Source organism: Cupriavidus sp. IDO (genome assembly GCF_000812465.1).
GTDB lineage: Bacteria > Pseudomonadota > Gammaproteobacteria > Burkholderiales > Burkholderiaceae > Cupriavidus.
Genome location: NZ_JWMA01000182.1, coordinates 1 through 55386, shown reverse-complemented (window position 1 = coordinate 55386; position 55386 = coordinate 1). Strand labels below are relative to the sequence as shown.

Genomic DNA, 55386 nt, shown 5'->3' with positions numbered 1-55386 from the left:
GTGGCCGATGACGAAATCTGCCTGCTGGTGCAGGCCGAAACTGTCACGGCCCTGGGGAACCTGGAAGCGATCTGCGCCGTGGACGGCGTTGACGGCGTGTTTATCGGCCCGGCCGACCTGGCGGCGTCGATGGGCCATCGCGGCCGGCCCGGGCATCCGGAAGTCCAGGCCGCGATCGAGGGCGCCATGCGCACCATCATTGCCAGCGGCAAGGCGGCCGGCACGCTGACGTCGGATCCAGCACTGGCGCGCCGCTACCTGGAGCTGGGATGCACCTTTGTAGCGACGGGCGTTGATGTTTCGCTTTATGCCGGCGCGGCGCGCCGGCTGGCGGCTGAATTCAAGCCGGGGCAGGCTGCCGGCACGGCCGGTACGCCTTCGGCCGCCTACTGAACCGCTTTCCTTACAAGACCGAATATGCAAGACCAAGCCACGACACCCGATGCCACCCTGCGCGCGATGCAGGCCATCGTCGGCGAACGCGCCTGCCTGAGCGGCGACACCGATACGCAGGCCTATGTCACCGACTATCGCCGCATCTATCACGGCCGCGCGCGGGTCGTGGTGATGCCGTCGTCGACCGAACAGGTCAGCCGGGTCCTGCAGTGGTGCTATGCCAACAACGTGCCGGTGGTGCCGCAAGGGGGCAATACCTCGCTGATGGGCGGCGCCGTGCCCGACGACAGCGGCACGGCCGTGGTGGTCAATCTCAGCCGTATGAACCGTGTGCTGGCCATCGACACCATCAACGACACCATGACCGTGCAGGCCGGCGTTACGCTGAGCGCGGCACGCAGCGCGGCGGAAGCGGAGCAGCGCCTGTTCCCGCTGCGTATCGGTTCGGAGGGCTCGTGCCAGATCGGCGGCAACCTGTCGACCAATGCCGGCGGCACGGCGGTGCTGCGCTACGGCAATATGCGCGACCTGGTGCTGGGCATCGAAGCCGTGCTGCCGGATGGGCGCATCTATTCATCGCAGCGCGGCCTGCGCAAGGACAACACCGGCTACGACCTCAAGCACCTGTTCATCGGTGCGGAGGGGACGCTCGGCATCATCACCGGCGCGGTCCTGAAGCTGATGCCGCAGCCGCGCAGTTCGGCCGTGGCGTTCGTCGCCGTGGACAGCCCGGCAGCCGCCGTGCGGCTGCTGGGCGAGGCCAAGCACCTGTCTGGTCAGGCGGTGACGGCCTTCGAGCTGATCTCGCAGCCGGCGCTGGAACTGGTGCTGGAATACCTGGGCAATGTCGCGGCGCCGCTGCCCGCCAGGCACGACTGGATGGTGCTGATCGAGCTGACTTCGGGCACGGATGCCGAGAGCCTCAACGCCACGCTGATGGAAATCCTCGAATCGGGCTTTGAACAGAAGCTGGTGGTGGATGCCGCCGTGGCCGCGAGCCTGTCGGACGCGCAGACCTTCTGGCGCATCCGCGAAGAGATCTCCGACGCCCAGACCCGCACCGGCGGCAGCATCAAGTGCGATGTCTCGGTGCCGCTGTCGCGCATCGCGGCATTCGTGGAAGAGGCCTCGGCAAAGGTGCTCGCGCTGGAGCCCGCCGCCCGCATGGTGATCTACGGGCATATGGGCGACGGCAACGTCCACTTCAACCCGCTGCGCCCCAAGGACCAGACGGCCAAGGCATTCCTTGCGCAATGGTATGAGCCGATCTCGTCCCTGGTTGATGCGATGGCCCATGCCGAGAACGGCTCGATCTCGGCCGAGCACGGCATCGGCGTCGTCAAGCGCGACGACCTGACGCGTTACAAGTCGGCGGTGGAACTGGAACTGATGTGGCAGGTCAAGCAGGCGCTGGATCCCAGGAACCTGCTGAATCCTGGCAAAGTCCTGCCGGCACGGGGGCACTAGTGTCCTGTTCCGCAGATACCTTGCCATGAAATCGCCCAGTTGCCCGCCATGCGTCGTTGCTCGTCGTTGCCATAGCCACAGCTATGGCGCCTCCTCGCGCCTAGCCTGACGGCCAACTGAACGATTTCATTTTGGCAAGCTACCTACGGAACAGAACACTAGCTGCTGCAAACGCCACAAGGGCCGGCCATGGGGTGACGCCGGCCGAACAGCGCACGGGATGCGCTGCGCAACGTGGCGCGAATGGGGTATCTCGGCTAAGGTGGTTGCTGTTTAGAGAAAGCGGCCGGCTCGTTTCTGGGCCGGTACCCATCCGGACAGCAAGCCACTGAGCATGGCTGAGGAAGACATGAGCCAACACGCCCCCATCGAACCCCCTCTCGAAAAACCCGTCCTCGACTATCCGTGCGGCGATGCGCCGGCACCCGGCCACGCGCATGACATCGCGCCCGGCGTGCTGTGGCTGCGCATGCCGATGCCGATGCGGCTGGACCACATCAATCTCTGGGCGATCCGCGATGGCGACGGATGGGCGGCGGTCGACTCCGGCATGCAGACCCCCGAAACCGCCGCGGCGTGGCGCACGCTCTTTGCCAGCGGCGGCGCGCTGGGGGACGGCGGCCTGACGCGGCTCTTCGTCACCCACATGCATCCCGACCACATCGGCATGGCCGGCTGGCTGACACACAAGTTCGGCTGCAGCCTATGGATGACCCGGCTCGAATACCTGATGTGCCGCGTGCTGGCCGCGGACACCGGGCGCGCGGCGCCTGGCGAAGCCATCGACTTCTATCGCAAGGCCGGCTGGAGCGACGATGACCTGGAGGTCTATCGCGCCCGCTTCGGTGGCTTCGGCAAGTATGTCCATGCGCTGCCAGAGAGCTTCCACCGCCTCAGCGACGGCGACACCCTGCAGATCGGCGACCACGCCTGGCGCGTCGTGGTCGGGACTGGGCACTCGCCCGAGCACGCCTGCCTCTACTGCCCCGACCTGAAGCTTCTGATTTCGGGCGACCAGGTGCTGCCGCGAATTTCGTCGAACGTGTCGGTCTTCCCGACCGAGCCCGACGCGGATCCGATGGGCGACTGGCTCGCCTCGCTCGACAAGGTGCGCGCCGAAGTGCCCGACGACGTGCTGGTCCTGCCGGCACACAACGAGCCCTTCCGCGGCCTGCACGCCCGTGTCGACTACCTCCGCGACAGCCAGCACCAGGCGCTGGACCGGCTGCGGCAGGCGCTCGCCGAGCCGCAGCGGGCAGTGGATGTGTTCGCCCAGTTGTTCTCGCGGCCGATCACGGGCGGAGGTGGGCTGCTGGGCATGGCGACGGGGGAGAGCATCGCTCATCTGAACTATCTGCTGGAGCGCGGAGAGGCGGTGCGTGAAAGCGGGGCGGATGGCTGTTATTGGTATCGCATGAAATAGCCGGGACAGGGATTCACAAGCGGCCGGCAAAGCCGCCTTGACTATCTCCAGATATATCGTAAGATATGTTTTACGACATATCTGGAGTATTCCATGCGCCATCCTCCCGATCGTTTCGGCATGGCCGGCTTCGGTCATCACATCCTTGTGCGCCTTTCACCGCACTTCATGTGGCACGCCGTCGGCGGCCACCATCGCGGCGGCGGGTTCTGGGGCGGAGGCGGAGATGGTGGCGAGGGCTTTGGCGGGCCGGGCGACTTTGACGGCGAAGGCTGGCGCCGCGGCCGCAAGTTCAGCGCCGACGACCTGCAACTGTTGCTGCTCGCGCTGCTGGAGGAAAAGCCCAGTCACGGCTACGAGCTGATCAAGGCGCTGGAAACGCGCACCAGCGGTTTCTACAAGCCGAGCCCCGGCATGGTCTATCCGGCGCTGACCTATCTGGAGGAGGTCGGCTATGCCACGGTCGATACCGAAGGGAACAAGAAGCGCTATCAGCTCTCCGACACGGGCCGCGCCCACCTGGCCGCCAACCGCGAGCGCATCGACCTGATGCTCGGCAAGCTGCGCCATGTGGCGCGCAAGATGGACTGGATGCGCCGCGCCATGGCGGGTGAGCCGCAGCCGGAACCTGAGCAGGGCGGCTGGCTGCCGGAGTTCGTGCAGGCGCGCATGGCGCTCAAGCGGGCGCTGGCCATGCGCAGCGAGGCATCGGCCGACGAGCAGCGGCGCATCGCCGACATCCTGTCGCAGGCCACGGCCGAGATCGAAGCCGGTCCCAAAAGCTGATCCGTGGCGCTGACGTTCGCAGCAGCCATTGGCATGTGGGCCCGGCAAGTGCAGGGGCTACGCAACGCAAGGAATTCCATGACGACCACAGAGCAGAACACTTCCATTCCCGCGCGCGAGCTGACCGTCCAGCGCGTTCGCCATCCGCTCAAGATGCGCCTGCTGCAGGTGCGGAGCACGCAGCTGGTGTCGCCGCAGTTGCTGCGCGTCACGCTGGGCGGCGCCGATCTGGCGGACTTTGTCTCGGCATCATTCGATGATCACGTGAAGGTCTTCTTCCCGTCGCCCGGCGCGGATAAGCCAGTGCTTCCCGAAGTCGGCCCCAATGGTCCGGTCTTCCCCGAAGGGCAGCCGCGCCCGCCGGCGCGCGACTATACGCCGCGACGCTATGACGCCACTGCACAGGAGCTCGATCTCGAATTCGTCCTGCATGGCGACGGCCCTGCCTCGACGTGGGCGGCACAGGCAAAGCCGGGGCAATACCTTGGCGTCGGCGGACCGCGCGGTTCCTTCGTGGTACCCACCGGCTTCGACTGGCACCTGCTGATCGGCGACGAGACTGCGCTCCCCGCCATCGGCCGCAGGCTCGAAGAGCTGGGCGGCGGAACGCGGGCGCTGGTCGTGCTTGAAGTGGCAGATGCCAAAGCCGAAATCGCGCTGCCCAGTGCGGCGGATGTGGAGGTGCACTGGCTCCATCGCGGCGACGCGCCCGAAGGCAGCCTGCTCGAGCCCGCACTGCGCAAGCTGACGCTGCCGCGTGGCGAAGGCTATGTGTGGGCGGCGGGCGAATCGGTTGCAATGCGCGCGGTGCGGCAATACCTGGTGACTGAGCGCGGCATCGACAAGACGCGCATCCGTGCATCGAGCTACTGGAAGCGCGGCGCGGCGGCGGTGCATGAGACGCTGGACGACTGATCACCCGCATTGCCCGTGAGCACGCGGGATGGCCTAAGATGACGGCACTGCCACTCGTCAAGGAATCTGCCGTGCAGCAAGCCTCCGAGCGTCGCAACACCCATGCCGCCACGCGCGGCATCGCACTGGCCGCCGCTGTGGCGGCCGTGCTCGCCTCTGCCGCCTGCGCCCCCGACTCGGTGCGCAACATCGAGGCCAAGGGCTTCAACGCCTATCTCGATTCACTGCAGAAGTCATGCCCCAACATGGTCATCGGCTCGAGCAATATCAGCGACTGGCTGCGCACCAATGGCGGCAATGGCGACGACAACTATGTCTATTGGCTCGACCAGACCTCGCGGCTGTACTACAAGCGGATCAGCGTTGCGCAGTATCGCGATTCGATCAGCGGGGCGCTGGGCGGCGGCAAGACCGATACGCGCGCGCTGGACTGCATCGTCAACCACCTGCCCGCCAACCGGCCGAGCAGTCCGCCTGGCGGCAAATTGTTGTGAATCTCCCGGGTCCCCGCTAAGATAGGTCCCCGGCAGCCGAGACAACGGCTGCCGACGTCGCTCGGACGGTTCCGGGCGCTTACGTTAAAGGACCCACATGACTGCCGCCTCTGGCAAGCGCCGCTTCGCGCGCATCGATCGTCTTCCCCCCTACGTTTTCAATATCACCGCCGAGCTCAAGATGGCCGCCCGCCGCCGTGGCGAGGACATCATCGACATGAGCATGGGCAATCCGGACGGCGCCACGCCGCCGCATATCGTTGCCAAGCTGACGGAAGCCGCGCAGCGGCCCGATACGCATGGCTACTCGGCGTCGAAGGGCATTCCGCGGCTGCGGCGCGCGATCTCGCACTGGTATCGCGAGCGCTATGACGTGGAGATCGATCCCGATACCGAAGCCATCGTCACCATTGGCTCCAAGGAAGGCCTGGCGCACCTGATGCTGGCGACGCTGGATCGTGGCGATACGGTGCTGGTGCCGGACCCGAGCTATCCGATCCATATCTACGGGGCCGTGATTGCCGGCGCGGATATCCGCTCGGTGCCGCTGGTGCCTGGCGTCGATTTCTTTGCCGAGCTCGAGCGCGCGATCCGGGGCAGCTATCCCAAGCCGAAGATGATCGTGCTGGGCTTCCCGTCCAATCCCACGGCCGAATGCGTGGAGCTGGACTTCTTCGAGCGCGTCATTGCACTGGCCCGCAAGCACGACATCTTCGTGGTGCACGACCTGGCCTATGCCGATATCGTGTTCGATGGCTGGAAGGCCCCGTCGATCATGCAGGTGCCGGGCGCCAAGGATATCGCGGTGGAGTTCTTCACGCTGTCCAAGAGCTACAACATGGCCGGCTGGCGGATCGGCTTCATGGTCGGCAATCCCGACCTGGTCGCGGCACTCACGCGCATCAAGAGCTATCACGACTACGGCACCTTTACGCCGCTGCAGGTGGCGGCCATTGCCGCGCTGGAAGGCGACCAGCAGTGCGTGAAGGACATCGCCGCCCACTACCAGGCGCGGCGCGACGTGCTGGCGCGCGGGCTGATCGAATCCGGCTGGCCGGTCGATATCCCGAAGGCGTCGATGTATATCTGGGCGCGCATTCCCGAACCGTACCGGGCGCTGGGCTCGCTGGAGTTTTCCAAGCAGTTGCTGGCGAAGGCGAAGGTATCGGTCTCGCCTGGCATCGGCTTTGGCGACTACGGCGACGAGTACGTGCGCTTCGCCCTGATCGAGAACGAATCACGCATCCGGCAGGCGGTGCGCGGGATCAAGGCGATGTTCCGGGCCGACGGGCTGGTGAAGGTGCCGGCCGCGGAGCATGCGGAGCCGCATGCGAAGGGTGGGGCAGGGAAGGCGAAGGGCTAATCCGGACGGTCAGCCTGTGAAGGCAAAGCGGGCCGGAAGACGGCCCGTTTTGCTGAATTCATTATTAGACATCGTATGACATAGGCGGGTGAGCGAAAAGCGCCACCCACATCGACGCCTGTCAGGCCGGCGCAGCCGCTGTCGCCGACGCCTTGCGCAGGCGCTCGCGGCTGTTGGTCAGGTGCATGCGCATTGCGGCCTTGGCGGCCTCGGGGTCCTGGCGCTCGATGGCCTCGTAGATGTTCTCGTGCTCGATGTTCACGCGGTCCAGGTACTGTTCGCGCTCTGGCTTGCTGACCTGGAGGCGGCTGCGCGGGATGACCATGGTGCCCAGGTGGCCCATGATGTCCGTGAAATAGCGGTTGCCCGTGGCGCGGGCGATGGCCATGTGGAACTCGAAATCGCTGTCCACGGCGTCGTTGCCCTCCACCGCGCTGCGCTTGAGCTCGTCCAGCGCGCGGCGCATGGCGGCAAGCTGCATGTCGCTGCGGCGGGTTGCGGCCAGGCTGGCGGCTTCCGCCTCCAGGCTCACGCGGAATTCCAGCATAGCCAGCACATCCAGTGCGGTGCCCATGGCGGCCGGGTCGATGCGGAACGGCGAGGGCGCTTCGGCCGCGCGCTCCAGCACAAAGGTGCCGATGCCGTGGCGCGTTTCCACCAGGCCGCTGGCCTGCAGCCGCGAGAGCGCCTCACGCACGACGGTTCGGCTGACGCCCTGCGCGGCCATGATCTCGGATTCGGTCGGGAGTTTGTCGCCCGGCTTGATCCGGCCTTGCCGGATCTCTTCGCTCAGGCTGCTGACCACCTCTTCGGCAAGCGTGCGGCCGCGTCGGCGCGGTGTAGCGGCAGAAGCCATCTGGGCATTTGACATAGACGGATGCGGGCGGGGATTCCCGGGCTTGACCAGTTTGAGATGTGCTTATTATACTGGGTTATCAGTCATACGATGACAGATAACATATACGGACAGGAGACAACCATGTTCCAACCATCCCGGGTCAGGCGCGTCCAGCGTGTGCACAACTGGCTGCGTGGCTGCGCTTTCGTGGCTGCGGCGCTCGCAACCGGCGCTGCCGTGGCGGCTGCGCAGAACTGGCCGCAGCGTCCGGTCTCGGTCGTCGTGCCGTTCCCGGCCGGCGGCTCGACCGATACCATCGCGCGCATGCTGTCCGCGCCGCTCAACGAGAAGCTGGGCCAGCCCTTCGTGGTGGACAACCGGCCGGGGGCCACGGGCGCGATCGGTGCGACCTTCGTCAAGCGCGCGCCGGCGGACGGCTACACGATGATGGTGGCGTCGATCGGCGTCTATGCCGTCAATCCCTTCCTGCAGAAGGGCCTGGGCTATGACCCGGCCAAGGATTTCGATCTGCTGACGGTAGCCGTGCGCGCGCCCAATGTGCTGGTGGCCAATCCGCAGTTCCCGGCGAATTCCGTGCAGGAACTGGTGGCCTACATGAAGAAGCATCCGGGCAAGGTCAGCTTTGCCACGTCCGGCGCGGGCTCGTCCGACCACCTCACCGCGGCGCTGTTCTGGCAGAAGTCCGGCACGGACGGCCTGCACGTTCCCTACAAGGGCGGCGCGCCGGCCATCTCCGACCTGCTGGCCGGGCAGGTGGACGTCTCGTTCCAGAACATCAATGCGGTGCTGCAGCAGATCCGCACCGGCAAGCTGAAGGCGCTGGCGGTAACAGCGGACAAGCGCGCGGCGGTGCTGCCCAATGTGCCGACCATGGCCGAGGGCGGCGTGAAGGATGTCGAGGTCTATTCCTGGCAGGGCGTCGCCGCGCCGCGGGGCTTGCCGGCCGACATCAAGGCTCGCCTGCACGGCGCGCTGGTCGGTACGCTGAAGGATCCGAAGATGCAGCAGAAGCTGGCCGAGAGCGGCTTCGAGGTGGTCGCGAACACGCCGGAGCAGTTTGCGCAGTTCGAAACGCAGGAACTGCAGCGCTGGAAGGCCGTGATCGAGAAGGGCGGCATTGCGCTCGAATGATCGGCGCGTGTTTGGCGGTGAAGCAGATGCGCAGAATCATTCAATAAAAGGAGACAGAGCATGACCCATGGCCGCCGTATTTTCCTCAAGCAGACTTCCGCCCTTGCAGTAGGCCTTGCAACGGGTTCCGCGACAGGCCTTGCGCGTGCCGCACAGAGCTGGCCGACCCGTCCCATCCGACTGGTGGTGCCCTACACCGCAGGCGGTTCGTCGGACATCATCGCCCGCCTGATCAGCAAGCAGCTAGGCGAGGCGCTTGGTCAGCCTATCGTGGTGGACAACCGGCCCGGCGCGAACGGCAACGTCGGCGCGGCCATGGTGGCCCAGGCGAACGACAACCATACGCTGATGCTGTGCGACATCGGCGCGCTGGCGATCAGCCCCTCGGTCTATACCAAGCTGACGTTCGACATCTCGAAAGACCTGAAGCCAGTTACCATGCTGGCCTACTCGCCGCATCTGCTGGTGGTCCATCCGTCGGTGCAAGTGGGCAGCCTGAAGGAGCTGGTGGAGCTGTCAAAGCGCAGCCAGCTCAATTTCGCCGTCACGGCGATCGGCAGCGCTCCACATCTGGCGGGCGTGGCAGTGGAGCAGGCAACCGGCGCAAAGTGGCAATACGTGCCGTACAAGGGCGGATCGCAAGCGATTGCGGATACCGTTGGCGGCAGCGCGCAGGTGCTGATGAACGGCATGCTGGCGACCCTGCCGCATGTGCAGTCGGGCAAGCTGAAGCTGATCGCGTTGTCCAAGCGCACGCGCATGCCGCTGCTGGCTCAGGTGCCGACCATCGCCGAACAGGGCGTGGCCAACTTCGAGTCAGGCACCTGGCAGGGCGTGATGGCGCCTGCCAGCATGCCGGATGCGCTGGTGACACGCATCAATGCGGAACTGATCCGGATCATCCGCTCGCCGGATTTGCGCTCGCAACTGGTGGCGCAGGGGGCGGAGGTGGTGACCATGACGCCGGCCGAGACCGGGCGCTTTTTTGTCAATGAACAGGCGCGGTGGGCTGGGGTGGTGAAAAAGGCTGGCATTAAACTCGACTAGGGTCAGGGGGATACCGGGGCCTTCGGACTTGCGTAAATGGGGGCTCTTCGCTGGATCGCGGGTCTGGGTTCTTGGATGCTCTGCTGTTTCGCCGGCGTAGCCGGCGACTCCCTTTTTGACTGCGCCAAAAAGGAAGCAAAAAGCGCCTTCTGTCCTCGGCGGACGGCCAGTCTTATCATAGTGTTCGACGGTTTTTGTACGGGTATTCGCTTCAGGGCATAGCTACGATGCCTGCCGCGTGGTAACGAGACGGCGCGAGGCATTGACAGGCTGTCCTCCCGACCTCGTGAGAGGGGAGTGGCACGCAGCTTGAGGCTCGGAGGCATGCGCAGCCGCATCGCGCACCACGGTTGCCGGCCTGTGACCTTCGCCGCAGGCACGGCGCTCGATCACCGAGCCACTCCGCTCTCACGAGGTCGGGAGGACAGCGCCGTTCCCGGCGTTGCCCCTGGCGATCTGCGCGTCAGGCAGTCTAGTTATGCCCTGAAGCGAATACCCGTACAAAAACGCAGGCAGACTACGATAAGACTCCCGCCCGGCGGGCAAGCAGGCGCTCTTTGGTTACTTTCTGGCGCCGTCAGAAAGTAACTCGCCCGGCAGGGCGAAACGGGGCCGTCGACCTACGACAAACGCCAAGCCGCAGCCCCACCCGATCCCTCAGGACTACGCTACGCGACCTTCCCATCCCTCAACTGCCACACCCCCAGCGGATTCCCATCCCGCAACGCTAGAGGCAACAGCGCATCCGGCAGGTTCTGGTAGCACACCGGCCGCAGGAATCGGTCAATGGCGCTCGCGCCCACCGAAGTCGTGCGCGTGTCCGACGTAGCCGGGAACGGCCCGCCATGCACCATCGCGTACGAGACTTCAACGCCCGTGGGATACCCGTTGTAGAGCACGCGCCCGACCTTGCGCTCCAGCACGGTCAGCAGGTCCGCCGCGATGGCGTGGTCGGCATCGTCGGCTTGCAGCGTGGCGGTGAGCTGGCCTTCGAGCTGGCGCGCAAGTGCGAGCATCTCGGCCGCGTCGCGGCAGACCACCAGCGTCGAGGCCGGGCCGAAGACTTCGGCCTGCATCCTCTCGTCGGCAAGGAAGCGCTCTGCGGTGGTTTCGAACAATGCGGGGCGGGCGCGGTTCGGACCGTCGCCAGCCGCGCCGGCGCCGATCGCATGGATGCCATCGAGCGCGCACAGTTGCGCCACACCCTGCTCATAGGCGCGGTGGATGCCTGGCGTCAGCATGGCTGCGGCGGGTTTGTCCGCCAGGGCCTTTACCGCTGCCTGGCGGAAGCCGTCCAGCGCGGAGCCATCGATCGCAATGACCAGGCCGGGATTGGTGCAGAACTGGCCGACACCCATGACCAGCGAGTCCACCAGCTGGCGGCCAATGTCTTCGCCGCGCGCGGCCAGCGCCGAAGGCAGGAGGAACACCGGGTTGATGCTGCTCATCTCGGCATAGACCGGAATCGGCTGCGGCCGGCTGTTGGCAGCATGCAGCAGCGCCAGTCCGCCGGCGCGCGAGCCGGTGAAGCCGACTGCCTGCACGGCGGGATGCGACACCAGCGCGGTGCCGACCACATTGCCCGCGCCAACCAGCAGTGAGAACACGCCTTCCGGCAGTCCGGCATCCGCCACGGCTTTCCGGATCACGCGGCCGACCAGCTCGGACGTGCCGAGATGTGCCGAGTGTGCCTTGACGATGACCGGGCATCCGGCGGCCAGGGCCGAAGCCGTGTCGCCGCCAGCCACGGAGAAGGCCAGCGGGAAATTGCTGGCGCCGAACACGACGACCGGCCCCACGGCGATCCGTTGCATGCGCAGGTCGGGGCGCGGCGGGTTGCGCTCGGGCAGGGCGCTGTCGAAGGTGGCGTTCTGCCAGCGGCCATCGCGCAGAATGCTCGCGAACAGGCGCAACTGGTTGGCGGTGCGGCCGCGCTCACCCTGCAGGCGCGCGATGGGCAGTGCGCTTTCCAGGTGCGCACGCTGGATCAGCGTGTCGCCCAGCGCTTCGATGCCGCTGGCAATCGATTCGAGGAAGGCCGCGCGCTGTTGCGGCGTGGTAGCGCGGTAGGTGTCGAACGCTGCTTCGGCAAGTTCGCAGGCGCGGTTCACTTCGGCGTTGCCGCCGCCCCCGAAATCGGGGCCCAGCGTTTCGCCGGTGGCGGGATTGATGGCTTGCAGCAGGGATTCGGTGCCGCGCACGGATTGCGCGCCGATCAGCATGTCGCCGGTAATGGTCATGGGTGTTTCCTTTTCGGCTGGTTTCGGGGCCAGGGTGTCAGGGACGTGGCAGCGCAAAGCGGCACACGTCATCTGAAAAGCACAAAAACGGGCGCTTCAGGCCCGTTGGTATCGTCTGGCTGCCGGCCACGGAGGCGCCCCGCGACCGGCAGGCTCCGGCTTACTGCGGGCCGAGCTTGCTGATGAGGGCGCCAAGCGCGTCCGCTTCCTCGTCCGTCAGGTCCGTCAGCGGCGCACGCACGGGGCCCGCATCGCGGCCGACGAGCTTTGCGCCCGCCTTGACGATGCTCACGGCGTAGCCGGCCTTGCGGTTGCGGATGGCCAGGTAAGGCAGGAAGAATGTATCGATCAGGTGGCCGACGGTTTCGTGGTCGTCCGCGGCGATGGCGCGGTAGAAGTCCATCGCGGTCTTCGGGATGAAGTTGAAGACAGCGGAGGAGTAGACCGGCACGCCGAGCGCCTTGTATGCCGCGGCGTAAACCTCCGCGGTAGGCAAGCCGCCCAGGTAGGAGAAGCGGTCGCCAAGCTTGCGGCGGATGCTCACCATGGCCTCGATGTCGCCGACGCCATCCTTGAAGCCGATCAGGTTCGGGCAGCGGTCAGCCAGCGTGGCCAGGTGCGCGGCGTCGAGCTTCGAATTGGCACGGTTGTAGACGATCACGCCGATGTCCACGGCCTTGCAGAGCTCTTCGACATGCGCGGCAATACCGTCCTGGCTGGCTTCGGTCAGGTAGTGCGGCAGCAGCAGGACGCCGGCGGCGCCAAGGCGCTGCGCTTCCTGTGCATAGGCAATTGCGGTCCGGGTAGGGCCGCCGGCGCCCGCGAGGATGGGCACCTTGCCCGCGCAGGTCTGCACGGCGGTGTCGACCACAGCGGAGTAGTCGTCCGGCGTCAGCGAGAAGAATTCCCCAGTGCCGCCGGCCGCGAACAGGGCGGTGGCGCCATAGGGGGCCAGCCATTCCAGGCGTTCCGCATAGGACTTCGGCGCGAAATTGCCCGCCCGGTCAAAGTCGGTGACGGGAAACGAAAGCAGTCCTTCAGAGACGATCTTCTTGAGTTCGTTGGGTGCGAGCATTGCGAATTCCTGAGCGGGCCGAGGGCCCGGTGATGTTTGTGGTCGACTCGGTTCTCCATGACATCCGAGTTATCAGTCATCGTATGACAAGAAAGTTCGCAAGGCAAGCCGGCTGTCTGGGCTTACGGGTTTACCTGAGAATTATGAGAAATGAAGAGGCGCTGGATTCTGCGGTTCAAGGGCAGAATTAGGCATTTTCTGAGCCAGAAGTGAGGCTTGCGGCGCCACTCGCGCAGGCCGAAGAAACGCGCCCGGCAAAACTGCCAGGCTTGCCAAGTGTTGTCAGACAACGCAACACGAAGGGAAACCGGACCCGACGGGTGCCGAGTCCGGTCCGGGGCATGACGCCCGCCGCTCAGGCCATTGCACGCATGGCATGCCCGGCTGCCGGAACCTCGGCGGCGGCCACATGCCGCATCGACGGATAGCCGGCAGCAAACACCAGCCGCCCATGCGACCACGTGTGGGTGACCATCGGCTGGCCGGCCACGCCGGACACGGCGATCACGTCCGCGCGTGCGCCGGGCACCAGGCGGCCGCGGTCAGACAGCAGGCAGGCATCGGCAGGGTTGGCGGTGACCAGGGCCACCGCTTCATTGAGCGGCAGGTCGGCCAGGCGCGCGGCGGCATACGCCGCGGCAATCAGGGTCGAGGGCTGGTAGTCGGAGCACAGGATCGTCCCCACGCCCGCCTGGATGGCATCGATCGCGCGCATGGACCCGCTCTGGCTCTTGCCCCGCAGCACATTGGGCGCGCCGAGGATGGTCGGCAGCGCTTGCGCGCAGGCGGCTTGCGCGGTCTCCACGTTGATCGGGAACTCGCTCATGCGCACGCCCAGCGCGCGCATGGCGGCGATGCGCTGCGGCGAGTCGTCGTCATGGCTGGCGGTGGGAATGCCGAGTCGATGCGCCTTTTCCACCAGCCGGTTGACGCGTTCATGCGCGCCGTCCAGCGCCGCGGCTTTCTTCGCGGCGGCATTGGTGGCCTCTTCGCGGCTCATGCCGTGGTTGCCCATCATGTAGGCGAGGTAGGCCTCCATTGTCTTGAACTGGCCCTGGCCCGGCGAGTGGTCCATGACGGACAGCAGGTCCACCACGCCCTCGGCCATCAGCATTTCGAGCACGGGCACGGCGCTGGCGTCGGTCACTTCATAGCGGCAGTGGATGCGGTTGTCGACCAGGCTGTGCTCGCGATACGCAGCCACCGTGCGCACCAGCGTGGCCGCGGTGTCGACGTTGCGCACGCCGAACTGGTTGCCGGCGAACGACAGCGCGTGATACGGCGTGGTGATGCCGGCCGCGGCGTTGCGGCGGTCCACCTGGGCCACGGCGAAGTCCAGCGGGAACATCACGTTGGCGCGCGGCTCGGCTTCCTTCTCGATGGCGTCGCAGTGCACGTCGATCAGGCCCGGCATCACCATGTGGCCGTGCAGGTCGATCACGGTGGCGTAGGCGGGCACGGCGGACGGCGCGGGTTCGATGGCGGCGATACAGCCGTCCTCGATCAGTAGTGCGCTGTCATGCAGGACGCGGTCGGGCAGCACCAGGGTAGCGTGCGTCAGATAGGTGGCAGACATGTCGGCTCCGTTCCGGATTCGAATCAGGCGAGGGCGGTGGCCGGCTGCAGAGGCAGCAGGCGGGTGGCGACGGCATCGCGCACGGCTTCGTCGTGAAAGATGCCGATCAGGGCACGGCCTTCGGCCAGCGCTTCACGGATCAACTCGATCACCACCGCGCGGTTGTCGGCGTCGAGCGATGCAGTCGGTTCGTCGAGCAACAGGATCGGATGGCCGCCGATCAGGCCGCGCGCGATGTTCACGCGCTGCTGTTCGCCGCCCGAGAATGTGGCCGGCGGCAGGTCCCACAGGCGGCGCGGCAGGTTCAGGCGGGCCAGCAGCGCCGCGGCGCCTGCACGGGCTTCCTCGTGGCTGGCGCCGCGCTGCTGCAATGGATCCGCCACGACGTCCAGCGCGGAAACGCGCGGAATCGCGCGCAGGAACTGGCTGACGTAGCCGATCACGTCTCGGCGCAGCTTCAGCACGCGTTGCTCGGGGGCGTTGGTCAGCTCGACCCACGGCTCGGCATCGACGCTGGTGTCGCGCAGGCGGATGGTGCCTTCGGTGGCCAGGTAGTTGCCGTACAGGCAGCGCAGGAGCGTGCTCTTGCCGGTGCCCGAGGGACCGGACAGGACCAGGCATTCGCCGCGCGCGGCGTCGAAATCGATCGCACGCAGCACCGGCAGGCGAATGCCGCCCTGGTTGTGCAGCGTGAACATCTTGCCGAGGCCGCGGACCTCGACCAGCTTCTGTGCGTTTTCGGATGGCATCGTCGTCAGCCCTGCAGGATGGAGGAGACCAGCAACTGCGTGTACGGGTGCTGCGGGTCGTCGAGGATCTGGTCGGTCAGGCCTTGCTCCACCACGCGGCCGCCCTGCATGACCAGCGTGCGGTGCGCCAGCAGGCGCGCCACGGCGAGGTCGTGCGTGACGAGGACGGCGGCGAGGCCGAGGTCGGTCACCAGGCGGCGCAACAGGTCCAGCAGGCGGGCCTGCACTGAGACGTCGAGCGATGCCGTGGGCTCGTCCATGAACACCAGGCGCGGGTGCGTGACCAGGTTGCGCGCGATCTGCAGGCGCTGCTGCATGCCACCCGAGAAGGTGGTGGGGACATCATCCAGGCGCGCCAGGTCGATTTCCATTTTCTCGAGCCAGGCGCCGGCCACTTCGCGCAGGTTGCCGTAGTGGCGCTCGCCCACGGCCATCAGGCGCTCGGCGATGTTGGCGCCGGCGCTGACCTGCATGCGCAGGCCGTCGCGGGCATGCTGGCGCACGAAGCCCCAGTCGGTGCGGGCCAGCAGGCGCATGCGCGCGCTGGATAGCGTGGCCAGGTCGGTCAGGCCGGACTCGCGCATGTCATAGCTGACGCTGCCACGCTGCGGCGGGGCCTGCATCGACAGTGCCTGCAGCAGCGTGCTCTTGCCGGAGCCCGATTCGCCCACCACGCAGAGCAGCTCGCCAGGATAGAGGTCGAAGCTGACGTCATGGCAGCCATGCACGCCGTCCCAGGTGCGCGTGAGGCTGCGCACCGACAGCAGCGGGGTCGCGCTCATTGGGCACCTCCGGCGGCCGCCTTCACGGCTTGTGCGGTCTGGCGGTCGGCGCAGTACTCGGTGTCCGAGCACACGAACATGCGCGTGCCGGCATCGTCGGTGATTATTTCATCGAGATAGCTGTCGGTGGCGCCGCACTGCGCGCAGCAGCTGGACCACTTCTCCACGGTGAACGGATGGTCGGCAAAGTCCAGGCTTTTCACCGAGGTATACGGCGGCACGGCATAGACGCGCTTCTCGCGCCCGGCGCCGAACAGCATCAGTGCGGGGCTGCGGTCGAGCTTGGGATTGTCGAACTTGGGGATCGGCGACGGCCGCATCATGTAGCGCTGGTTGACGACCACGGGGTAGTCGTAGGTGGTGGCGATATGCCCGTGATGGGCAATGTCCTCATAGAGCTTGACGTGCATCGCGCCGTACTCGGCCAGCGCGTGCATGGTGCGGGTCTCGCGCTCGCTCGGCTCCAGCCAGCGCAGCGGCTCGGGAATGGGCACCTGGTACACCATCGTCTGGCCCGCGCGCAGCGGCGTCTCGGGAATGCGGTGGCGGGTCTGGATGATGCTGGCCTCGGCGGTGCGCTCGGTGGTCTGCACGCCGGTGACGCGGCCGAAGAAGCGGCGGATATTGATGGCGTTGGTGGTGTCGTCCGAACCCTGGTCGATCACCTTGAGCACGTCCTGCTTGCCGATGATCGCGGCGGTGACCTGGATGCCGCCCGTGCCCCAGCCGTAGGGCAGCGGCATTTCGCGGCTGCCGAACGGCACCTGGTAGCCGGGAATCGCCACGGCCTTGAGCAGCGCGCGGCGCAGCACGCGCTTGGTCGACTCGTCGAGATAGCCGAAGTTGTAGTGCTCGTCGCGGGCGACGGCGCCCGGATTCGGGGTGGCGTTGACCTGACTCATGCCAGCGTCTCCTCTTGGGGCTGTTGTTTCGGCAGGGGTTGCGGCGTGGCAGCGGGGCTGGCCGCATCCTGTTCCGCACGCAGGCGCCGCAGCAGTTCCAGGTTGGCCTGGAAGTCCACGTAGTGGGGCAGCTTCAGGTGCTGCACGAAGCCCGAGGCCTCGACGTTGTCGCTGTGGTACAGCATGAACTCGATATCGTTGGCCGGGGCATCGGCCGCTTCGCCAAGCTCTTCGGCGCGCATGGCGCGATCCGCCAGCGCCATCGACATCGCCTTGCGCTCGTTGTAGCCGAACACCAGCCCATAGCCACGCGTGAAGCGCGGGGCCTCGTCGGCATTGCCGGCAAACTGGCTCACCATCTGGCATTCGGTCAGCTCGACTTCGCCGATGGTGACCGCGAAACCGAGTTCTTCCACGAACAGCTCGACTTCAGCCGTGCCATAGCGGATCTCGGCCGCGAACGGGTGCGAGTTGCCGTAGCCGCGCTGCGTGGAGTAGCCCATCGAGAGCAGGAAGCCTTCGTCGGCGCGCGCCAGGTTCTGCAGGCGAGCCGCGCGGCTGGCGGGGAACGTAAGCGGTTCGCGCGTCAGGTCCGGCGGGGTGGGGTCGCCGGCCGGAATGTCGTCGGCCTCGACTAGTTCGTCAGCTTCCAGCAGGCCCGTCACGCGCGGCATGCCGGCGGCGAGGGGTTCCGCCGACGGCGGCAGCGGCGCGGGATCGCGCTCTGCTTCGAGCGAGAAATCCAGCAGGCGCTGCGTGTAGTCGTAGGTCGGCCCGAGCACCTGGCCGCCCGGCACGTCCTTGAATGTGGACGAGATCCGGCGTTGCAGGCGCATCGCGCCGGTATCGACGGGGCGCGTATAGCCGAAGCGCGCGAGCGTGGTGCGATATGCGCGCAGCAGAAAGATTGCCTCGATCTGGTCGCCGGCCGCCTGCTTCAGCGCCAGCGCGGCCAGGCGCGGGTCGTACAGCGAACCCTCGGCCATCACGCGCGACACCGCCAGCGGCATCTGTTCGCGGATCTGCGCGAGCGTGAGTTCCGGCACCGAGGTGTCGCCACGGCGGTACGCATCGAGCATCTGGTAGGAGTTCAGGATGGCGCGTTCGCCTCCTTTGACGGCTACGTACATCTCAGTCCTCCACGTGCGTGGTGCGCGTCAGCGCGCAGAATCGGTCGCCGCTGGCCAGCAGCAGGTCCACGCCGAGCGGAAAGCCGGCGTTGTTGGCCCGCCAGCTCGCGCGGAAGCCGGCGGGCAGGCCGGCGACGCGCAGCGTTTGCGTGGTCTCGATGCCGGGGCCGCGCAGCGTGAGCGTGTCGCCGTCGGTGAGCGATGCCACCTCCACCATCAGGGTGGCCGAGCGGTCCGGAAAGGCCGGCTCGCCCTGCGCGCAGTCCGCGAGGTCGGGCATGGCATGGCCGGCGGGCACGCACACGAACGTTGCGGCACCCAGGTCCTCCGTCAGCGGGCAGCCGCAGTGGAAGCGCAGGAACGCGCGCGCCGCGGCGGGCACGTCGGCAGGCAGCCAGACCGGCGTATCGGGATCGGCCAGGGTCAGCAGCAACGCGGCTAGCGCCGGCGACAGGCCATCGGGCAGGCCGCTGGTGACGGGCAGGGTTGCCAGGCGGCCCGGATGGGCAAACGCTTCCAGCGTGGCGCGAAACACCTGCTGTGCATCGTCGACGGGGTTGTCGAAGCCCGGCAGCAGCGAAGTCGTCGGCGTGGACGGGATCGGTTGGGTAATCGGCATCTCAGTCCTCCCCGCGGACCATCGTGAAGAATTCGACGCGCGTCTGGGCGGCGGTGGCGGCGTCATGTGCCGCGCGTTCGGCAAAGGCGCGGGCCAGCGGCGCCAGCACGATGTCCTGAACGCGCTGGTGCCAGGCGGGACGCTGGAGCATGGCATCCAGTACGGCGGCCTGCTCGGCGTGGCGCGGGCTGCGGCCCTGCACATAGGCCACGCCGGCCGTGCCGCCGGCATCGGCGTCGTCCAGCACGACCGCGCAGCGCGTGACCGTGATCTCCCCCAGGTTGAACTGCGCCCCGGTTCCGCCCGCGCGGGCACGCACCATCGCCATGCCGGATTCCGGCTTGCGCAGCAGGCGGTAAGCGGGCACCGGGATCGCCTCATTCAGGCTGGCGTAAGCCGCGTCGAGCGCGTCCGTCTGCGCCATAGCCAGGATCCTCAGCCAGCCGGCGCGCGCCGCGTCGGCCCCGGCGCCGGCCTGATCGGCAGTTTCGCTTTGCATCATCACCCCTATACGTCTATACGTTTAGATGTCAGCTACTAAAACACGGCGCTACTAAACCACAGCCAGATGAACGTTTCATGACGGGCCCGGCGCTTGCTCGGGCACGCGGCATGCGCTGCCGGGCTGAGGCACAATCGCACGCTATTGATGAATGCTTGATGACAAGAGGGCAGGGCAAAGATGTCTGATCGAGAAGTCGAACGCGGCTCGGGCGTGGCCGTGTGGCGCCAGATTGGCGAGGCGCTGGCGGACGACATCCGCAAGAAGCTGTATCTCCCCGGCGAGCAGTTGCCCCCCGAGCCGGAACTGGCCACACGCTTTGCCGTGAACCGCCACACCATCCGGCGTGCCATGGGCGAGCTGGAGACGAGTGGCCTCGTGCGGATCGAGCAGGGCCGCGGCACCTTCGTGCAGGAGCACGCGATCGACTACGCGATCGGGCGCCGCACGCGGTTCTCGCAGAACCTCGCCGCGCAGGGCATGCGCGGGCATATCGAGATCATCGACAGTCAGATAGTGCGGGCACCAGAGGTGGCCAAACACCTGGGCCTGCCGCGCACCGCCGACATCATGCACGTGCAGATGATCGGCAAGGCCGAGGCGCGCACCATCGACGTCGCCGAGCACTACTTCGACCCCCGGCGGTTTCCTGGCATCGACGAGCAATTGCGCGAGAAGGAATCGATCTCGCGTGCGCTGGCGCACTATGGCATTGCGGACTACACGCGAAAATGGTCGCGTATCACCGCGTCCATGCCGAGCGCGCCGGTGGCGCGGCTGCTGAACCAGCCGAAGACGCGGCCTGTGCTGCAGGTGGAGGCGCTGAACGTCGACATCGACGGCGCGCCGATGCAGTACAGCATGGTGCGGTTTGCCGGCGACTGGGTGCAGCTGACCGTTTCCGACAACGACTGAAAGCGAGCCGCTGTGTGCCGGTGATGTGGCGTCGCATTGGTCTAGACATCTGTCTGTCATCTGCCAGCGCTAACGTGGTGTTTATGCACATGACAAACCAAACACAATCGTCGCCGCTCGCGGGGATTACCGGCCGTCGGGTGCTGGGCGCCGGTGGCGTTGGCCCGGCGATGCTCGGCTTTCGGGATGGCAACGTAGCGCAACAGGCGCCCGGATCCGGCCCTTGCATCGATGCCGGCGATCTGCTGGTGCTGCCGGGCATCGTCGACATTCACGGCGATGCGTTCGAGCGCGCCGTGATGCCGCGCCCCGGCGTCAGCTTCCCGTACGCGGCGGCGCTGATCGACGTGGACCGCCAGTTGCTGGCGCACGGGATCACCACCGCGTTCCATGGCGTGACGCTGTCCTGGGAAGGCGGCCTGCGCGGCGAGGCCTACGCGCTGCGCATGTTCGATGCGCTGGCGCAGCTGCGGCTGGTGCTGGGTGCGTCGCACAGGGTTCACCTGCGCTTCGAGGCCTATCACCTGGCCGGCGTGGAGACCGCGCTGTCATGGATGGCCGATGGCCGCGTGAACCTGCTCGCGATCAACGACCACCTGCCGACCATGGCGCGCCGCATGGCCGACGAGCGCAAGATGCAGCAATACGCCGAGCGCGCCGAGTGCGACGTCGAGACTTTCCGCGGCCGGCTGCGTGCGGCCAGCCGCAACGCGCAGGACGTGCCTGCGGCGATGATGAAGCTGGTCGCAGCCGCGCGCGCGGCCGGCCTGCCGGTGGCATCGCATGATGACCCGGACGAGGCCATGCGCCGGCACTATCACCGCCAGGGCTGCGGGATTGCCGAATTCCCGCTGACCACTGAAGTCGCCGCGTTCGCGCGCCAGCTGGGTGACGAGATCGTGTTCGGCGCGCCCAACGTCCTGCGCGGCACCAGCCATACCGGCGCGCCCAACGCGACCGACATGGTGGCGGCAGGCCTGTGCACGGTGCTGGCTTCCGACTACTACTATCCCGCTCCGCTGCTGGCTGCGTTCAAGCTCGCCCAGCAAAGCGTGGCAGACCTCGCCAGCGCCTGGCATCTGGTTTCGCGCAATCCGGCGCGAGCCGCGGGACTGCAAGACCGCGGCACATTGGCCCCGGGGCTGCGTGCCGACGCCATCATCGTCGATGATCGCCAGCCCGGCCTGCCGCGCGTCTGCGCCACCATCGTCAACGGCGAGCTGAAGCATGCGACGACAGTGCTGCCGCTGATCGACATCGCCCACGCCGGCCATGCCGACGCGGACAGCCTGGCTGCCTGACCATGCAGGCACATCGTTACGCCATCTACCTGGCGCCGGCCGAGCCGTACCGCACATTCGGCAGCCGGTGGCTTGGACGCGATGCCGATACGGGCGCTGCGCTGTCCTTGCCGCGAGGCATGGCGCCGCGACCGGCTGACTGGGTCAGAGCGCCCGCGCACTATGGCCTGCACGCCACGCTGAAGCCGCCGTTCCGGCTCGCGGACGGCACGGATGGCGCGATGCTGGATGCCGCCGCGCGCCGCTTCGTGCGTGGCCGGGAGACATTCGACGCGCCGCTGACGCTGCGTGGGCTGCGCGGCTTCATCGCGTGGTGCCTGGAAGCCGGCTCCGACGGTGCGCACCGGATGCACGGGCTTGCCGACGCCTGCGTGCGCGAGTTCGAGCCGTTCCGAGCCCCGGCCACGGCCGGGGAACTCAGCAAGCGCAGGCCGGATCGGCTTGCGGCCGGAGAGCGCCGCATGCTCGAAGCGTGGGGCTATCCGTATGTCTTCGAGACCTTCGTCTTCCATATCACGCTGACCGGCATGCTTGATGCGGCCGATGAGAGGGCCGCGCTTGCACGGCTGTCGGCCGCTTGCGGGCCACTGCTCGAGACGCCACTCCATGTCGACGGCATCAGCATATTCGTGCAGCCGAAGCCGGGTGCGGATTTTATCGTTGCGCGCCACTATGGCTTCACTGGCAGCATCAGCAATGGCGCCGGCGCGGCGTACCTGGACGCATGAACTCTCGTATATCGACCGATGGGCACGGCCTGTTCTACCTGATGGGGCCGTCGGGCAGCGGCAAGGATTCGCTGCTGCGCGCGCTGCGCGAGCGCCTGGGGCCAGATGACCGCGTCGTGGTGGCGCATCGCTACATCACGCGCGATGCGGATGCCAACGAGGCGTCGGTGGCGCTTTCCGCCGATGAGTTCCGTCGCCGCAAGGCACTTGGCTGCATGGCGCTGGACTGGCGCAGCCATGGGCTGCACTACGGGATTGGCGTCGAGATCGAGCAGTGGCTGGCAAAGGGGCTGACGGTGATCGTCAATGGCTCCCGGGAGTATTTGGCGGAGGCGGTTGCGCGTTATCCGAGGCTGTGTGCCGTGCACGTGCGCGTAAAGCCCGAAGTGCTGGCTGCGCGCCTGCGGCTGCGTGGCCGGGAATCGGAGGAGGGGATTGCGCGGCGGCTTGCTCGTGCCGGGGCGGCTTTTGAGGTGCCGGCGGGGTGTCGGGTGGTGGAGATTGATAACAGTGGTGTGTTGGAGGTGGCTGTGGGGGTTTTTGCGCGGTTGGTTGGGGTTTTGGGGGTGGGGGATGTGTTGTGTGTTGGGGCGGGTGAGATGTAGGGGCTTGTGGAGGCGTGGCTGTTTCGCCGGCGTAGCCGGCGACTCCCTTTTGACTGCGCCAAAAAGGAGCAAAAAGCGCCTTCTTGCCCGCCGGGCGGGAGTCTTATCGTAGTGTTCGACGGTTTTTGTACGGGTATTTGCTTCAGGGCATAGCTGGACTGCCTGCCGCGCAGATCGCCAGGGGCAACGCCGGGAACAGCGCTGTCCTCCCGACCTCGTGAGAGCGGAGTGGCTTGGAGACCGAGCCGCGTGCCGTCTTATTGCGCTATCGCTTGGGGTTCGTCCGTCTGATTCATAGCCCTTCAGACATCAATGCTGAAGCTGACTCCGTGCTCGGTGAACCCGAGCTGCCTATAGAACTGATGCGCTTGCAGTCGGCGCGCGTTGGACGACAGCGCCAGCTTTGCTGCGCCGGCCTCGCGCGCCAGGCGCATGGCTTCCCGCATCATGGCCTTGCCGATTCCCATGCCGCGTGCAGACGGCGCGACCACAACCGCCTCGACAATCGCCTCGGGCCGTCCGTCGTGGACCATCACGGGAAATACCAGCAGGCTGAAGGTGCCAAGCGGCACCTCGTTCTCGTCCACCATCAGGTAGCACCGATAGTCCGGATAGCGGCGCATCGTTGCGTAGCGTTCGCGCATCGTGCCCAGCGGCAGGGGTGGCTCGTCATCCATCGCCGCGAGCAGTGCGGACAGGTGCCGCAGTTCTGCATCGGAGCCGCGCACTTCGCGCAGGGCCAGGGCAGTTTCGCAGATGCTGTTCATGCGGCGGTGCGCACGCAGCGTGCGGCCATGTCGAGATAGTGCGCGAGCGGCGGCGTGGCGAGGTCGACTACCTTGGCCAGGTCGTCATAGCGGCGCAGCCGCACCGCGGCTTCGGCGTGGCGGCTGGCGGCGAATGCATCGGCCTGCGCCGCGTTGTAGGGGCCGCCTTGCAATGCCAGGCTGTGCACCGAAGCGGGCGACAGCGTATCGAAGTAGGCCGGATCCACGGCGCACAGGTAACGCTTGGCCGCCACATGCAGGCGAACTGGCTCGGTGACGTCATCGCCGAACACCTTGCCCAGCGCATCGGCGCCGGCTTCCTGGTGGCGCATGTCGGTGGTGCTGCTTTCCGCCAGCATCAGGTGGCCGACGTCGTGAAGCAGGGCCGCGACGATCAGCGGCTCGGGCTCGCCGGCCTGCTCGGCCAGCTGCGCGCACTGCAGCGCATGCGCGGTCTGGCTGATGGCCTCGCCGCCGTAGTAGGCGGTGCCGTGGTTGGCGAACAGGGATTCGATGCGGGACAGGGTGAGCATGGTGTCAGACGAGTACCTTGCGGATTTGTGCGGAGATGATGTCGATGGCCGTGACAAACAGGATGATGATGATCATCACGGCGCAGGTCTGCGCGTACTGGAAGCTGCGGATGATTTCCCACAGCACGGTGCCGATGCCGCCGGCACCGACGATGCCGACCACCGAGGCTGAACGCACATTCGACTCGAAACGGTACAGCGCGAACGACAGCCACAGCGGCAGCACCTGCGGAATCACGCCGTAGACAATCTCCTCGATCGGGCCGGCGCCGGTGGCGCGCACGCCTTCCACGGGGCGCGGGTCAATGGCTTCCACGGCTTCGGCAAACAGCTTGGCCAGGACGCCGGTGGTGTGGATCCAGATCGCCAGCACGCCGGCGAACGGGCCCAGGCCGACGGCCACGATGAACAGCATGGCGAACACCATCTCGTTGATGGCACGGCAGGCATCCATGATGCGGCGCGCGGGCTGGTAGACCCAGGCCGGCACGATATTGGCCGAGCATAGCAGGCCCAGCGGCACGGCCATCACCACCGCAATGGCAGTGCCCCACAGCGCGATCTGGACGGTGACGAGCATCTCGCTCAGGTAGTTGTGCCAGTCGCGGAAGTCGGGCGGGAAGAAATCGGCGGCAAACTTCGCCATATTGCCGGAGTCGCGCAGCAGGTCCAGCGGGCGCATGTCGGCGCCTTGCCAGGACATGGCGAGCATGGCCAGCACGATTGCCCAGATCAGCATCACGGAGAGGGAAGTGCGCAGCGGCCGGGCGTGACTTTGAGGCGAAGGAGGCAGGCCGGGCCTTGCGGTGGCGGTCATGGGCAATCCGGTGGGAAACGTGCAAAGAATGGCGCGGGGCCGGCGGCGCACGGCGCCACCGGCCCCGGCGATGAGGCTTATTGCGTGCTGACAGCCTTGTCCAGCTCGGCCAGGCGACGGCTCACGTCGGCCAGCTGCTTTTCCTTGTCAGCGGCAGCCAGCGTGGTGTCCGACTCGATCTTGGCCTTCTGCTTGGCCAGTTCGATCTGGCGGATCGGCACCAGCTGGGCATCGCTCGACGGGCGGAAGCCCTGGTAGGTCAGCGTGGCCAGTACCTGCTTCTCGCGTGCGGCGTCGGCACCCTTGCCGTAGTTCACGAAGAAGGCCTGGATCTTCTTCTTCATTTCAGGCGACAGGTCCTTGCGATAGACCATCGGGTCGGCCGGGATCAGCGGCGACTTCCACAGCACGCGCACCTGGTCATAGGCGTTCTTGCCCGTGTTGATGCGATAACGCTCGAAGTTCTCGGTGTTGTTGACGGCCACGTCCACCTGCTTGTTCAGCACGGACAGCAGGTTGGTTTCGTGGTTGCTGATGCGCACGGCCTTGAACAGCGTCTTTGGCTCGAGCTTGTGGGCGGCCCACAGGTAGTAGCCCGGCACGGCCGTACCCGACGTGGAGTTGGGGTCGCCGGCGCCGTAGCTCAGGTCCTTGCCGCGCTTGATCACGTCCTCGAGGCTCTTCAGGTCGCTGTCCTTGTTGACGATCAGCAGCGACCAGTAGCCCGGATTGCCGTCCTTGTCGATCACCGAGGCAAACACTTCGCCGTTGGCGCGGTCCACGGCTTCCATGGCGGACTTGTTGCCGAACCAGGCGATCTGCACCTTGTTGAAGCGCATGCCTTCGATGATGCCGGCGTAGTCGGAAGCGAAGAACGGCTTGACCTGTACGCCCAGTGTCTGGCTGAGGTCATCGATCAGCGGTTGCCAGGCGGACTTCAGGTTCGACGACGATTCAGTCGAGATAAAGCCGATGTTCAGGGTCTTGGCGTCCTGCGCGAATGCGGGCAGGGCGACGACGCCCGAGGCCACCACGGCGAGAAAGGTTCTGCGAAGCATGGACAACTCCGGTTTGGAAAGGCTTGGGGGATAAGACGTGGGGTTCGCGACAGCCCGTTCAGGCTGCTGCAAGGTTCATCGTGACCATTACCGGCGCGGGCATGGCCCCGGTGGCTTCGTTCGCGTCGGGCACCGAGTCGTGCAACAGTTCTTCAGCTTCGGTGCCATACAGATCGCGCAGCATGCCCGGCGTGAGCGCCGAGGATGGGCCGTCATAGACCACCTTGCCCTGGCGCAGCGCCACCACGCGGGGACAGTAGCGCATCGCCACGTCCACCTGGTGCAGCGATACGACCACGGCCACCTTGCGTGTACGGTTGATCTGTGAGAGCAAGGACATCACGCGGCGCGACGATTCCGGATCGAGCGAGGCAATCGGCTCGTCGGCGAGGATCACGCGGGCGTTCTGCACCAGCGTGCGGGCGATGGCCGCGCGTTGCTGCTGGCCGCCGGACAGCGTTGAAGCGCGCTGAAACGCATAGTCGTCTATACCAACCTGCGCAAGCGCATCGAGCCCGGCCTGGACTTCACCGGCCCTGAAGATGCGGAGCAGGCTGCGCCACTTGGGGATGCGGGTGAGCATGCCGACCAGCACGTTGGTGATCACCGGCAGGCGGCCCACGAGATTGAACTGCTGGAACACAAAGCCGATTTCGGCACGCACCTTGCGCACGTTTCCGGCCAGACGGCCATTGCGCTGCACGCAACGGCCATTGACGAGGATCTCGCCGGCGCCGGCATCGCTGGTGATGAATCCGGCCACGTGGCGCAGCAGCGTGGATTTGCCCGAACCCGAGGCGCCCAGCAGGGCGACCATTTCGCCCGGTGCGACCTGCAGCGTGACGTCGTCAAGCGCCTTGCGGTCCGCGCGGAACGATTTGGAAAGCCCGCGGACTTCAATTGCGTGCGTCATGGCGACTCCCTGGCTTGAATGACCTGCGCATTCTGGCCGGGATGGATGACAAAACGATGACTTGGGATCTGAGGCTGGTTATCGGTTGAATGTATGCATTGGCTCCTTTTTTTGAGGAGCTCTTCGCTGGAATGCGGGTGTGTGGGTTCTTGGATGCGTGGCTGTTTCGCCGGCGTAGCCGGCGACCTCCTTTTTGACGGCGCCAAAAAGGAGGCAAAAAGCGCCTTCTTGCCCGCCGGGCGGGAGTCTTATCGTAGCGTGCGCGGGTTTTTGTACGGGTATACGCTTCAGGGCATAACTAGACTGCCTGCCGCGCAGATCGCCAGGGGCAACGCCGGGAACAGCGCTGTCCTCCCGACCTCGTGAGAGCGGAGTGGCACGCAGCTTGAGACCCGGCGGCATGCGCAGCCGAATCGCGCACCTCGGTTGTGGTCCGGAACCTCTTGCCGCAGGTACGCCGCTCGATCACGGCACCACTCCGCTCTCACGAGGTCGGGAGGACGGCCTGTCAATGCCTCGCGCCGCCTCGTTACCACGCGGCAGGCATCGTAGCTATGCCCTGAAGCGAATACCCGTACAAAAACCCGCGCACGCTACGATAAGACTGGCCGTCCGCCGAGGACAGTTAACGCGTTCTTTGGTTACTTTCTGTCGCTCGGACAGAAAGTGACTCGCCCTTCAGGGCGAAACCTAGGGCCGTCGACCATCGACAGCGCCAAGCCGCAGCCACCACCCCCAGGCACATCAGCAACAACCCTCGTACGTCCCCAAAAAATCGGCGAAGCCCATTTGGGAGAAGGATCTAGCCTCAGTGCGAGCCCGTTAGCGGCAAGGGTTGATCACCCGGCTGCCACCAAGGCTTGAACAACGCCTGAACCGCGGCATCATCCACCGCATCATAGCTGCTCGTACGCCAGCGCGGCGCATTGTCCTTATCAACGATCAACGCACGCACGCCTTCGATGAAATCGCCATGCGCGAACGACTGCACTACCACCGCCAGCTCCATGCGGAAGCAGTCCGCCAGATCAAGCCTCCGTCCACGCAGCAACAGTTCGCGCGTGGCGCAGGCAGCCAGCGGGGAGCGCGTGCGCAGGATGTCGATGGTGCGCGTGGCCCACGCCGTATAGCGCGGATCATCCTGGCAGGCCAGCCCTGCGAGGATCTCGGGCAAGCTGGCTTCGGCCGAAAAGTGGCTCATCAGCGCCGGCAGTATCTGCAGCAGCGGCGCTTCGGCTGCGGTGGCGACGGGCTCGCGCACCAGCGCGCGGCGCAGGTCGCGCAGCGGGTGGCCGGTCCATTGGATACCCGCGAGCGTGCTCTCCAGCGATTCGAGCGTGGCGCTGCTGACTGCCGCATCGGCCAGCCCGCAGAACAGCGCATCGGCCGCGCCCAGCGACACGCCCGTCAGCCCCACATAGAGCGCAAGCTGCACCGGCATCTTCGACAGGAAATGGCTGGCGCCGACGTCCGGCACCAGGCCGATGCCGGTTTCTGGCATGGCCACGCGCGAGCGCTCGGTGACGATGCGCAGTTGCGCTGCCTGCGACAGCCCCATGCCGCCGCCCATCACGATGCCGTCCATCAACGCCACCACGGGCTTGGGGTAGCGGTGCAGCCGGTAGTCCAGCTGGTATTCGTCGATGAAGAAGCGGCGGTGCAGCGGCGTCTGGTCGCGATAGCTGTCATACAGCGCGCGGATGTCTCCGCCCGCGCAGAAGGCCTTGGGACCGGCGCCGCGCAGGACCACGGCGTCGATATCATCCTGCGTCGCCCACGCCTCAAGCTGCGCGGACAGGGCCACGATCATCGGATACGACAGCGCGTTGAGCTGGCGCGGACGGTTCAGCGTGACCAGCCCGACCCGGTTGATCGTTTCGAACAGGACTTCCGGCTCGCTGGCGGCGCCCGCGTTGGGCGTCAGGTTTTCTGGCGTCAGGCGCATGACATGCTCCTAGGCATTGCGCCATTGCGGCGTACGTTTCTGCAGGAAGGCGTTGACGCCTTCGCGCTGGTCGGCATCGTCGAACAGGTCGACAAAGCGCTCGCGCTCCAGCGCCAGCGCGGCGTGGCGCGACACGCCCTCGCGCGCCAGGTGCACCAGCCGCTTGCTGTGCGCCGCCGCGCGCGGGCTGACGGTGCAGGCGCGCTCGGCCATGGCCAGCGCGGCGTCGAGCGACTGGCCGGTCGGCACCACTTCCTCGACCAGCCCGATGCGCAGTGCCGTGGCGGCGTTGACGCGCTCGTTGGTCAGGATCATGCGCTTGGCCCAGCCTTCGCCCACCAGCCACGGCAGCGTCTGCGTGCCGCAGCCGCACGGGAGCAGGCCGACGGCGGCTTCGGGCAGTGCCATCTGGGCATGTTCTTCTGCAATGCGGATATCGCATGCCAGCGCGCATTCCAGTCCGCCGCCCATGGCGTAGCCGTTGATCGCGGCGATCACCACCGGGCGCGCATTCTGCAGTGCCTCGAAGGCGGCGCCGAAGCGCTGCGCCATCTTGCGGGCGTGGGCACGATCGCCCTCGGCAAAGCCGTTGAGATCGGCGCCAGCGCTGAAGAAGCGCTCGCCGGCGCCGGTGATGACGACCGCACGCACCTGCGGATCGGCATCCAGCCTGGCCACCAGCTCCTGCAGCTGCTGCAGCCCTTCGGCGGTGAAGGCATTGGCTGGCGGGCGGCTCAGCGTCAGGCGGGCGATGTGGCCATCGACGGCGAATTCGATCATGGCTGGTTCCCCTTTTTCTCTGCCGGCAGGTACTGGCGGATCACGCCGGAGAAATCGAGCTGGCCGTCGCCGGCCTGGCTCATGGCCTGGTAGAGCTGCTGGGCGAGGGCACCGAGGAACAGCGGCTGCTTTACGCTGCGCGCTGCGTCGGCGGCCAGTCCCAGGTCCTTGAGCATCAGCTCGGCGCCAAAGCCGCCGGTGTAGCCGCGCGAGGCCGGCGCGGTCTCGATTACGCCGGGGTAGGGGTTGTACGTATCCGACGACCAGCAGCGGCCGGTGGAGGTGTTGACGATGCCGGCCAGCACATTGGCATCGATGCCGAGCCGCACGCCCAGCGCCATCGCTTCGGACACGCCGATCATAGAGATGCCGAGAATCAGGTTGTTGCAGATCTTGGCGATCTGGCCGGTGCCGGTATCGCCGCAATGGACCAGGTTGCGGCCCATGCCGGCGAGCACCGGCTTGATCTGCTCGAAGAGCGCAGGTGCTGCGCCGACTATGAACGTCAGTGTGCCGGCCTGCGCGCCGCCGGTGCCGCCTGATACCGGGGCGTCGGCCAGCGGGTTGCCGTGCTTCTCCGCGGCTGCCGCCAGTTCGCGCACGGTGGCGGGGTCGATGGTGCTCGAATCGACCAGCGGCACGCCCGCGCGCACGCCGGCCAGGACGCCGTCGGGACCGAGGTAGGCGGTGCGAACGTGTGCCGCGGCGGGCAGCATGGTGATGACGAAATCAGCTTCAGCCACGGCCTTGCGCGCGGATTCGGCTGCGGCGGCGCCTTCGGCGCGCAGCGATGCCACGGCGGCGGCGTTAAGGTCGAATACGGTCAGCGTGTGGCCGGCCTTGAGCAGGTTGCGCGCCATGGGCGCACCCATGTTGCCGAGGCCGATGAAGGCAATGTGCATGAGGTCTCCTTCGAAATCGTTGTGGGCTAATCCAAGCCATCTGTTTGCTCCCCTCTCCCGCTTGCGGGAGAGGGGAGCAAACCGCGGGCCCCAGATTACGCTTACTTCAGACTGATCGTCGTATTCACCCCGTCATTCACCGTGGCATCGTCAAACCACCGCGCCGTCACCGTCTTGGTCTGCGTATAGAACTGCACGACCTGCTTGCCATACGGGCCCAGATCGCCCAGCTTCGAACCGCGCGAGCCGGTGAAGCTGAAGTAGGGCACGGGCACCGGGATGGGAATGTTGATGCCGACCTGGCCGACGTCGATCTCGCTCTGGAACTTGCGCGCGGCGGCGCCGCTCTGCGTGAAAACACCGGTACCGTTGCCGAACGGATTGCGGTTCACCAGCGCAATTGCGTCGTCCAGCGTCTCGACGCCGATGACCAGCAGTACGGGCCCGAAGATCTCGTTGGTGTAGATCGACATCTGCGTGCCGACATCGGCGAAGATGGTCGGGCCGATGAAGTTGCCCTGCGGATAGCCGGGTACCTGCACGTTGCGGCCATCCAGCAGCAGCGTGGCGCCTTCGCGCTCGCCGGCGGCGATCAGGCCGAGGACGCGTTCCCTGGCCGCGACCGATACCACCGGGCCGACATCGGTGCCGGCTTCCGCGCCGGCGCCAACCTTGAGCGTCTTCGCTTTGGCTACGAGCTCGGGCACCCAGTCACGCGCGGTGCCGACCAGCACGACCACCGACGTTGCCATGCAGCGCTGGCCTGCCGCGCCGAAGGCGGCGCCCGCCAGTGCGTTGAGGGTCTGTTCCTTGTGCGCGTCGGGCAGCACCACCGCGTGGTTCTTGGCGCCCATCATCGACTGCACGCGCTTGCCGTGCGCGCCGGCCAGGTTGTAGACGTGCGTGCCGACGGCGGTAGAGCCGACGAACGACACCGCCTTGATATCGGGATGCGTGCAGAGCGCGTCCACCACTTCCTTGGCACCATGGACGACATTGAGCACGCCCGGCGGCACGCCGGCTTCCACTGCCAGCTTCACCAGTTCCATGGTCGACAGCGGATCCTGCTCCGACGGCTTGAGCACGAAGGTATTGCCGCAGACGATGGCCATGGGGAACATCCACAGCGGAATCATCGCCGGGAAGTTGAACGGCGTGATGCCGGCGCAGACGCCGATCGGCTGCTGGAGCGTGTAGGTATCGACGGTAGATGCCACGTTCTCGGCAAAGCCGCCTTGCTGCAGCGTGCCGATCGAGCAGGCGTGCTCCACCACTTCCAGGCCGCGGAAGATATCGCCTTCGGCGTCGGCCAGCGTCTTGCCCTGTTCGGCAGTCAGGATGGCGGCAATGCGCTTGCTGTGCTCGCGGATCAGGGCCTGGTAGCGCAGCATGATGCGCAGGCGCGTGCCGATCGGCGTGTGGCGCCAGGTGGCGAAGGCGTGCTGCGCGGCGCCGACGGCGGCATTGACTTCAGCCTGCGTGGCCAGGGGCACCTGCGCCAGCACCTCCTGGGTGGCCGGGTTGATCACGGCGCGGAATTCGGTGGCCGAGGATTCGACCCATTCGCCGTTGATCAGCAGCGGAACGGTGGGCACGGCATTGGCGGTCTTGGGCTGGGCACTCATGTTGTCTCCGTCGGTTCTGGACTGTGATGGGATGTGGGAATGCGGTTCAGAGGCTGCGCGCGATCAGCATGCGCTGGATCTCGCTGGTGCCTTCGTAGATCTGGGTGATGCGGGCGTCGCGGTAGTGGCGCTCGACCGGGTAGTCCTCCAGGTAGCCGTAGCCGCCGTGGATCTGCAGGGCCTTGGAGCACACGCGCTCGGCCAGTTCGGAGGCGTAGAGCTTGGCTTGCGAGGCCTCCGACAGGCAGGGCACGCCGTTGGTGCGCATGCGCGCGGCGCGATGCACGAGCAGGCGCGCGGCGTTCAGCTCGGTTGCCATGTCGGCCAGCATGTTGGCGATCGGCGGGTGCTCGCGCAGGGCACGGCCGAACTGCACGCGCTCGGACGCGTAGCGGCACGCGGCCTCGAAAGCGGAGCGGGCGATGCCGATGGCCTGCGCGGCAATGCCGATGCGGCCACCTTCCAGGTTGGAGAGCGCGATGCGCAGGCCTTCGCCTGCCTCGCCCAGCAACGCATCGTGCGGCACTTCGCAGTCTTCCAGCGTGATGGCGCAGGTGTCGGAGGCGCGGATGCCGAGCTTCTTCTCCGGCGCGTGGACGATAAAGCCCGGCGTACCGGTGGGCACGACGAAGGCCGAAATGCCCTTCTTGCCGCGCTCGGGCTCGGTGGCGGCGAACACGATCGCCACGCCGGCGCGCTGGCCGTTGGTGACGAACTGTTTGCTGCCGTTCAGGATCCAGCCGTTCTCCGTGGGGCGCGCACGGGTGCGCAGGTTGTGGGCTTCGGAGCCGGCCTGCGGTTCGGTCAGGCAGAAGGCGCCGATCAGGGCGCCGCTGGCCAGCCTGGGCAGGTAGCGCTGCTTTTGTTCATCGGTGCCGTAGTGCAGGATCGGGCCGCAGCCCACCGAGTTGTGCACGCTCATCAGGGTGGCGCATGCGGCGCAGCCGGCGGCAATTTCCTCGATGGCGAGCGCGTAGGCCACATAGTCGGTGTAGGTGCCGCCCCATTCTTCGGGGACGATCATGCCCAGCAGCCCCAGCGCGCCCATTTCGGACACCACCTCCGGCGGCAATTGCGCGGCGCGGTCCCACTGCGCGGCACCCGCGGACAGGCGCTCGCTGGCAAAAGCGCGGGCGCTGTCGCGGATCATGGTCTGCTCTTCGGTGTAGTCGCTGTGCATGGCTGGGGCTGCGGTGGCTTGGCGTGGACCGCGTCCGGACAGACGCGGCGATGACTTGATCGCAGTGTAGAAACGGCGCCTCGCCGCTCCTATGCCAAAATCCGCCAATCTTTCTGAACTCGTTTGCCACTGCGCACCATGGAAAAAGGCAGCGTCGCCATCTGTTTCGTCCACCACGCCATCTCGGGGCTGCGCGCGCAAGGGCTCGATCCCGAGCCGGTGCTGCGCAGTGTTGGCATCGCGCCGGCGCTGCTGGCGGTGCCGCAGGCGCGCGTCTCGGCGGACAGCTACAGCGAGTTATGGATGGCGGTAGCAGCCGCGCTGGACGACGAATTCTTCGGCCAGGACTCGCGTCGCATGAAGCGAGGCAGCTTTGCCATGCTCTGTCATGCGGTGGCAGGCAGCCGCACGCTGGCGCAGGGGCTGGACCGCATCACGCGCTATTTCGGGCTGCTGCTCGACGATATCGGCGTGCGGCTGGAGCGCCACGAGGACCGCGCCGCGCTGGTGCTTACGGAACCCTCGTCGGCGCAGGGGCGGGTGCCGGGCGTGTTTGCGCAGGAAACCATGCTGATCATGCTGCATGGCCTGATGAGCTGGCTGCTGCGGCGGCGCGTGCCGGTGCAGCTGGCCGCGTTCAGCTATCCCGAGCCGGCATACAGCGCGGAGTACCGGGTCATGTACTCGCGCCAGCTCGCCTTTGATCAACCGGCCACCGCACTGGTCTTCGACGCGGGCCTGCTCGACCAACCGGTGCGGCAGGACGAGCGCAGCCTGAAGGCTTTCCTGCGCGATGCCCCGCACAATGTGGTGGTGAAATATTCCGACCGCAGCAGCGTGGCCGCCCGCGTGCGCCGGCAGTTGCGCAATCAGCGTCCCGAGCAATGGCCGACGTTTGAAACGCTGGCCCAGGACCTGCACCTGTCGGCATCGTCATTGCGCCGGCGCCTGATGGACGAAGGGGCAAGCTACCAGGAACTCAAGGATGAACTGCGGCGCGACCTCGCCATCCAGGCCCTGAGCCATTCGCGCAGGCCCATGGCCGAGATCGCGGCGGAGCTGGGTTTTGCCGAGCCCGGCGCGTTTCATCGCGCGTTCCGGCGCTGGACGGGGTCGCGGCCGGGGGCGTATCGCGGGGTGGCGGAGGAGGGCTGATGTTTCCGGTCCGGTGCCTAGTCGGACCTTCGAGGGGCAATCCTGCCCGCATCGGGGCGTTCCTCCCCACGCAAGGAGGGGTCGTTCTTGAGCAGCCAGCGCGCGGCAATCAGCAGCGCGGCGAGAAAGGCGACGATATAGACGCCCAGAGACGTGACGTGGTTCATGTCTGACCCCCATGATTTGCCAGCTCTTATGGCTGGTCGAAGAGACATTATGGGAAACCCGGTGCCTGGCTACATCACCTGTTTGGGGGTCGAAGCGGGATCCCCGGCGGCAGTGGCATTTGCCTGCTCCGCCGGGGAGGGCGCTTACAGCTGCGCCGCGTGATGCCGGATATGGTCTTCGATGAAGGTCGTGATGAAGTAGTAGCCGTGGTCGTAGCCGCTGTGCCGGCGCAGCGTCAGCGGCTGGCCGACGGCCTGGCAGGCTGCCTCGAAGGTCTCGGGGTGCAGCTGCGTCGGCAGGAACTGGTCATCCAGCCCCTGGTCGACCAGGATGCCACGCGGGAACGGCGGCGCCTTCTGGCCCGCCATCAGGGCGCTGGCGTCATGCTCCGCCCAGCGTGCGCGGTCCTCCCCGAGGTAGCCGGTGAAGGCTTTTTCGCCCCACGGGCATTGCGAGGGTGCCGCGATGGGGGCAAAGGCCGATACCGAGCGGAAGCGGCGCGGATGCCGCTGCGCCAGCACCAGCGCCCCGTGCCCGCCCATCGAGTGGCCGAAGATGCCGACACGCTCCGGATCGGCCGGCAGCTCCGACGTAACCAGCCCGAACAGCTCGTCCGCCACGTAGCTTTCCATGCGCCAGTGCATGCGCCACGGGGCCTGCGTGGCATCGAGGTAGAAGCCGGCACCCACGCCGAAGTCCCATGCATCGGCTTCGCCGGGCACGCCGGCGCCGCGCGGGCTGGTGTCGGGCGCCACCAGCATCAGGCCGTGCGCGGCGGCGAACCGCTGCGCGCCGGCCTTGATCATGAAGGTCTCTTCGGTGCAGGTCAGGCCGGCCAGGTAGAACAGCGCCGGCACGCGCGCGCCCGGCACCAGCGCCTGCTGTGGCAGGAACACCGAGAACCGCATCGGCAACCCGATGGCCTGGGACTGGTGGCGGTAGAACCGTTGCACGCCGCCGTGGCAGCCGTGCTGCGAGAGCAGTTCCATGGGCGCCCCCTCAGTACAGCACGACCGAGCGGATCGACTCGCCGCGCTTCATCAGGTCGAAGCCCTCGTTGATGCGATCGAGCGGCAACGTGTGGGTGATCAGGTCGTCGATATTGAGCTTGCCTTCCATGTACCAGTCGACGATCTTCGGCACGTCAGTGCGCCCGCGCGCGCCGCCGAAAGCCGAACCCTTCCATTCGCGCCCCGTCACCAGCTGGAACGGGCGCGTGGAGATCTCCGCGCCGGCCTCGGCCACGCCGATGATGATCGACTTGCCCCAGCCCTTGTGGCAGCACTCCAGTGCCTGGCGCATGACCTGCGTGTTGCCGATGCATTCAAAGGAGTAGTCGGCGCCGCCGTCGGTGAGCTGGACGATGTGGTCGACCACGTTGTCCACGTCCTTCGGGTTGATGAAATGCGTCATGCCGAACTTGCGCGCCATGGCCTCGCGCGCCGGGTTCAGGTCCACGCCGATGATCTTGTCGGCGCCAACCATCTTCGCGCCCTGGATCACGTTCAGGCCGATGCCGCCCAGGCCGAACACCACCACGTTCGCACCCGCTTCCACCTTGGCCGTGAAGATCACCGCGCCAACGCCCGTGGTCACGCCGCAGCCGATGTAGCAGACCTTGTCGAACGGTGCATCGGGGCGAATCTTGGCTAGCGCAATCTCCGGCACAACGATGTGGTTGGCGAAGGTGGAAGTGCCCATGTAGTGGAAGATCGGCTTGCCGTCGATCGAGAAGCGCGAGGTGCCGTCCGGCATCAGGCCCTTGCCCTGGGTGGCGCGGATGGCCTGGCACAGATTGGTCTTGCGCGACAGGCAGAACTTGCACTGGCGGCACTCCGGCGTGTAGAGCGGAATCACATGGTCGCCCGGCCTGAGCGAGGTCACGCCGGGGCCGACATCGGTGACGATGCCCGCGCCTTCATGGCCGAGAATCGCCGGGAAGATGCCTTCCGGATCGGCACCCGAGAGCGTGTAGTAGTCGGTATGGCAGATGCCCGTGGCCTTGATCTCCACCAGCACTTCCCCGGCGCGCGGGCCGTCGAGATCCACATCTTCAATCGTCAGCGGGGCGCCGGCTTTCCAGGCGATGGCGGCTTTGGTCTTCATGGCGGAGTCCTCCGGGGGGTAAGGAAAGGGATGGGCGGCTTGCGGGCAGCACGGAAGAAGCCTGCGCAGCGCGCGGGCCCGAGGCCATGACTATACGATCATCCGGTGGACGGAGGCCAGAATTCCGAACGGGCCTGAGGGGTGAAGGCAAAGTTCATGGCCTCGGATCCATACTGCTTCCCCATTGCATTTCCGGGAGCCCTAGTTGCACAAAGACCGCTCACAGGGAATGCCGTCTCCGTCGCCGTCCATCTTCGTGCCCGGGCAGTTCTGCAGATAGAACGTGGCCTCTTCGCAAGAGCGCATCTGATGGCACATTGTCTTGCCTTCGCATCGGAAGACCACCGGGGACGGCCGCGGAAACGAGGGGGCCGAGATGGCCGGTTCAGAGGGTACCGGCAATGAAGCCTGAGCCGGTCGATGATGATCGTAGTAGTACCAGCCGCCGGCAATGGCGGCGATGACAATGACCCACTTCGGCATGAAATCTCCCGTTTATTATTGTGTCCGGGAGTATAAGCGGAGCCCTACGGCGAGGGTCAATGACTACGCTGTCGTGTCACCGGCGGCGCGGGCTTGTAGTGTCGACGCATCCTGCGGACCGAGCTGCCCCTCATGCTGCCGCCCGAGCCACCACCCAAGCACCGCCCAGACCAGCGCCAGTGCGGCACCGGCCAGTGCCACGGTGGCGGGATGGCCAGAGAGCGCATCGATGCCGGTCTTGACCCATGCGCTGACCGCATCGCCTGCACGGTAAACGGCGGTGTCGATGACATTCTTGGCCTTGTACTTGGTCTCCGGGTCGACCACGGTGAACAGCATTTCGCGACCCGGACGCAGCAGCGCGTACTCGCCCACGCGCCGCAGGATCATGGCGCCCGCGAGCACGCCGAAGGTTGGCAGCAGCGCCAGCACGAGGAAGCCTGCAGCCACGATCAGCGGTACGGCAGTCAGTAACGCCGTCACGCCGTAGCGGCGCGCCACGCGGCCGGCGAAGAAGAGCTGGATGACGATGGTGAAGGCCTGCACCGTGGCATCGAGCGCACTGAAGACCTGCGTTTGCCGCGCGCGTTCGGGAAAGGCCTCGGCCACCAGCCGCGCCTGCTCGAAGTACAGGAAGGTGCTGGCCGTCGCCAGCAGGACCACGAACAGGCTGATACCGAGCAGGTAGCGCGAGCGCGCCAATAGCGCGAGCCCGGCCAGGAGTCCGCCACCGACCGGATGCGCAGGGTCCTGCGCAGCGCTGGCGGTGGATTGCGCATCGCCGGCCACGGCAATGCCCGCGCCTGCGCGCCGCCGCCAGCCGAACAGCCAGCCCACGCCCGGCAGCGTCGCGGCCAGCAGCGCAGCCGACAGCAGCATCAGCCCGGTCAGACCGATCCTTGTCACCAGCCAGCCGCCCAGCACGGGCCCGGCCAGCCCGCCCGCGCTGGCGCCGGCGGCGAGCAGCGCAAAGAGCCGCCGCGCCTGCTCGGGGCGGAACACGTCGGCCATCAGGCTCCAAGCGACCGACACCACGAACAGGTTGAAGACCGACAGCCACACGTAGAACACCCGCGCCAGCCAGACGTTGTCCGGCTCCGCACGGGTGGCAAAGGCGAAGGCGAGCAGGTTGGCGATGAAGAAGGCGTAGACCCACGGCACGAAGCGCCGGCGTGGCAGCCAGGCGCAGCAGGCGCCGTAGACCGGGATGGCGGCCAGCATGACCACGAAGGTGGCGGTGAAGAGCCACTGCAGGTTCTTCACGCCGCCCGCGATGCCTGCGGTCTCGCGCACCGGCCGCAGCATGAAATAGCTGGCGAACAGGCAGAAAAAGAACAGGAAGCCCGCGATCACGGCGCCACCTTCGCCGGGCTGGATGCCGAGGCCGCGCCGCAGGCGAGCCAGGCTAGTGGCAGCGGTGTCCGGATAGTTATCCATGACAGTGCTTCAGGCCAGCAGCGCGGCGATGCGCTCGCGCTGCCCTGCGTCCGGCATGCGGCCGAGTCCGGCGCCGAGGTTGTCGGCCATATTGCGCGGCTTGGAGGTGGCCGGGATGGCTGTAGTGACGGCGGGATGGCTGACGATGAATTTCAGGAAGAGCTGACCCCATGAATTGCAGTCGATCTCGCCCGCCCACGGCGGTAGCGGACGGTCCTTCACGGTGCGGAACAGGCGCCCGTCCTGGAACGGCCGGTTGATCAGCACCGCCACGCCGCGCGACTGGCACAGCGGCAGCAGTACCCGCTCGGCATTGCGCTCTGCCAGCGAATAGTTGATCTGCACGAAATCGACCTTTTCACTGCGCACGATCTGCGCCAGCGTGTCCTGGGCATCTTCGCGATAGTGGGTGATGCCCAGGTAGCGGATCTTGCCTTGCTCCTTGAGCTGGCGCAGCCAGCGCAGGTTCTCGCGCCAGTCGATCAGGTTGTGCACCTGCAGCAAGTCCACCTTGCCGGTGTGCAGGTCGGCCTGCGAGCGTGCCCACTGGGCCTGTGCGGGTGCGCCGGCCGGCGCCGAAATCTTGGTCGCCAGGAACACCCGGTTGCGTCCGCCCGCGGCCTTGAGCAGATCGCCGGTGACGACTTCCGCGCTGCCGTAGCTGGGTGCGGTGTCGATGACCGAGCCCTGCGTCTGCAGCAACAGTGCCATGACCTCGGCCAGCGGGGCGCGTTCGTCGGCACCGGTGCCGACATTGAAGGTATCCGAGGTGCCCATCCCGATCACGGGCAGCGCTTCGATGGTGCCAGGGATATTGCGGCGCATCGGCGCAGCGAGGGTGGCCGCCGTGGCAGGACTTGCGGCGGCTGCGCTGCCGGGCACGGCAGCCGCGGCCGTGATGCCGGCGGCCAGGCCAAGGAAGGAGCGACGGTCGATCGACATGAAGGCTTCCAGTGGATCACACACCCGTTGACCTTAGCGCGCGGGTGGGGCCTTGTAAACCTTGGCGGCGGGGCAGATCCCGATTGCAAAAATGGCCGTGACCCACAACAATCTGGCCGATCAAGTGCTGTCGCCGTCCCTATCCTGATACTGGAGACAGGCATGCCCCAGACCAGCATGCGCACCCGGGTCGCCATCATCGGCGCCGGCCCCGCCGGACTGCTGCTGGGCCATCTGCTGCACCGCGCCGGCATCGACACCGTCATCCTGGAGGACTGCAGCCGCGACCACGTGGAGGCGCGCATTCGTGCCGGCGTGCTGGAGCAGGGCACGGTCGACCTGCTGGACGAAGCCGGCGTTGGCGAGCGAATGCGGCGGCAGGGGCTGGTGCATCATGGCATCGATCTGCTGTTCGATGGCCGCCGCCACCGCATCGACCTGAGCGGGCTGACCGGAGGGCGCGCCATCACCGTTTACGGGCAGCACGAAGTCGTGCGCGACCTGATCTGCGCGCGGCTGGCAGCTTGTGCACCACAGTATTTTGAAGCCGGCGATGTGAGGCTCCATGGCATCGACGGGCAATCGCCCTCCGTGTCATTCACCCATGCCGGACAGGCCCATGTGCTGCACTGCGATTTCATCGCCGGCTGCGACGGCTCGCATGGCGTGTCGCGGCATGCGATCCCGCCATCGGCATTGCAGGTGTTCGAGCGCACCTATCCGTTCGCCTGGCTCGGCATTCTGGCCAAGGCCCCGCCCGCCGCGAACGAGCTGATCTATGCAAGCCATGCGCGCGGGTTTGCGCTGTTCTCGATGCGCTCGCCCGAGATCACGCGCCTCTACCTGCAGTGCCATCCCGACGAAGACCTGGCGGCCTGGCCGGATGACCGCGTCTGGGAAGAACTGCATGCGCGCCTGGAAACCGGCGATGGCTGGCACCTGAACGAGGGCTTGGTGCTGCAGAAAGGCGTGACGCCGATGCGCAGCCAAGTCACCGAGCCCATGCAATACGGGCGCCTGTTCCTGGCCGGCGATGCCGCGCATATCGTGCCGCCGACCGGCGCCAAGGGCATGAACCTGGCGGTGGCCGACGTGCGCAACCTCGCGCATGCGCTGGCCGTTCACTATCGCGACCAGCGCGATGACCTGCTGGCGGGCTACTCGGCCGCCTGCCTGGGGCGTGTCTGGCGTGCCGAGCATTTCTCGTGGTGGATGACATCGCTGCTGCATCGCTTTGACGACTACACGCCGTTCATGGCCCGGCTGCAGCATGCCGAGCTGGAGTACGTGTGCAGTTCCGGGGCGGCTGCCCGTAGCCTGGCGGAGAACTACGTCGGGCTGCCGTTCGCGCCGCTGGCGGGATGAACCGCGCCCGGCGCATGCGACACTACGGTCCTCCTCCGGTTCCCTTTTCTTTCCGGGATTCCTTCTGATGGCGAGTTTCCTCGGTGTGCTGTTTGACGGCGCGGCGTACGGCAGCCTGCTGTTCCTGATCAGCGTGGGCCTGTCGGTGACGATGGGCCTGATGAATTTCGTCAATCTCGCGCACGGCGCGTTCGCCATGCTGGGCGGCTACGTTGCGGTGGTGCTGATGAACCGTGCCGGCGTGCCGTTCCTGCTCGCGCTGCCGGCGGCGTTCGCGGGCGCGGCAGTGGTGGGATGGTTGCTGGAGCGCACCTTGTACCGCCGCCTCTACCAGGCCAGCCACCTGGACCAGGTGCTGTTCTCGATCGGCCTGACTTTCATGGCAATGGCGGGCGCCACGTACCTGTTCGGGCCCGGCCAGCAGCCGGTGGAACTGCCCGCCATGCTGCGTGGCCAGGTGCGCATTGGCGGACTGGATCTTGGCGCGTATCGGCTGTTCCTGATCGCGGTAGTGATCGTCATCACGCTGGCGCTGGGATGGCTGGTGGCGCGCACGCGGTTCGGGGCGCAGGTGCGGGCGGCGGTCGATAATCAGCAGGCGGCGCGCGGCCTGGGCATCAACGTCGGTCGCGTGTTCAGCCTGGCCTTTGCGCTGGGATCGGGGCTGGCGGGATTGGGCGGCGGGCTTGGCGTGGACGTGCTGGGTCTGGACCCGGCATTCCCGCTCAAGTACATGGTGTACTTCCTGCTGGTGGTTGCGGTGGGCGGGGCGGGCTCGATACGTGGATCGCTGCTGGCGGCGCTGGTGCTGGGGGTGGTTGACGTCGCCGGCAAATACTATGTGCCGGCGGTGGGGGCATTCGTCATCTACGCGATGATGGTCCTGCTGCTGGTGCTGTTTCCTGCGGGGCTGTATGGGAGACGCGCATGAAGGCGCTGATCCGGGCCTTGCAGCCCGCCGCCGCTGCCCGAGGCGCCGGACATGGGCAGCACCGCCTGCCCGACGGGCGCTGGCATCCCGCCGAGATCGCCTTTTGGCTGGTACCGCTTGCCGTATTTTTCCTCCTGCCGGACTACCTGATCCTTGGCAGCCAGATCCTGATCACCGGTCTGTTCGCGCTGTCGCTCGACCTGATACTCGGCTACGCGGGCATCGTATCGCTCGGCCATGCGGCGTTCTTCGGGCTCGGCGCATACACGGCCGGGCTGCTGGCTGCGCATGGCTGGGGCGAGCCGCTGTCCGGCCTGCTGGCGGCTGCCGCGGTGGCGGGGCTGGCGGGCTGGCTGTGCAGCTTCCTGGTGGTGCGCGGCGGCGACCTGACGCGGCTGATGGTGACGCTTGGCATTGGCCTGATGCTGTTCGAGGCGGCCAACAAGGCGGCGTTCCTCACTGGCGGCGTGGACGGGCTTTCGGGCGTGAGCATGGACCGAGTGCTGGGCCTGTTCGAGTTCGACCTGTTCGGCAAGACGGCTTATCTGTACAGCCTGGTGGTGACGTTTGCGCTGTTCTTGCTGTTGCGGCGGCTGACGCAGTCGCCGTTCGGGCTCTCGCTGCGCGGCCTGCGCGAAGGCGTGCGGCGCATGCCGGCGCTGGGTGCGAATGTGCCGCGCCGGCTGGGCGCGGTGTTTACGCTGTCCGCCGCCATCGCGGGCGTGGCGGGCGGGCTGCTGGCGCAGACCACGCAGTTCGTCGGCATGGACGTGCTGGGCTTTCCGCGCTCGGCCGAGTTGCTGGTGATGCTGGTGCTGGGCGGCGCCGGCCGCCTCTATGGGGCGCTGGTGGGCGCGGCGCTGTTCATGATCGCGCAGGACGTGCTGGCCGGCATCAACCCGGTCTACTGGCAGTTCTGGATCGGCTTGCTGCTGGTCGTGATGGTGCTGTTCGCCCGGGGTGGCGTGATGGGGGCGGTGGATGCGATGCGTGCCAGGCTGGCGTCGCGCCGTCGCCGGCAAGGGGCGGCATCATGACGAAGCTGCTGCGTACCGAGGGGCTGTCGCGCAGCTGGGGCGCGTTTGCCGCCAACAGCGACATCTCGCTCAGCTTTGCACCCGGCGCTCGTCACGCGCTGATCGGGCCGAACGGGGCGGGCAAGACCACCTTCATCAACCTGCTGACCGGGGCGGTTCCGCCCACGGGCGGCACGATCTGGCTGGGCGAGCAGGAGATTACCGATCTGACCCAGCATGCCCGCGTGCGCCTGGGCATGACACGCACATTCCAGATCAACACGCTGTTTCCGGGGCTGACAGTGCTGGAATCGGTCGTGCTGGCCGTGGCCGAGCGCACGGGTGCCGCCCGCATATGGTCGCGCACCGTGGCATCGCAGCGCGCGCTGGCAGAAGAGGCCATGGCGGTGCTTGCCACGCTGCGGCTCGATGCCGATGCCGACACGGAAACCCGGCACCTGCCATACGGCAAGCAACGCCTGCTCGAAATCGCACTGGCCCTGGCAACGCGTCCTTCGATCCTGCTGCTGGACGAACCGGCCGCGGGCATCCCGTCGGCCGAGAGCGCGGAGCTGTTCGCCGTCATTGCGGCATTGCCTCGCGACATCACGATCCTCTTTATCGAGCACGATATGGACCTGGTTTTCCGCTTTGCCGAGCGGATCACGGTGCTGGTGGCTGGCAAGGTGTTGACCGAAGGCACGCCCGCGGAGATTGCGGCCGACCCCCGTGTGAAGGAGGTTTACCTCGGGGAGCCCGCGCATGACTGAACTGCTGCGCGTGGAGGGACTGAGCGCGGGCTATGGCGACGCCATCGTACTCGACGACATCAACCTGATGCTGCGTGACGGCGACAGCCTGGCGCTGCTGGGCCGCAACGGCGTCGGCAAGACCACGCTGCTGGCCACGTTGATGGGCTTTACGCGGGTACGGCGCGGCACGCTGCACTGGCAGGGCCGCGACCTGTCCCGGCTGGCGCCGCACCAGCGGGCGCAGGCGGGTCTTGGCTGGGTGCCGCAGGAGCGCTGGATGTTTGCCTCGCTGACCGTGGAGGAGCACCTGAGCGCGGTGGCGCGGCCGGGGCACTGGACTATCCCGCGCGTGTACGAAATCTTCCCGCGCCTGCAGGAGCGGCAGCGCAATCTCGGCAACCAGCTGTCGGGCGGCGAGCAGCAGATGCTGGCCATCGCCCGGGCACTGATGGTCAATCCCTCGCTACTGCTGCTGGATGAGCCGATGGAAGGCCTGGCACCGATCATCGTGCAAGAACTGCAGCGGGTGATCCGGCAGCTGATCGGGCAGGGCGGGATGGCGGTGATCGTGGTGGAACAGCATGCGCGGCTGGCGCTGGCGATGACGCAACGCGCAATGGTGCTGGACAGGGGAAGGGTCGTGCATGCATCGGACAGCGCCGGATTGCTGGCCGACCAGGCAAGGCTGGATGCGCTGGTAAGCGTTGGCGCCACGTAGGCGCCGTTACATGATTTACTTGCCCGAGTCCTTCACATCCGCAAACTTGTCGAACTCCACGTTGTAGAGCTCGCCGTTGACCTTTTCGACCTTGCGGATATAGACCGTCTGCACCACATCGCGCGTGACCGGGTCGATGGTGATCGGGCCGCGCGGGCTCATGATCTTCATGCCCTTCATCGCGCCGATCACTTTGTCGCCGTCGGTGGCGCCGCCGGTCTTCTTCAGGGCTTCGTAGATGGCATTCATGCCGTCGAATGCGGCCACGGCCATGAAGTTGGGCCGCCCGGCGCCCGGGTTGGCGTCGGCGAAGGCCTTCAGGAAGGCCTTGTTCTCGCGCGAGTCATGCGCCATCGAGTAGTGGAACGAGGTGATCACGCCCAGCGTGGCATCGCCCATGGCCGGCAGCACATGGTCGTCGGTCAGGTCGCCGGTGGCGATCACGCGGATGCCGGCCTCGGCCAGGCCGCGTTCGCGGAAGCCTTTCATGAACGCCACGCCCTGTTCGCCGGCCGGCAGGAACAGGAAGACCGCCTCGGGCTTTGCGTCCTTGATACGCTGGATGAACGGTGCGAACTCCGGATTGCGCAGCGGCACCCGGATCGACTCGATCACCTGCCCGCCACCGCCGATGAAGTTGGTCTTGAACGCGGTTTCGGCGTCGATGCCGGGCGCGTAGTCGGCCACCAGCGTGACGACCTTGCGCACGTTGTTGCGCACGGCCCAGGTGGCCATCGGCGCTGAAATCTGCGGCAGCGTCATCGATACGCGCGCAATGTAGTTCGACTTGGTGGTGATGATCGACGACGCCGCATTGAAGATTACCATCGCCTTCTTCGCCTGTTCCGCGACCGGGGCCACGGCAAGCGCCTCGGGCGTCAGGCCGAAGCCTGCCAGCATGTCCACCTTGTCGCGCACAACCAGTTCCTGCGCCAGGCGCTTGGCCACGTCGGGCGCGGGGCCGGTGGTGTCCTTCATGATGACCTGCACCTTGCGCCCGGCGACGGTGTCGCCATGCAGCTTCTGGTAAGCCTTGACGCCGCCTTCCATCTGCTTGCCGTAGTCGGCAAAGCTGCCGGAGAACGGGGCGATCAGGCCGATCCTGACGGGCTCGGCAGCCTGCGCGGCGGGCAGCAGGGCGAGAGCGCTGCAGGCCGCAATGGCGCGCAGCAGCGGGGCGATGGTCATGGGGCGGGTCTCCTCGTAGGATGGTGCGGCACTGGCGGCCGCATCGAGGAGGGAGTGTAGGGGCGCCCCCAGGGCAAGGCAATCCCGATTGATACGGGTGCCCGGCCCCGGCCGCAGGAGCCGGAACGGCCCCCGGGAAGCAAGGATCAGACCACCGTCGCCAGCGCGAGGGTCAGCAGCAACGCCACCACGGAGATGATGGTTTCGCAGACCGACCAGGTCTTGAAGGTCTGGGTCACGGTCATGTTGAAGTACTCCTTGACCAGCCAGAAGCCGCCGTCGTTGACGTGCGACAGGATCAGCGAGCCGGCGCCGGTGGTCAGCACCAGCAGCTCCGGGCGCGCGCCTGGCACGCTGGCGGCGATCGGGGCGACGATGCCGGCGGCGGTGGTCATGGCCACGGTGGCGGAGCCGGTGGCGATCCGGATCATCACGGCCACGAGCCAGCCCAGCAGCAGCACCGAAACGTGGGCGTTGGTGGCCACGTCGACGATGGCATTGGAGACGCCCGAGTCCCGCAGGATGCGGCCGAAGCCACCACCCGCGCCAACCACCAGCGTGATGATGGCCGTGGGCGCCACGCACTCGTTGGTGAACTTGAGGATAGCCTCGCGGTTGAAGCCGCGTGCCTTGCCGAAGGTGTAGAAGCTCACCAGCGCGGCAATCAGCAATGCCATCACCGAGTTGCCGATCAGCTTGAGGAAGTCGTTGGCAAAGGTCTTCGGCGTAGTGAACAGGTCGGCCCAGCTGCCGATCAGCATCAGGATCACAGGCAGCAGGATGGTGAATACCGTGATGCCAAAGCCGGGCAGCTGGTGCGAGGCCTGGACGCCTTCGTCTTCCTCGGTGAACTGCACGGCCAGCGGGTTGACCTCAGGCAGCTTCACGTAGCGGTCCATCAGCTTGGCGAACAGCGGGCCGGCAATTGCCGCGGTCGGGATGCCCACGATCAGCGCGTACATGATGGTCTTGCCGATATCGGCGCCGTAGGCCGTCACGGCCAGCAGGGCGGCCGGGTGCGGCGGGATCAGGCCGTGCACGACGGACAGGCCGGCCACCATCGGGATGCCGACCAGCACCATCGAGGTGCCGGTCCGCTTGGCCACGTTGAAGGCGATCGGGATCAGCAGCACGAAGCCGACTTCGAAGAACACTGGCAGGCCGACGATAAAGGCGATGGTGACCATCGCCCAGTGCACGTTCTTTTCGCCGAAGAAATCGATCAGCGTGCGCGCGATGCGCTCGGCGCCGCCCGATTCGGCCATCATCTTGCCGAGCATGGTGCCCAGGCCGATCACCAGCGCGATATGGCCGAGGGTGCCGCCAACGCCGGCTTCGAATGACTTGATGATATCGCCCATCGGCATGCCCACGGCAAAGCCGAGCAGGACCGAGACGACGACCAGGGTGATAAACGGGTTGAGCTTGAAGCGTGCGATGAGCACCACGAGGGCGATCACGGCGATCAGCGCATACACCAACAGTGTGGTTCCGGTGACGGCACCCATGTTGTCTCCTTGTGTGGAAAAAAAGCCGCTCAGCGGCAGTGGTTCATATTGTTTTCAACCCTCTCCCGTTGAATGGGAGAGGGGTCAGGCAATCAGCTGGCAGCCGGCTCAGGCCACCGGCTTCTTGTACGCGATGCAGTCCACTTCGACCTTGCAGTCCACCACCATGCTCGACTGTACGCAGGCGCGGGCCGGCGGGTTGGCGCCGAAGTATTCCTTGAAGATCTTGTTGAACGAGGCGAAGTCGCGCGTGTCGTCCAGCCAGACGCCGCAGCGCACGATGTGCTCGGGACCGTAGCCGGCCTCGGCGAGGATGGCCAGCACGTTCTTGATGGCCTGGTGGGTCTGCGCAACGATGCCGCCGTCGATGACCTCGCCGTTGACCATCGGCACCTGGCCGGAAACGTAGAGCCAGCCGTCCGCCGCCACCGCGCGGGCAAAGGGCATGTGCTGGCCGCCGGTACCGGTGCCGCCTTCGACGCCGAATCGTTTGATGTCCATGGAAACTCCTGGATGCTGTGTGTGAGGGATGATGGGAATGTGTGCGGCGGCCCGGGTTCAGGCCATGCCGCCTTCTGGTCGCGCGCCGCGCGGCAGGAACCGGCCTGCGCGCACGCCGGTGGACTGGCGCTGCTGCCATGACAGCTCGCCGTTGACCCAGACCGCGGCGATGCCTTCGGCCGGTTGCATGGGGTCGGTGAAGCTCGCCGCGTCGCGGATGGTGGTGGCGTCGAACAGCACCAGGTCGGCCCAGTAGCCTTCGCGCACGAAACCGCGCTCCTTCAGGCCGAAGCGCTCGGCGGACATGCCGGTCATCTTGTTGACGGCGACGGTCAGCGGGAACAGTTCGCGGTCGCGGGCATAGTGGCCGAGCACGCGCGGGAACGCGCCCCACAGGCGCGGATGCGGCAGCGGGTCGTTGGGCAGGCCGTCGGAGCCGACCACGGTGGCCGGATGGCTCAGGATGCGGTCGACGTCGGCGTCCTCCATGCAGTGGTAGACGGCCCCGGCGGGCATCAGGCGGCGCGCGGCCTCGTGCAGGTCGACCTGCCATTCGGCGGCAATATCGGCCAGCAGGCGTCCGCCCATCTCGGGGGCGCCTTCGGACCATGTCACCATGATGTCGAAATCGCTGGTGACCTGCTTCAGGTCCAGCGTGGACGAGCTGGCGGTGTAGGGATAGCAGTCGCAGCCGACCGGCTGCCAGCGCTGGGCGCCGTCGAGCGCATTGAGCACTTCGGTGCTGCGGCCCCAGTTGGGCACGCCGGCGCATTTGAGGTGCGAGATCACGACCGGCACGCGGGCGTGGCGGCCGATGCGGAAGGCTTCGTCCATGGCGTCGAGGATCTCGGCGAACTCGCTGCGCAGGTGGGTGGCGTAGAGCGCGCCGGCGTTGGCCAGCGGCTCGGCAAGGGCAAGCACTTCCTCGGTCGGGGCGGAGAAGGCGTTGGCATAGGCCAGTCCGGTGGAAAGCCCCAGCGCGCCATGCTGCAGCGCTTCTTCCAGCTGCGCGCGCATCGCGGCAATCTCGGCCGGGCTGGCGGCGCGGTCGAAGCGGTCCATGTGGTTGCTGCGCAGGGCGGTATGGCCGACCAGGGCCGCCACGTTGACGGCGGGTTGCGCGGCATCCACGGCTTCGACATAGGTCTTGAAGTCCGGATAGCGGAAGGCATCGGCGTGGCCGAGCAGGTTCATCGGGTCGGGCGGGTCGCCGGACAGCGTGACCGGCGCGGCGCTGATGCCGCAGTTGCCGACGATGACGGTCGTGACGCCCTGCGAGAGCTTCGGCGTCATTTCGGGCTGGCGCACTACGTTGGTGTCGTCGTGCGTGTGGACGTCGATAAAGCCCGGCGAGAGCATCAGGCCGTGGCCCTCGACCACATGCGAGGCGGTATCGGGATCGATCGCGCCGGCTTCGTCGATGCGGGCGATGCGGCCGTCGCGCAGGGCCACGTCGGCCATGCGGGCCGCGGCGCCCGAGCCATCGAGCAGGGTCACGCAGCGAATCAGGGTATCGAACAGGTGAGGCATGGTCAGTCTCCCAGCGGCTGGCGGCTGTCCGGACCGGCCCCGCCTTCACCGCGGTGGGTATCCAGTACGTATTTCAGCCGGCGCAGGCGCTCCTTGCTCTGGTCCTGCTGCAGCAGGGCGCACTGGGTGGCCAGCACGTCCAGCACCAGCAGCATCGCGTAGCGCGAGGCCGACGGCTTGAAGATGAAATCAGTCTCGAGCGTGCGCACCGGCAGCAGCACGTCGGCGCGCGTTGCCAGCGGCGAGCCCAGCGCCGTCACGGCCACCAGCTTTGCACCGTACTCGCGGGCGATATCGCAGCTGGCGAGCATCTCCGGCACATTGCCGCTGGCCGAGAACGCCAGCACCACGTCATCGCGGCTCAGCGTGGCCGCCACCATCTTCTGCAGCAGCGCATCCTGGTAGCTCGACACCGGCTGCCCGAGGCGCGCCAGCCGGTGCCGGGCCTCGTCGGCCATGAACGACGAGCCGCCGCCCATGCCAAAAGCGTAGACCATGCGTGCGCCAAGCAACAGGCGAGCGGCTTGCTCGATGCGTTCGGGGTCGATCAGCTTGCGGTTGACTTCCAGCGCGGTCAGCACGTCGGCATGGATGCTGTCCACCAGTGTGGCGGGAGCGTTTTCCTCGGCCGGCACCGCACCCGGCTGCAGGAAACGCATGCCCACGGCAGTGGCTCGGGCCAGGCGCAGCTTGAGATCGCGCACATCGCGGCAGCCGATGGCCTTGGCAAAGCGCGTCACGCTGGCTTCGCTTACACCGGCCTTGCGCGCCAGCTCGTTGATGCTGGCAGACGCCGCGCCGGACAGGTCCTCCAGCACGACCTGGGCGACCTTCTGCTCGGCCAGGCGCAGCGCGGGGCCGCGTTCGGCAATGCGGGTCAGGATGTCGAAGGGCGCGGTCATCGGAGGTGGCTGGCTGAGTGCGTCCGGCAAATGGCAGGCCTTGAGGCCGGCAAAGGGCTATCAAAGGGCTATAACTGTGGAAGCCGGCGCCGCGGCTTGGAGGGACGGCGATGCTGCCTCCCCTTGAAGCCCGTCTGGACCGGCCAGGTCTTGCATGTTACTTTATAACAAGGATGAAATATCGTAATTTCAAGGCTATGATTACGTCAATCGGAATTTTTGCAGGGTGATGACCGCATGCGTGAAATAAAGTATCAGGCTGGCACGATCGATCCGCTCAACAAGGCGCTGGGCAAGCTGGAAGCGCCGCTGGCGCCGGACGCAGCCGGTCAGACCGGCTGGAATCTGTTGCAGGAAGAGCTCAGCCTGCCGGCCGCCGTCCTGTACGAAGACCGGTTGGCGCATAACCTGGAGTGGATGAACCGCTTCATGGGTGAATACGGTGTGCTGCTGGCGCCGCATGGCAAGACCACGATGGCACCCAAGCTGTTTGCGCGCCAGCTGGCGGCAGGTGCCTGGGGCATTACGCTGGCAACGGCGCACCAGACGGCCGCTGCCTACGCGCACGGTGTGCGGCGCGTCCTGATGGCCAATGAACTGGTCGGCCGCCGCAATATGGAAATCATTGCCGACCTGCTGCGCGATCCGGATTTCGAATTCTTCTCGCTGGTCGACTCGGCCGCGCTGGTGGACCACCTGGGCGAGTTCTTCCGTGCACGCGGCCAGAAGCTGCAGGTGCTGCTGGAGCTCGGCGTGGAAGGCGGGCGCACCGGCGTGCGCGACGCCGCCCAGCAGGACGCCGTGATGGCAGCGCTGGCGCGCTGGCCGGATGCCCTGTCCCTGGCAGGCGTGGAGATCTACGAAGGCGTGCTGAAGGAAGAGGCCGACATCCGCCGCTTCCTGCAGCGCACCGTGGCGGTCACGCGCCAGCTGGCGAAGGAAGGGCGCTTCGGCCGCAGCCCGGTGGTGATGTCGGGCGCCGGCTCGGCCTGGTACGACGTGGTGGCCGAGGAATTCGCCCGCACCGATATCGGCGCGCCGATCGACATCGTGCTGCGTCCCGGCTGCTACCTCACGCATGACGTCGGCATCTACCGCGCCGCGCAGGAGCGCATCCTGGCCAGCAATCCGGTCGCGCAGAAGATGCGCGAAGGCCTGCTGCCAGCGCTGCAGCTGTGGGCCTACGTGCAGTCGATTCCCGAGCCTGACCGCGTCATCATCGGCATGGGCAAGCGCGATGCCGCCTTCGATGCGGGCATGCCGATTCCGGCAACGCTCTATCGGCCCGGCAGCGAAGCACCGGTGGCGGTGCCCGCGCACTGGGAGGTGACCGGCATGATGGACCAGCACGCCTACCTGCAGATCCGCGCCGGCGACGACATCCAGGTCGGCGACATGATTGCCTTCGATATCTCGCATCCGTGCCTGACCTTCGACAAGTGGCGCCATATCCCGGTGCTGGACGCCGACATGCGGGTCATCGACATCGTGCAGACCTTCTTCTGAGACGACTGCCCCATGAGCATCGACATTCTTGCGTACGGCGAACCGCTGGTGGAGTTCAACCAGCAGCCGGATGACCCGACCCGCTACCTGCAGGGCTTCGGCGGCGATACCTCCAACTTCTGCATCGCGGCGGCGCGGCAGGGCGCGCAGGCCGGCTATATCAGCGCCGTGGGAGCCGATAGCTTCGGCGAGCGCCTGCTGGCGCTGTGGACGCGGGAGCGGGTCGATACGCGGCTGGTCCATGTCGATCCGGGCGCGCCGACCGGCGTGTACTTTGTCAGCCATGACAACCACGGCCACCGCTTCGATTATCTGCGCGAGGGCTCGGCCGCCAGCCGCTACCAGCATGAACAGCTGCCGCTCGCCGCGATTGCGCAGGCGCGCTACCTGCACCTGTCGGGCATCAGCCTGGCGATCAGCACCAGCGCCTGCGATGCCGGGCTGGATGCGATGGAGCATGCCCGCAAGGCCGGCGTGAAGGTATCGCTCGACACCAACCTGCGGCTGCGACTGTGGTCGCTGGCGCGGGCGCGCGGCATCATGCGCGAGGCGTTTTCGAAGACCGATATCTGCCTGCCGAGCTGGGATGACATCACCGTGCTCACGGGTCTGGACGACCGCGACGCCATCGTCGACTACCTGCTTGGCTGCGGCATTGGCATCGTCGCGCTGAAGCTGGGCGAAGAAGGCTCGTACGTGGCCACGCCGGAGGCGCGCACGCTGGTGCCGCCGTATCCGGTGCAGCCGTTGGACGCCACCGGGGCAGGCGACTGCTTCGGCGGCAGCTTCGTCGCCCGCCTGGCAGCCGGCGACGATGCGTTCGCGGCTGCGCGCTATGCCAACGTGGCGGCAGCGCTGTCCACCACCGGCTTTGGTGCGGTGGCCCCCATTCCTGCTGCGGAGACCGTGCTGGCCCGGCTGGCGCAGATGTCCGTGATTGCCTGATTACGCTTGTCCGAAACCACTCAGACTGCCATGCAAACGAAACCTTCCCCGCTGATTGAACGACTGGCCAACGTGCCGGTGATCCCCGTGCTGGAATTCAGCTCGGTCGACGAGGCGCTGCACGTCAGCGAAGCCCTGGTAACGGGCGGCCTGACCATGCTGGAAATCACGCTGCGCACGCCGGCGGCGATGGACGCCATCAAGGCCGTTGCCGCCGCGCTGCCGCAGGCTTGCGTGGGCGCCGGCACGGTGCTGACGGTCGACCAGCTGCATGCCGTGCGCGATGCCGGCGCGCAGTTCGCGGTGTCGCCCGGCCTGACGCCGGCACTGGCGGCCGGCGCGCAAGGCGCGGGCATCTCGCTGCTGCCCGGCGTGGCAACCGCCAGCGAGGCCATGGCTGCGCTGGAAGCCGGTTTCACCTTCCTCAAGTTCTTCCCGGCGCAGGCGGCCGGCGGCGTGCCGATGCTGAAATCGCTGTACGGGCCGCTGTCGCAACTGCGCTTCTGCCCCACCGGTGGCATCGACGCGGCGCTGGCGCCGACGTACCTGGCGCTGCCGAACGTGGTCTGCGTGGGCGGTTCGTGGGTCGTGCCCAAGGATGCGGTCGCGGCTTCGGACTGGGGCAGGATCCGCAAGCTAGCCGAAGAGGCGGTGGCCCTGCGCCGGGGCTGACCGGCACGATCTGGCGCCCCGCAAAGCATAACGGCACGCATGGCGTGCCGTTATTCATGTCTGCGCGACCGCCTGGAGCGACGCCGCAATTTGCGTCGGGCGCTTACTTGTGGCGGTCGGCCGCGCCTTCCAGCTTCTGTCCGCCATGCTGGATATCCTGGCCGAGGCCAGCCATCGTGTTGCAGCCAGCCAGCAGGGTGGCAAACAGAACGCACCAGATCCAACCTTTTTTCACGCCAGGCTCCTTTGAATTTGTTGAGGAATTGAGGCAGATTTTACCGTTGCGGCGGGTACGAATCACGTTCGAAGTGTGCCAATTTGTAAGTCCTGCAAGCGACCCGCGACAGCTTTGTGCCCCCCGGCATGCAATCAGCCTGCGGGCTTCAGCAACTGCCGCGCCCGCTGCTGGATGGCCCAATGCGTCTGCACCAGCCAGGTTGCCGGAAAGGGCTGCGCCAGCAGATACCCCTGGAGGCTGTGGCAGCCCCAGTCACGCACGGCTTCCAGCTGCTGGCGGGTCTCGACGCCTTTGGCGCAGACCAGGGCGCCGGCATTGCGGGCGAGGGCACAGGCCGCACGCAGGCGTTCCGGGGTATCTGGCGGCTGGTCGGCGTGGCCGAGGTGGCGGGCATCCAGTGTCACGATATCGGGCTTGACGCGGTGCAGCGTCTGCAGGCTGGTTTCGGTGTCATTGAAATCGCTGAGCGCCAGCTGAACCCCGCGCTGGCGTAGCAGCCGGAACTGCGCAAAGAGCGCCTCGTCATCCGGAACGGCGCTGACCGGCACTTCGATGCACAGCCTTTCCGGCGCGATGCCGGCGGAATCGATCGCCGCGTTCAGCGCCTCCATCATCTGCGTGCGGTGCAGCTGCGCGCTGGCCGCCAGCAGCGTAAACTGAACCGGCCCGATGGCATCCGCCGCCTTCATCATGGGCAGGATGCCCTGCAACAGCCAGCTCGCGATGGTCCCCATCAGGCCCAGTGATTCCATCGCCGGCAGGAAATCCTTCGGGGCCACGCGGCCGAGCGTAGGGTGCTGCCACCGCAGCCGCACCGTATAGCCGCTCACGTCGGCAGTCCTGAAGTCCGCGCGCGGCTGCAGCTGCAGGCTCAGTTCACCCCGTTTCAGTGCCTGTGGCAGGGCGGCAAGCAACGGCGCCGTGGGCGGCGCGCCCGGAGTGCTCCCGCTCGCCAGGCCGTCGCCGCCTTGCCGGCAAACGCGCAGCATGGCGTCGACGGCGTGCTGCAGGCTGCGTTCGGTGGAGAAATCCGGGTGATCCAGCACGACGCCGATGCTGCTGGACAGGAACAACTCGAAGCCATCGAGCGAAAACGGCCGGGCCAGGTCGTCGCCAATGCGGCTGCCAAGGCGGTCGGGGTCGGTGATGCCGTCGGGCAGGGCGGTGGCGACGGCCAGGTCGGCAAGCGCCAGCCAGTGGATGCCGGCGCCGGCAGGCAGCAGGCCGGCGATGCGCGCTTCCACCTGCTTGCGCAGCCGGGCGGCGCGCTGCGGGCCGAGCGTTTCGCAGGCGCTGGCAAACCGATCCAGCCGGATCGCGAGCACCGCAAGCGGGTTTGCCGTACCTGCCTGGGCGCGCCGGGTTTCCAGCGCCCGCACGAAGGTGGCGGGCTGGACCATGTCATAGGCACTTCCGGCAGCCATGCCGGAGGTGTGGTCGGCTTCAGAATGCATGCTTTGTCTTGCGCGGGCGGCGTTGTCTTGCTTCGGAATGCTGCCAGCGTCTCCCCCGATCTGATGTTGGCTTCTGGAGTTCACTATCGGCGCTACGTCGGCGCTCGTGGCAATTTGTATTGGACTGCAAGCAGGATCATACGGCAGGGCGGTGCGCTCTAGTAGAACGACGATGCCAACGTGTGCGGGGCGACCCACGCAGATGATCCATATCAACACTGCCATGTCATGATGGCATTTGTGGTTTGACTTAGAAGCCCTAACAAAATGAGCTTGCAGGGCTGTTAACTTCAAGTGACTTTTGTTAACCTTTGCGTTGTTTCCCTCGCGCAAAGGACATGGCC

General features: G+C 66.7%; 55 protein-coding genes (1 of these 55 only partly in view). 22 read left to right on the top strand and 33 right to left on the bottom strand.

Annotated elements, in window-relative coordinates; genetic code table 11:
• From hpaI to alaC, 7 genes are all read left to right on the top strand, one after another.
• Nucleotides 1-393, top strand: the end of a protein-coding gene (hpaI, locus tag RM96_RS32950) for a 4-hydroxy-2-oxoheptanedioate aldolase (RefSeq protein WP_039015949.1). It extends 414 nt beyond the left edge of the window; 393 of the gene's 807 nt are visible here — the last part of the coding sequence; its start codon lies off the left edge, out of view; it ends in the stop codon at nucleotides 391-393.
• A gap of 66 nt (nucleotides 394-459) precedes the next feature.
• Entirely contained in the window at nucleotides 460-1863 is a 1404-nt protein-coding gene (locus RM96_RS32945; RefSeq protein ID WP_082016826.1) for an FAD-binding oxidoreductase, read from the top strand.
• A 334-nt stretch (nucleotides 1864-2197) separates the two neighbouring features.
• The gene (locus RM96_RS32940) at nucleotides 2198-3286 is read left to right on the top strand and encodes an MBL fold metallo-hydrolase (protein ID WP_039015947.1); all 1089 of its coding nucleotides are present in this window, start codon (nucleotides 2198-2200) and stop codon (nucleotides 3284-3286) included.
• A gap of 93 nt (nucleotides 3287-3379) precedes the next feature.
• On the top strand, nucleotides 3380-4072 hold the full coding sequence (locus RM96_RS32935) for a PadR family transcriptional regulator (protein ID WP_039015946.1): 693 nt from the start codon (nucleotides 3380-3382) through the stop codon (nucleotides 4070-4072).
• 78 nt (nucleotides 4073-4150) lie between these two features.
• Nucleotides 4151-4987 carry a siderophore-interacting protein gene (locus tag RM96_RS32930; RefSeq protein ID WP_052279889.1) on the top strand — a complete coding sequence of 279 codons (837 nt, stop codon included), beginning with the start codon at nucleotides 4151-4153 and terminating at the stop codon, nucleotides 4985-4987.
• Nucleotides 4988-5058: 71 nt separating this feature from the next.
• Nucleotides 5059-5481, top strand: coding sequence for a hypothetical protein (locus RM96_RS32925; protein WP_052279894.1), 423 nt, complete (start codon nucleotides 5059-5061; stop codon nucleotides 5479-5481).
• Between the two features lie 97 nt (nucleotides 5482-5578).
• A complete protein-coding gene (gene alaC, locus RM96_RS32920) occupies nucleotides 5579-6844 on the top strand; it encodes an alanine transaminase (protein ID WP_039015944.1) in 1266 nt (421 codons plus the stop codon).
• A 121-nt stretch (nucleotides 6845-6965) separates the two neighbouring features.
• On the opposite strand, the gene RM96_RS32915 is transcribed toward alaC, so the two are convergent.
• Nucleotides 6966-7715 carry a FadR/GntR family transcriptional regulator gene (locus tag RM96_RS32915; protein ID WP_039015943.1) on the bottom strand — a complete coding sequence of 250 codons (750 nt, stop codon included), beginning with the start codon at nucleotides 7713-7715 and terminating at the stop codon, nucleotides 6966-6968.
• A 108-nt stretch (nucleotides 7716-7823) separates the two neighbouring features.
• Here RM96_RS32915 and RM96_RS32910 point away from each other — a divergent pair, with 108 nt between their 5' ends.
• Together RM96_RS32910 and RM96_RS32905 are read left to right on the top strand one after the other, a co-directional pair.
• Nucleotides 7824-8834, top strand: a complete 1011-nt coding sequence (locus RM96_RS32910) for a Bug family tripartite tricarboxylate transporter substrate binding protein (RefSeq protein ID WP_039015942.1) — start codon at nucleotides 7824-7826, stop codon at nucleotides 8832-8834.
• Between the two features lie 60 nt (nucleotides 8835-8894).
• Complete coding sequence (locus RM96_RS32905) at nucleotides 8895-9881, top strand: Bug family tripartite tricarboxylate transporter substrate binding protein (protein ID WP_039015941.1); 987 nt, start codon at nucleotides 8895-8897, stop codon at nucleotides 9879-9881.
• Between the two features lie 668 nt (nucleotides 9882-10549).
• Here RM96_RS32905 and RM96_RS32900 read toward each other — a convergent pair.
• The 9 genes from RM96_RS32900 to phnG all read right to left on the bottom strand — a co-directional run bounded on the left by RM96_RS32900 (nucleotide 10550) and on the right by phnG (nucleotide 19456).
• Nucleotides 10550-12121, bottom strand: coding sequence for an aldehyde dehydrogenase (NADP(+)) (locus RM96_RS32900; protein WP_039015940.1), 1572 nt, complete (start codon nucleotides 12119-12121; stop codon nucleotides 10550-10552).
• 160 nt (nucleotides 12122-12281) lie between these two features.
• Nucleotides 12282-13196, bottom strand: a complete 915-nt coding sequence (gene kdgD / locus RM96_RS32895) for a 5-dehydro-4-deoxyglucarate dehydratase (RefSeq protein WP_039015939.1) — start codon at nucleotides 13194-13196, stop codon at nucleotides 12282-12284.
• Between the two features lie 355 nt (nucleotides 13197-13551).
• The gene (locus RM96_RS32890) at nucleotides 13552-14772 is read right to left on the bottom strand and encodes an alpha-D-ribose 1-methylphosphonate 5-triphosphate diphosphatase (protein WP_039015938.1); all 1221 of its coding nucleotides are present in this window, start codon (nucleotides 14770-14772) and stop codon (nucleotides 13552-13554) included.
• 23 nt (nucleotides 14773-14795) lie between these two features.
• Nucleotides 14796-15521, bottom strand: a complete 726-nt coding sequence (gene phnL, locus RM96_RS32885; protein ID WP_039015937.1) for a phosphonate C-P lyase system protein PhnL — start codon at nucleotides 15519-15521, stop codon at nucleotides 14796-14798.
• Between the two features lie 5 nt (nucleotides 15522-15526).
• Nucleotides 15527-16303: a phosphonate C-P lyase system protein PhnK gene (gene phnK, locus RM96_RS32880; RefSeq protein ID WP_039015936.1), complete on the bottom strand. Its 777-nt coding sequence runs from the start codon at nucleotides 16301-16303 to the stop codon at nucleotides 15527-15529.
• Nucleotides 16300-17205 carry an alpha-D-ribose 1-methylphosphonate 5-phosphate C-P-lyase PhnJ gene (locus RM96_RS32875; RefSeq protein WP_039015935.1) on the bottom strand — a complete coding sequence of 302 codons (906 nt, stop codon included), beginning with the start codon at nucleotides 17203-17205 and terminating at the stop codon, nucleotides 16300-16302. Before RM96_RS32875 ends, phnK begins: the two co-directional genes overlap by 4 nt.
• Complete coding sequence (locus RM96_RS32870) at nucleotides 17202-18335, bottom strand: carbon-phosphorus lyase complex subunit PhnI (protein ID WP_039015934.1); 1134 nt, start codon at nucleotides 18333-18335, stop codon at nucleotides 17202-17204. The genes RM96_RS32875 and RM96_RS32870 overlap by 4 nt, the downstream gene beginning before the upstream one ends.
• A gap of 1 nt (nucleotide 18336) precedes the next feature.
• Nucleotides 18337-18954, bottom strand: coding sequence for a phosphonate C-P lyase system protein PhnH (gene phnH / locus RM96_RS32865; RefSeq protein ID WP_039015933.1), 618 nt, complete (start codon nucleotides 18952-18954; stop codon nucleotides 18337-18339).
• Nucleotide 18955: 1 nt separating this feature from the next.
• Nucleotides 18956-19456 (bottom strand): phosphonate C-P lyase system protein PhnG, encoded by a 501-nt coding sequence (gene phnG / locus RM96_RS32860; protein ID WP_039015932.1) that lies wholly within the window; start codon nucleotides 19454-19456, stop codon nucleotides 18956-18958.
• Between the two features lie 180 nt (nucleotides 19457-19636).
• On the opposite strand from phnG, the gene phnF reads away from it, so the two are divergent.
• The 4 genes from phnF (at nucleotide 19637) to phnN (ending at nucleotide 23005) form a co-directional block, all read left to right on the top strand.
• Entirely contained in the window at nucleotides 19637-20371 is a 735-nt protein-coding gene (phnF, locus tag RM96_RS32855; RefSeq protein WP_039015931.1) for a phosphonate metabolism transcriptional regulator PhnF, read from the top strand.
• A gap of 83 nt (nucleotides 20372-20454) precedes the next feature.
• A complete protein-coding gene (locus RM96_RS32850) occupies nucleotides 20455-21672 on the top strand; it encodes an alpha-D-ribose 1-methylphosphonate 5-triphosphate diphosphatase (RefSeq protein ID WP_039015930.1) in 1218 nt (405 codons plus the stop codon).
• Entirely contained in the window at nucleotides 21669-22400 is a 732-nt protein-coding gene (locus RM96_RS32845) for a DUF1045 domain-containing protein (RefSeq protein WP_039015929.1), read from the top strand. Before RM96_RS32850 ends, RM96_RS32845 begins: the two co-directional genes overlap by 4 nt.
• Nucleotides 22397-23005: a phosphonate metabolism protein/1,5-bisphosphokinase (PRPP-forming) PhnN gene (phnN, locus tag RM96_RS32840; RefSeq protein ID WP_039015928.1), complete on the top strand. Its 609-nt coding sequence runs from the start codon at nucleotides 22397-22399 to the stop codon at nucleotides 23003-23005. Before RM96_RS32845 ends, phnN begins: the two co-directional genes overlap by 4 nt.
• A 302-nt stretch (nucleotides 23006-23307) precedes the next feature.
• On the opposite strand, the gene RM96_RS32835 is transcribed toward phnN, so the two are convergent.
• The 10 genes from RM96_RS32835 to RM96_RS32785 form a co-directional block, all read right to left on the bottom strand.
• Entirely contained in the window at nucleotides 23308-23772 is a 465-nt protein-coding gene (locus tag RM96_RS32835) for a GNAT family N-acetyltransferase (RefSeq protein ID WP_039015927.1), read from the bottom strand.
• The gene (locus tag RM96_RS32830) at nucleotides 23769-24305 is read right to left on the bottom strand and encodes a phosphonate degradation HD-domain oxygenase (protein WP_039015926.1); all 537 of its coding nucleotides are present in this window, start codon (nucleotides 24303-24305) and stop codon (nucleotides 23769-23771) included. The genes RM96_RS32835 and RM96_RS32830 overlap by 4 nt, the downstream gene beginning before the upstream one ends.
• Nucleotides 24306-24309: 4 nt before the next feature.
• Nucleotides 24310-25122, bottom strand: coding sequence for a phosphonate ABC transporter, permease protein PhnE (gene phnE / locus RM96_RS32825; protein ID WP_039015925.1), 813 nt, complete (start codon nucleotides 25120-25122; stop codon nucleotides 24310-24312).
• 77 nt (nucleotides 25123-25199) lie between these two features.
• Nucleotides 25200-26180 (bottom strand): phosphonate ABC transporter substrate-binding protein, encoded by a 981-nt coding sequence (gene phnD, locus RM96_RS32820; protein ID WP_039015924.1) that lies wholly within the window; start codon nucleotides 26178-26180, stop codon nucleotides 25200-25202.
• A 58-nt stretch (nucleotides 26181-26238) separates the two neighbouring features.
• Nucleotides 26239-27093, bottom strand: a complete 855-nt coding sequence (phnC, locus tag RM96_RS32815) for a phosphonate ABC transporter ATP-binding protein (RefSeq protein WP_039015923.1) — start codon at nucleotides 27091-27093, stop codon at nucleotides 26239-26241.
• Nucleotides 27094-27901: 808 nt separating this feature from the next.
• On the bottom strand, nucleotides 27902-29038 hold the full coding sequence (locus RM96_RS32805; RefSeq protein ID WP_039015921.1) for an enoyl-CoA hydratase/isomerase family protein: 1137 nt from the start codon (nucleotides 29036-29038) through the stop codon (nucleotides 27902-27904).
• A 9-nt stretch (nucleotides 29039-29047) separates the two neighbouring features.
• Complete coding sequence (locus RM96_RS32800; RefSeq protein WP_039015920.1) at nucleotides 29048-29818, bottom strand: enoyl-CoA hydratase; 771 nt, start codon at nucleotides 29816-29818, stop codon at nucleotides 29048-29050.
• Nucleotides 29815-30720: a 3-hydroxyisobutyrate dehydrogenase gene (gene mmsB, locus RM96_RS32795; RefSeq protein WP_039015919.1), complete on the bottom strand. Its 906-nt coding sequence runs from the start codon at nucleotides 30718-30720 to the stop codon at nucleotides 29815-29817. Before mmsB ends, RM96_RS32800 begins: the two co-directional genes overlap by 4 nt.
• Before the next feature lie 101 nt (nucleotides 30721-30821).
• Nucleotides 30822-32345 carry a CoA-acylating methylmalonate-semialdehyde dehydrogenase gene (locus RM96_RS32790; RefSeq protein WP_039015918.1) on the bottom strand — a complete coding sequence of 508 codons (1524 nt, stop codon included), beginning with the start codon at nucleotides 32343-32345 and terminating at the stop codon, nucleotides 30822-30824.
• A gap of 46 nt (nucleotides 32346-32391) precedes the next feature.
• The gene (locus RM96_RS32785; RefSeq protein ID WP_039015917.1) at nucleotides 32392-33525 is read right to left on the bottom strand and encodes an acyl-CoA dehydrogenase family protein; all 1134 of its coding nucleotides are present in this window, start codon (nucleotides 33523-33525) and stop codon (nucleotides 32392-32394) included.
• Between the two features lie 138 nt (nucleotides 33526-33663).
• Here RM96_RS32785 and RM96_RS32780 point away from each other — a divergent pair, with 138 nt between their 5' ends.
• Nucleotides 33664-34680 (top strand): AraC family transcriptional regulator, encoded by a 1017-nt coding sequence (locus tag RM96_RS32780; RefSeq protein ID WP_039015970.1) that lies wholly within the window; start codon nucleotides 33664-33666, stop codon nucleotides 34678-34680.
• Nucleotides 34681-34697: 17 nt separating this feature from the next.
• On the opposite strand, the gene RM96_RS39625 is transcribed toward RM96_RS32780, so the two are convergent.
• From RM96_RS39625 to RM96_RS32755, 6 genes are all read right to left on the bottom strand, one after another.
• On the bottom strand, nucleotides 34698-34847 hold the full coding sequence (locus RM96_RS39625) for a hypothetical protein (protein ID WP_193752570.1): 150 nt from the start codon (nucleotides 34845-34847) through the stop codon (nucleotides 34698-34700).
• A 144-nt stretch (nucleotides 34848-34991) separates the two neighbouring features.
• Nucleotides 34992-35837 (bottom strand): S-formylglutathione hydrolase, encoded by an 846-nt coding sequence (gene fghA, locus RM96_RS32775; RefSeq protein ID WP_039015916.1) that lies wholly within the window; start codon nucleotides 35835-35837, stop codon nucleotides 34992-34994.
• 10 nt (nucleotides 35838-35847) lie between these two features.
• Nucleotides 35848-36954, bottom strand: a complete 1107-nt coding sequence (locus RM96_RS32770) for an S-(hydroxymethyl)glutathione dehydrogenase/class III alcohol dehydrogenase (RefSeq protein ID WP_039015915.1) — start codon at nucleotides 36952-36954, stop codon at nucleotides 35848-35850.
• A 201-nt stretch (nucleotides 36955-37155) separates the two neighbouring features.
• Complete coding sequence (locus RM96_RS32765; protein WP_039015914.1) at nucleotides 37156-37437, bottom strand: excalibur calcium-binding domain-containing protein; 282 nt, start codon at nucleotides 37435-37437, stop codon at nucleotides 37156-37158.
• A gap of 63 nt (nucleotides 37438-37500) precedes the next feature.
• A complete protein-coding gene (locus RM96_RS32760) occupies nucleotides 37501-38874 on the bottom strand; it encodes an NTP/NDP exchange transporter (protein WP_039015913.1) in 1374 nt (457 codons plus the stop codon).
• 9 nt (nucleotides 38875-38883) lie between these two features.
• On the bottom strand, nucleotides 38884-39816 hold the full coding sequence (locus tag RM96_RS32755; protein WP_039015912.1) for an aldo/keto reductase: 933 nt from the start codon (nucleotides 39814-39816) through the stop codon (nucleotides 38884-38886).
• Nucleotides 39817-39993: 177 nt separating this feature from the next.
• Between RM96_RS32755 and pobA the strand changes: the two genes are divergently transcribed.
• The 5 genes from pobA to RM96_RS32730 all read left to right on the top strand — a co-directional run bounded on the left by pobA (nucleotide 39994) and on the right by RM96_RS32730 (nucleotide 44598).
• Nucleotides 39994-41181 (top strand): 4-hydroxybenzoate 3-monooxygenase, encoded by a 1188-nt coding sequence (gene pobA / locus RM96_RS32750; RefSeq protein WP_039015969.1) that lies wholly within the window; start codon nucleotides 39994-39996, stop codon nucleotides 41179-41181.
• A 67-nt stretch (nucleotides 41182-41248) separates the two neighbouring features.
• Nucleotides 41249-42112 carry a branched-chain amino acid ABC transporter permease gene (locus RM96_RS32745; RefSeq protein ID WP_039015911.1) on the top strand — a complete coding sequence of 288 codons (864 nt, stop codon included), beginning with the start codon at nucleotides 41249-41251 and terminating at the stop codon, nucleotides 42110-42112.
• Nucleotides 42109-43149 (top strand): branched-chain amino acid ABC transporter permease, encoded by a 1041-nt coding sequence (locus tag RM96_RS32740; RefSeq protein ID WP_039015910.1) that lies wholly within the window; start codon nucleotides 42109-42111, stop codon nucleotides 43147-43149. Before RM96_RS32745 ends, RM96_RS32740 begins: the two co-directional genes overlap by 4 nt.
• Entirely contained in the window at nucleotides 43146-43898 is a 753-nt protein-coding gene (locus tag RM96_RS32735; RefSeq protein WP_039015909.1) for an ABC transporter ATP-binding protein, read from the top strand. The genes RM96_RS32740 and RM96_RS32735 overlap by 4 nt, the downstream gene beginning before the upstream one ends.
• A complete protein-coding gene (locus RM96_RS32730) occupies nucleotides 43891-44598 on the top strand; it encodes an ABC transporter ATP-binding protein (RefSeq protein WP_039015908.1) in 708 nt (235 codons plus the stop codon). Before RM96_RS32735 ends, RM96_RS32730 begins: the two co-directional genes overlap by 8 nt.
• Before the next feature lie 15 nt (nucleotides 44599-44613).
• On the opposite strand, the gene RM96_RS32725 is transcribed toward RM96_RS32730, so the two are convergent.
• The 5 genes from RM96_RS32725 to RM96_RS32705 form a co-directional block, all read right to left on the bottom strand.
• Complete coding sequence (locus RM96_RS32725) at nucleotides 44614-45786, bottom strand: ABC transporter substrate-binding protein (protein ID WP_039015907.1); 1173 nt, start codon at nucleotides 45784-45786, stop codon at nucleotides 44614-44616.
• Nucleotides 45787-45932: 146 nt separating this feature from the next.
• Nucleotides 45933-47294 (bottom strand): GntP family permease, encoded by a 1362-nt coding sequence (locus RM96_RS32720; protein ID WP_039015906.1) that lies wholly within the window; start codon nucleotides 47292-47294, stop codon nucleotides 45933-45935.
• A gap of 108 nt (nucleotides 47295-47402) precedes the next feature.
• Nucleotides 47403-47795: a RidA family protein gene (locus tag RM96_RS32715; RefSeq protein ID WP_039015905.1), complete on the bottom strand. Its 393-nt coding sequence runs from the start codon at nucleotides 47793-47795 to the stop codon at nucleotides 47403-47405.
• A 57-nt stretch (nucleotides 47796-47852) separates the two neighbouring features.
• Nucleotides 47853-49325, bottom strand: a complete 1473-nt coding sequence (locus tag RM96_RS32710; protein WP_039015904.1) for an N-acyl-D-amino-acid deacylase family protein — start codon at nucleotides 49323-49325, stop codon at nucleotides 47853-47855.
• A gap of 2 nt (nucleotides 49326-49327) precedes the next feature.
• Nucleotides 49328-50227 (bottom strand): MurR/RpiR family transcriptional regulator, encoded by a 900-nt coding sequence (locus RM96_RS32705; RefSeq protein WP_039015903.1) that lies wholly within the window; start codon nucleotides 50225-50227, stop codon nucleotides 49328-49330.
• Between the two features lie 237 nt (nucleotides 50228-50464).
• Between RM96_RS32705 and RM96_RS32700 the strand changes: the two genes are divergently transcribed.
• Genes RM96_RS32700 through eda form a run of 3 tightly spaced genes read left to right on the top strand, consistent with a single transcriptional unit; the run spans nucleotide 50465 to nucleotide 53350 of the window.
• Nucleotides 50465-51733 carry an amino acid deaminase gene (locus tag RM96_RS32700; RefSeq protein ID WP_039015902.1) on the top strand — a complete coding sequence of 423 codons (1269 nt, stop codon included), beginning with the start codon at nucleotides 50465-50467 and terminating at the stop codon, nucleotides 51731-51733.
• Nucleotides 51734-51745: 12 nt separating this feature from the next.
• Nucleotides 51746-52678: a sugar kinase gene (locus tag RM96_RS32695; protein ID WP_039015901.1), complete on the top strand. Its 933-nt coding sequence runs from the start codon at nucleotides 51746-51748 to the stop codon at nucleotides 52676-52678.
• A gap of 30 nt (nucleotides 52679-52708) precedes the next feature.
• A complete protein-coding gene (gene eda, locus RM96_RS32690; RefSeq protein ID WP_039015900.1) occupies nucleotides 52709-53350 on the top strand; it encodes a bifunctional 4-hydroxy-2-oxoglutarate aldolase/2-dehydro-3-deoxy-phosphogluconate aldolase in 642 nt (213 codons plus the stop codon).
• A 103-nt stretch (nucleotides 53351-53453) separates the two neighbouring features.
• Here the strand turns inward: eda and RM96_RS32685 are convergent, their stop codons facing one another.
• Entirely contained in the window at nucleotides 53454-53585 is a 132-nt protein-coding gene (locus RM96_RS32685) for an entericidin A/B family lipoprotein (protein WP_039015899.1), read from the bottom strand.
• A gap of 134 nt (nucleotides 53586-53719) precedes the next feature.
• Nucleotides 53720-55042 (bottom strand): GGDEF domain-containing protein, encoded by a 1323-nt coding sequence (locus tag RM96_RS32680; RefSeq protein WP_039015898.1) that lies wholly within the window; start codon nucleotides 55040-55042, stop codon nucleotides 53720-53722.
• Between the last annotated feature and the right edge of the window lie 344 nt (nucleotides 55043-55386).

Excerpts from the sequence above, each read along its gene's own strand:
- RM96_RS32945 (WP_082016826.1), top strand. The coding sequence starts at position 460 with ATGCAGGCCATCGTCGGCGAACGCGCCTGCCTGAGCGGCGACACCGAT.
- RM96_RS32940 (WP_039015947.1), top strand. The coding sequence starts at position 2,198 with ATGGCTGAGGAAGACATGAGCCAACACGCCCCCATCGAACCCCCTCTC.
- RM96_RS32935 (WP_039015946.1), top strand. The coding sequence starts at position 3,380 with ATGCGCCATCCTCCCGATCGTTTCGGCATGGCCGGCTTCGGTCATCAC.
- RM96_RS32930 (WP_052279889.1), top strand. The coding sequence starts at position 4,151 with ATGACGACCACAGAGCAGAACACTTCCATTCCCGCGCGCGAGCTGACC.
- alaC (WP_039015944.1), top strand. The coding sequence starts at position 5,579 with ATGACTGCCGCCTCTGGCAAGCGCCGCTTCGCGCGCATCGATCGTCTT.
- RM96_RS32915 (WP_039015943.1), bottom strand. The coding sequence starts at position 7,715 with ATGTCAAATGCCCAGATGGCTTCTGCCGCTACACCGCGCCGACGCGGC.
- RM96_RS32910 (WP_039015942.1), top strand. The coding sequence starts at position 7,824 with ATGTTCCAACCATCCCGGGTCAGGCGCGTCCAGCGTGTGCACAACTGG.
- RM96_RS32905 (WP_039015941.1), top strand. The coding sequence starts at position 8,895 with ATGACCCATGGCCGCCGTATTTTCCTCAAGCAGACTTCCGCCCTTGCA.
- RM96_RS32900 (WP_039015940.1), bottom strand. The coding sequence starts at position 12,121 with ATGACCATTACCGGCGACATGCTGATCGGCGCGCAATCCGTGCGCGGC.
- kdgD (WP_039015939.1), bottom strand. The coding sequence starts at position 13,196 with ATGCTCGCACCCAACGAACTCAAGAAGATCGTCTCTGAAGGACTGCTT.
- RM96_RS32890 (WP_039015938.1), bottom strand. The coding sequence starts at position 14,772 with ATGTCTGCCACCTATCTGACGCACGCTACCCTGGTGCTGCCCGACCGC.
- phnL (WP_039015937.1), bottom strand. The coding sequence starts at position 15,521 with ATGCCATCCGAAAACGCACAGAAGCTGGTCGAGGTCCGCGGCCTCGGC.
- phnK (WP_039015936.1), bottom strand. The coding sequence starts at position 16,303 with ATGAGCGCGACCCCGCTGCTGTCGGTGCGCAGCCTCACGCGCACCTGG.
- RM96_RS32875 (WP_039015935.1), bottom strand. The coding sequence starts at position 17,205 with ATGAGTCAGGTCAACGCCACCCCGAATCCGGGCGCCGTCGCCCGCGAC.
- RM96_RS32870 (WP_039015934.1), bottom strand. The coding sequence starts at position 18,335 with ATGTACGTAGCCGTCAAAGGAGGCGAACGCGCCATCCTGAACTCCTAC.
- phnH (WP_039015933.1), bottom strand. The coding sequence starts at position 18,954 with ATGCCGATTACCCAACCGATCCCGTCCACGCCGACGACTTCGCTGCTG.
- phnG (WP_039015932.1), bottom strand. The coding sequence starts at position 19,456 with ATGATGCAAAGCGAAACTGCCGATCAGGCCGGCGCCGGGGCCGACGCG.
- phnF (WP_039015931.1), top strand. The coding sequence starts at position 19,637 with ATGTCTGATCGAGAAGTCGAACGCGGCTCGGGCGTGGCCGTGTGGCGC.
- RM96_RS32850 (WP_039015930.1), top strand. The coding sequence starts at position 20,455 with ATGCACATGACAAACCAAACACAATCGTCGCCGCTCGCGGGGATTACC.
- phnN (WP_039015928.1), top strand. The coding sequence starts at position 22,397 with ATGAACTCTCGTATATCGACCGATGGGCACGGCCTGTTCTACCTGATG.
- RM96_RS32835 (WP_039015927.1), bottom strand. The coding sequence starts at position 23,772 with ATGAACAGCATCTGCGAAACTGCCCTGGCCCTGCGCGAAGTGCGCGGC.
- RM96_RS32830 (WP_039015926.1), bottom strand. The coding sequence starts at position 24,305 with ATGCTCACCCTGTCCCGCATCGAATCCCTGTTCGCCAACCACGGCACC.
- phnE (WP_039015925.1), bottom strand. The coding sequence starts at position 25,122 with ATGACCGCCACCGCAAGGCCCGGCCTGCCTCCTTCGCCTCAAAGTCAC.
- phnD (WP_039015924.1), bottom strand. The coding sequence starts at position 26,180 with ATGCTTCGCAGAACCTTTCTCGCCGTGGTGGCCTCGGGCGTCGTCGCC.
- phnC (WP_039015923.1), bottom strand. The coding sequence starts at position 27,093 with ATGACGCACGCAATTGAAGTCCGCGGGCTTTCCAAATCGTTCCGCGCG.
- RM96_RS32805 (WP_039015921.1), bottom strand. The coding sequence starts at position 29,038 with ATGCGCCTGACGCCAGAAAACCTGACGCCCAACGCGGGCGCCGCCAGC.
- RM96_RS32800 (WP_039015920.1), bottom strand. The coding sequence starts at position 29,818 with ATGATCGAATTCGCCGTCGATGGCCACATCGCCCGCCTGACGCTGAGC.
- mmsB (WP_039015919.1), bottom strand. The coding sequence starts at position 30,720 with ATGCACATTGCCTTCATCGGCCTCGGCAACATGGGTGCGCCCATGGCG.
- RM96_RS32790 (WP_039015918.1), bottom strand. The coding sequence starts at position 32,345 with ATGAGTGCCCAGCCCAAGACCGCCAATGCCGTGCCCACCGTTCCGCTG.
- RM96_RS32785 (WP_039015917.1), bottom strand. The coding sequence starts at position 33,525 with ATGCACAGCGACTACACCGAAGAGCAGACCATGATCCGCGACAGCGCC.
- RM96_RS32780 (WP_039015970.1), top strand. The coding sequence starts at position 33,664 with ATGGAAAAAGGCAGCGTCGCCATCTGTTTCGTCCACCACGCCATCTCG.
- RM96_RS39625 (WP_193752570.1), bottom strand. The coding sequence starts at position 34,847 with ATGAACCACGTCACGTCTCTGGGCGTCTATATCGTCGCCTTTCTCGCC.
- fghA (WP_039015916.1), bottom strand. The coding sequence starts at position 35,837 with ATGGAACTGCTCTCGCAGCACGGCTGCCACGGCGGCGTGCAACGGTTC.
- RM96_RS32770 (WP_039015915.1), bottom strand. The coding sequence starts at position 36,954 with ATGAAGACCAAAGCCGCCATCGCCTGGAAAGCCGGCGCCCCGCTGACG.
- RM96_RS32765 (WP_039015914.1), bottom strand. The coding sequence starts at position 37,437 with ATGCCGAAGTGGGTCATTGTCATCGCCGCCATTGCCGGCGGCTGGTAC.
- RM96_RS32760 (WP_039015913.1), bottom strand. The coding sequence starts at position 38,874 with ATGGATAACTATCCGGACACCGCTGCCACTAGCCTGGCTCGCCTGCGG.
- RM96_RS32755 (WP_039015912.1), bottom strand. The coding sequence starts at position 39,816 with ATGTCGATCGACCGTCGCTCCTTCCTTGGCCTGGCCGCCGGCATCACG.
- pobA (WP_039015969.1), top strand. The coding sequence starts at position 39,994 with ATGCGCACCCGGGTCGCCATCATCGGCGCCGGCCCCGCCGGACTGCTG.
- RM96_RS32745 (WP_039015911.1), top strand. The coding sequence starts at position 41,249 with ATGGCGAGTTTCCTCGGTGTGCTGTTTGACGGCGCGGCGTACGGCAGC.
- RM96_RS32740 (WP_039015910.1), top strand. The coding sequence starts at position 42,109 with ATGAAGGCGCTGATCCGGGCCTTGCAGCCCGCCGCCGCTGCCCGAGGC.
- RM96_RS32735 (WP_039015909.1), top strand. The coding sequence starts at position 43,146 with ATGACGAAGCTGCTGCGTACCGAGGGGCTGTCGCGCAGCTGGGGCGCG.
- RM96_RS32730 (WP_039015908.1), top strand. The coding sequence starts at position 43,891 with ATGACTGAACTGCTGCGCGTGGAGGGACTGAGCGCGGGCTATGGCGAC.
- RM96_RS32725 (WP_039015907.1), bottom strand. The coding sequence starts at position 45,786 with ATGACCATCGCCCCGCTGCTGCGCGCCATTGCGGCCTGCAGCGCTCTC.
- RM96_RS32720 (WP_039015906.1), bottom strand. The coding sequence starts at position 47,294 with ATGGGTGCCGTCACCGGAACCACACTGTTGGTGTATGCGCTGATCGCC.
- RM96_RS32715 (WP_039015905.1), bottom strand. The coding sequence starts at position 47,795 with ATGGACATCAAACGATTCGGCGTCGAAGGCGGCACCGGTACCGGCGGC.
- RM96_RS32710 (WP_039015904.1), bottom strand. The coding sequence starts at position 49,325 with ATGCCTCACCTGTTCGATACCCTGATTCGCTGCGTGACCCTGCTCGAT.
- RM96_RS32705 (WP_039015903.1), bottom strand. The coding sequence starts at position 50,227 with ATGACCGCGCCCTTCGACATCCTGACCCGCATTGCCGAACGCGGCCCC.
- RM96_RS32700 (WP_039015902.1), top strand. The coding sequence starts at position 50,465 with ATGCGTGAAATAAAGTATCAGGCTGGCACGATCGATCCGCTCAACAAG.
- RM96_RS32695 (WP_039015901.1), top strand. The coding sequence starts at position 51,746 with ATGAGCATCGACATTCTTGCGTACGGCGAACCGCTGGTGGAGTTCAAC.
- eda (WP_039015900.1), top strand. The coding sequence starts at position 52,709 with ATGCAAACGAAACCTTCCCCGCTGATTGAACGACTGGCCAACGTGCCG.
- RM96_RS32680 (WP_039015898.1), bottom strand. The coding sequence starts at position 55,042 with ATGCATTCTGAAGCCGACCACACCTCCGGCATGGCTGCCGGAAGTGCC.